This window comes from Alkalibacillus haloalkaliphilus (assembly GCF_007991275.1).
Classification (GTDB): domain Bacteria; phylum Bacillota; class Bacilli; order Bacillales; family Alkalibacillaceae; genus Alkalibacillus; species Alkalibacillus haloalkaliphilus.
Window position 1 is genome coordinate 115,041 of record NZ_BJYA01000003.1, and the last position, 57,671, is coordinate 172,711.

A 57,671-nucleotide genomic window follows, 5' to 3' on the forward strand; every position below is an offset into this window, starting at 1 on the left:
TGTTAATCAATCCTGTCCTATCACTTTTTTATTCTGTTACAAATGCTATATTCAATGATTGTAGCACCAATTAATGCCATAAACCTTTCGACATATTCTTTCATATGATTTTATACCACATGATATACGCTTCAATATCTTAATAGTATTATTAATCCCTTCTGCATTACTATATGGATACATAAAAGAGTGCATAATTTCTTTCGCCAACGTTGAAACATCCTTCCTACAGAATGAAATGGTACCAAACACACTTTTCTAAGCCCTTGTTTGACTGTCATTTGATCACTCGTTTTGAACCATTGGTTCACTTCATTCTTAAAGTCATAAGCTTTTAGTATAACAAGAGAGTGTATTTTTTGTTTTGAATGTAATGTTCAACCTCACCTTTTTATACAGGTGAGAATGTAACGAGCGATAGGCGGCGACGCCAGGTCGGCTAAAAGCGGCCACGTCCTGTGTCCAACGCCGACATTAGACCATCCAGGTCGTCATGGGAACAGCACGAGCTGAAGATCCACTGGGGAAAGCGTATTTCTTTCCCCAGTTAGCTGAAGCCGTGCCCACGGCAAGCGTCCGCCGATAGCGAGTTACAAACCAGAGCCGAAATTACAAATGAAAAATTTATTTTAGGACAAAAAGAAAACCAATCGTGTCAATGAAGATCACGATTGGTTAGAACTTGTTAAGTACAAACAATTAATTTTTTATTTTAGTAAATCCACTGATCAGCATCTTTAGTGTAGTCAACTTGTCCACCTTCGCTAAAGAAAAGACCGATTTCACGTTCAGCTGACTCAGGTGAATCAGAACCGTGAATGACGTTTTTACCAACTGTTAAACCATAGTCACCACGAATTGTGCCGATATCTGATTCTGCAGGGTTAGTAGCACCCATCATTTTACGTGCCGTTGTAATAACATTTTCACCTTCCCAAACCATTGCAAATACAGGTCCAGAAGTAATAAAGCTTGTTAACTCACCGAAGAAAGGCTTGTCTTTATGCTCACCGTAATGCTCTTCCGCTAATTCATTAGGGATTTGCATTAGTTTAGCGCCAACAAGCTTGAAACCTTTTTGTTCGAAGCGAGATACGATTTCACCTACTAAGTTTCTTTGTACACCGTCTGGTTTAACCATAATAAAAGTTCTTTCCATTGTCTTGTCACCTCTTAGATTATTTTGTTTCAAACCGTAAAAAGTTTATCAAATTTTAAGATAAAATACAATTTTAAAATTTACGTTTTCCTAAATAGCCAGCAATTTTTTGCAATGTCCGTTTTGGTTTTGTATTAGGTAGATCATCCAACTGTTGCAGCGCTTTCCTTAAGTAGGTCTGACTATATTGGAACGATTCTTCGATAGCATTCGACTCTCTAATTTGTTTAATAGCGAGCTCTGCTTTTGTTATGTCTTTAGGGTTATTGAAAAATTGCTCAACATGATTGTAAATAGTTTTGTCATTAAACGCTAAAATTGTAGGCAAGGTTAAGTTACCGTTTAATAAGTCACTTCCAACAGGCTTTCCTAGATCTTTTTCATTCGATGTAAAATCTAAAATATCATCAATAATTTGATAAGACATACCTATGTAATATCCATATAAACCTAAACGTTCAACGACTTCTGGTTCACTATTAGCGGCTATAGCACCTAACCTTGTACTAGTAGCAATTAATAAGGCTGTTTTACGCTTTATTCTTCTAAAGTAATTAAATAAACTTTGGTCGATATCATATTTGTCTCTCAATTGCTCAATCTCACCTATACACACTTGGTGGATTGTGTCAGACAAGACATCATGTATTTGTTGTTCATTTTGCCCTTTAACTAACTCTAATGTTCTAGCAAAGAGGAAATCACCTGTATACATAGCCGTTAAATTATCCCATTTATAATTAACAGTCGGATGACCTCTTCTTGTGTCTGCAAAATCAATGACATCATCATGCACTAATGAAGCCATATGAATTAGCTCTAAAGCAACAGCTACATTAATTGCCTGCTTTGTATCCGATTGACCAAATTGCGACGATAACAAGACAAAAATCGGCCTAATCCGTTTACCACCAGCTTGGAGAAGATGATTTGAAGCAGTTGAAATCATCGAATGCTCTTTACCAGTGATTTGTTTCATTTTATTCTCGATTTCAGTTATATCGTCGTTCATGTATTTAATAGTGGTTGCCAACTTCATCAAATTCACCTTTTTAAAAGTTTACTTTTTTCCCAAATGCATAGCCGCTGCTCCTAAAGCGAAGCTCTTAACTTTCACATCGTCAAACCCTGCTTCAAAGAACATGGATTTAAGTTTGTTTTTGCCAGGGAAGTTTTTCGTTGATTCATGTAACCATGCATATTCTTCATAGCTTTTAGCGAACAACTTACCAAACAACGGCATTATATGTTTAAAGTAAAAGAAGTATAATTGCTTGAAAACAGGAAGTGTGGGCTGTGAAGTTTCTAGACAGACTACTTGGCCACCTGGTTTAACGACACGGTACATTTCCTTTAACACTTGCATATAGTCTGGAACATTTCTTAAACCAAACCCGATTGTTACATAGTCAAAACTATTGTCTTCATACGGTAGAGACATTGCATCGCCGTGTACGAACGTGACTTGATTCGCACTTTGTTCTTGTTTCTTTTCTTCCCCTACTGACAACATATTTTGACTAAAGTCTAGTCCTGCAACGTTGCCCTCAGGTCCTACAGCATCAGCTAACGCTAAAGTCCAGTCCCCTGTACCACAACAAACGTCTAAGCAGTGTGAGCCCTTTTCAACGTTCATCTGTTTCATCACACTTTTGCGCCAAGCTTTATGACGTTGAAACGAGATAATGGAGTTCATCCGGTCATACCTTTTATATATTTTCTCGAAGACATTATGTACTTTCTCTGATTTTGTATTTGGGTCCATCTATTTCTCTACTCCTACTAACGCATTTATAATAAATATATTTGGTTGATCAAAATACGTTATTCTATAATTAAAAATTTAACGTTGTTCAATGACTTGTTTAATCTCATTTTGTTGGTTATTAATTAACTGAGTAAACCACGGCAAATAATTATGAAGGCTTAATATTTTACTTTGTATTTCGGGTAGCCACTGATCTTCATAACTTTCGATTTCATAATAATGCGCTATTCCGTTAAACAAGTGTGAATAAACGTTAATTACTTGCTCAACCCACTCTTTAGGTGTGAATTGTTTATGTAATAAGTCTACTTTATATTCATTAATCTTTTTTATGTACGGTAAAAAATGATAGAGAGCATTCGTTAATTCTGCATTAGAAAGTAGTTTATAAAATAAACTACTGTGATAATCCCCTAATAATACTTTAAGTTGGTTATCTTTTAATTCTTCTTGAGAACTACTCTCGTTAAAATGTTGATCAACTATGTCATGAACGTTTAGCGATACTTGCATGTTGACTAGTGCGTCTGCAATAATATGGTCTTTTTGATCAACAAGCTTATATATATACCACATATAATCTTCAACAAATACTTGGTCATACAAGGCTTCATCAATATAAGGGTGCTTATACCGTTTCAGAAACTCACTTTTGACGTCGTTTATATTTTCAAAATGCGATTGCATAATTAATCACCTTTTTAACCTAACTAATTAGGTTTAATATCTCTCCTGTTATGTATTTTAGCACTTTTCCTCTATTTTATCTAATCTACTGAGCTAAAAATTCGTAACGTAGAAGTCACATTAAAAAAAGAGGGGTTGTCCCCCTCTTTTAACTGCCCTATGTATCAATTATTTAACTGCATCTTTAAGGGCTTTACCTGGTTTAAACGCAGGTACTTTGCTTGCAGGAATATCAATCTCTTGACCAGTTTGAGGGTTACGTCCTTTACGTGCAGAACGCTCACGTACCTCAAAGTTACCAAATCCGATAAGTTGTACTTTTTCAGATTTTGTTAAAGAATCAGTGATTGCTTCGAATACTGAATCTACAGCTTTTGAAGCATCCTTCTTTGAAAGGTCAGCGTTTTCAGATACTGCATTGACTAGATCTGTCTTGTTCATGTTTTTCACCTCCTTTAAAAGGATAAATATCATTTAACTTTTACTTTTAGGCTAATTAACTTCAAAGCAAAAGTTAATCACAGAGATGACTAAATTGTTGCAAGTTTCAAACATTCAAACTACTAACATTGTTACCAAGATTTAAACAAAGATACATAGAAAATGCAACAAATACGCATTCTATCAGTGTTTAGTAGCATTTTGATTCATCAGTAGCATATTTTTCTAGTTGATGTAACTGCATATTATCACATGCTTTGAGCTGTTTCAACACGAAATTGCACCAAATCAACGTTTTTTCGTTTTTTTTAGGTATTTTTGACTACTTTTGCAATACATTAAATTACATCTATTACAAATTAAAGTTGACAACAAAAAAACGAGTGACACATTAGGTCACTCGTTTTTTAAGGAAATTTTTATAAAATTATAGCGATTAAACCACCGCTACCTTCATTAATGATACGCTCTAAAGTATCTTTCAACTTGTATCGAGCATGCTCTGGCATTAATGTTAATTTAGCATGGATACCTTCTCTAACAATTGAACTTAATGAGCGGCCAAAAATATCAGACTTCCAAATTGATAAAGGATCTTCTTCAAAGTCTTGCATTAAGTACCTCACAAGTTCTTCACTTTGCTTCTCAGTACCAATAATCGGTGCGAACTCTGATTCTACATCAACTTTGATCATATGAATTGAAGGAGCTACTGCTTTTAACCTTACTCCAAATCGTGAACCTTGCCTAATAATTTCAGGTTCTTCTAAACGCATATCTTCCAGTGAAGGACTAGCAATTCCATAGCCTGTTTGTTTTACCATCGATAGTGCATCAGATACTTGATCATACTCTCTTTTAGCATCAGTATAATCTTGTAAAAGCTCTAACAAGTGGTCTTTGCCTCTAATTTCTTCTCCTACAATTTCATTTAACACTTGATCGTATAACTCATCTGATGCGTGTAAATCAATTTCTGCAACACCTTCGCCCATTTCCATTCCAGCCATTCGCGCTTCAGTAATGAATTCATAATCATGGAATTCGCCTACAACACGATCCACATCTCTTAAACGCTTAATGTTTTGGACTGTGTCTTGAATCGCTTCCTGAAACTGTCTTCGCAGCCAATGATCTTCTTTTAATGACATTACCCAACTTGGTAAATTAACATTGACTTCAAGTACAGGGAACTCATATAAGGCTTCACGTAAAATGTTATTAACGTCATCTTCGTGAAGGTTTTCAACTGACACCGGTAATACTGGAATATCGTGTTCTTCTGCAAGTTCTTCTCTTAGTATGTTTGCTTCAGGTGAATGCGGTTGGCTAGAGTTTAAAACCATGATGAATGGTTTACCAACTTCTTTCAATTCATCTACAACTTGCTTTTCAGCTTCTACGTAATCTTCTCTTGGGATATCACCGAATGAACCATCAGTTGTTACAACGATCCCAATTGTTGAATGTTCTTGAATTACTTTTCTTGTACCCATTTCCGCTGCATCATGGAATGGGATTGCTTCTTCATACCATGGAGTATGAATCATTCTTGGTCCGTTTTCATCTTCGAAACCTTGAGCACCAGTAACAGTATACCCGACACAATCGACTAAACGTACGCGAACATCTAATCCTTCTTCAACTGCTACTTCTACAGCTTGATTCGGAATGAATTTAGGCTCAGTTGTCATAATTGTTCGACCTGCAGCGCTTTGAGGAAGTTCATCCTTTGCTCTTTCTCTTTCCTGTTCATCAACGATGTTTGGTAAAACAACGAGATCCATAAAGCGCTTGATAAACGTTGATTTACCTGTTCTCACTGCTCCAACTACTCCTAAATAAATGTCCCCGTTAGTCCGTCTCGATATGTCATGAAACACGTTAAACTTTTCCATTTTATCCCTCCGACCTGATCCATTTATCGACCACTTGTTATGATTTGGCACTACTAATTTATGTCGTTGTCCTAATCAAATATGACTTAAAAATATAAAAAAATAGAGATTCTAAAAAATAATAATAGAATCTCTATTTAACCTTATGAAACTTTATTCAGTTACTATGCCTTCTTTTAGAACAATTTGCCCATCTTCTAGATACATTTCAGGAGAAAACGCAGGGACAATTGGATAATGTTCGATTAGTAAATACCGTAAGTCCCCATCATATTCATCGATATCTTCACTTTCCATTAATTGATAAACATCAGGTCGATAATCTACGACAGCTTCACCTTGTGTTGTCATGACGACATCAAGATCTTGTCCAGTATATGGGCTAGTGACATTAGGTTCGTCTCTTAAGTTGACGCGGTCTTCATTGATCGTAAATAAACCATTTCCTAGCGACTCACCATATGGAGGGTTACCTGCATTATTACGATAAATATTAATTTCATAATTAATTGAACTTAACGTTTGCGTTACCCGTACATCTGAAACTTGTACTGTTGGCTCTTCTCGCGGATCTACAATAACATATGAGTAATAGCCACCTTGTTCGTAAGCATTTCCTGGTGTTTCACCAAGAATATTTTCTTCTTTTAGAGAATTAAAATTGACCGGGTACTTAATAAACAATGGTGTGTCTTGATCTCGTGTATGGATGGGTAAAATTCCATTATTACGTTCACTAAACTCCTCCACTGCTTGTTGCACAGCCGCTAATTGTTCATCGTTTGTAGCCTGATTTTCTTGCATACGTTCATTTGGGTACAAACAACCAGATAATAATACGGTAAAAGTTAATAAAGTTATCATTTTTAAATTCATGGTGTACTCGCCTCCTTCTACGGCGGGGTAGGCCCGCTAAACACGATGTACAAGATTATAAAACCGCCAACTAACATACAAATATAGGCGATGGCTGCAACAACTCCACTAACAACTCCTGTTAACTTATGTCTTGCTAACAGTATTAGACCAGTTGCCACAAATAATAGAATCATACCGACAAATGATATGTACATTCTTAACATTGGTTCTGACATAGGGATGCCTTCCTTTCGCACAGTTTAAAACCATTAAAATTATAACACGAAATAGCTAGCTTATGCTTGTCCAAACATAGTTAAAAGAGGTGTAGGGGCATACACCTCTTTTTTTATGACTAACTTCCTCAAAAGTAGCTCAAAATTCTATTACATTTCATCATATGAATTTTAGCATAGTTATGCCAAGTCCTCTTGCCCAAATTATAACTATTTTTTGAAAATCTGTTGTAACGTTGAGTAATCTATTGAATCACTCTTTTTAACAATCATCTCTACTAGTTGGTCTTCCTTTTGTTGACTCATCGGTTTATTTGCCATTCTTGCTAATTGTTTAACTAGCCTACGTACAGTTCTTTCATCCGAGAAATCGGCATTTTGAACGGATTGTGCCACTTGGACAATTTCTTCAGGCGATATATTGGCTTTCTTATTCAAGTGCTCAAAAATTGACTGTTGAAAGTCTTGACTCATGTTGATCCTCCTTCAGTATGCATTCGTAATAATATATGCATTCTAAAGGAAGTTGTTCTATTTTAAACGTGATGAATTAGACTATCCATTAGAAATTTGCTCAAGCTCATCCGCTTTGCTACGGTTCATTAAATCATCGACAACGTCTTTAGCTGGTTTATCATTCACAACTAGTTCATAGAGCCCTTCTGTAATTGGCATATTCACTTCTAGCTTTTTAGACATTTGATACGCAGCTTTCGTCGTACGTACACCTTCAACGACCATTCCCATTTGATCTAATACATCATCAAGCTTGTAGCCTTTACCAAGCATATTGCCTGCACGCCAGTTTCGGCTATGTTGGCTTGTACAAGTCACGATTAAATCACCTACACCTGTTAAACCAGCAAATGTAAGTGGATTTGCATCTAAGTGTTTTCCTAAACGAGCAATTTCTGCTAAGCCTCTTGTAATTAATGCAGCTTTAGCATTATCACCATAACCTAAGCCGTCAGATATCCCTGCACCTAATGCAATAATATTCTTTAATGCTCCACCAATCTCAACACCTACAAGATCTTCGTTCGTATACACTCTAAAGTTCTCATTCATAAATAAATCTTGAACAATAATAGCTTGATCAATTTGGAGCGATGATACTGTAACAGTTGTTGGTTGTCTTCTCCCAACTTCTTCAGCATGGCTTGGCCCACTTAACACAACGATTCCTTTACCTATTTCAGGACCTAATTCTTCGGCCATCATTTCAGAAATACGTTTATTAGTTTCAGGTTCAATCCCTTTTGAGGCATGAATAATGGTTTGTTCACTTGTTACAAAAGGTTTGACTTGTTGACACACTTGTCTAATTGCTTTAGTTGGTACTACAAACAGAATAGCATCAGCATCTTTTACAACCTTTTCCAAATTAGTATCAGCATGAATTAATTGATTTAACTGAATGCCTTCTAAGTATTGTTTATTTTCACGATCATTGTTTATTTGTTCAACTTGTTCTTCGCGGTGTGACCATAGAGCAACTTCAAGATCATTATCGGCTAAAACTATTGATAATGCCGTGCCCCAACTTCCAGCACCTAATACAGCTACTTTCCCCATACTTTCACCTCATTTTAAGATCTTTGTCTCGCATAAATTTTTATCGGTGTTCCATCAAATCCAAATGCTTCACGAATACGATTTTCTAAAAACCTTTCGTAAGTAAAATGCATTAAACTAGGGTCATTAACAAATACAACAAATGTTGGCGGTTTTGTTGCTACTTGAGTCGTGTATAATATTTTAAGTTTTTGTCCTTTAATAGAAGGTGTTGGATTAATGGCTAGCGAGTCTTCGATTACTTCATTAAGTAAGTTTGTTTTCACTCGTTTTGAATGGTTTTCACTAGATTGGATTATTCTTGGGATCAATGTATGAATCCTTTTTGTCGTTGCTGCAGATAGGAATACAACTGGAGCATACGATAAAAATTGAAATTGCTTTCTTATGTCGTCTTCAAACTTCTTCATAGCATCTTGTGAACTGTCAACTGTATCCCATTTATTAACGACAATAACTATTGCCTTTCCAGCTTCATGTGCATAGCCAGCAATTCTTTTGTCTTGCTCTATTATACCGGTGTCAGCATCGATTACGACTAAAACTACATCCGAGCGTTCGATTGCTTTTAATGCTCTAAGAACACTATACTTTTCAGTTGATTCATACACTTTTCCGCGCTTTCTCATCCCTGCCGTATCAATAATTGTGAATTCTTCACCTTCTCGTTTAAACTCAGTATCGATTGCGTCTTTCGTCGTACCTTCAACATCACTAACAATGACACGGTCTTCGCCGAGTAAAGCGTTAACTAGTGAAGATTTACCAACGTTAGGGCGCCCAATTAATGAAAAATAAATTCGTTCATCATCTTCATCTTGTTGGACATCTGTAGGGAAATGTTTAACGACTTCATCTAAAACGTCACCTAACCCTAAGCCGTGTGTACCTGAAATCGGCATAGGTTGACCTAAACCTAATGAGTAATACTCATATAATAAGTCTTGCATCTCATAATTATCAATTTTGTTAACAGCTAATACAACTGGTTTACTTGATTTGAAAAGAATTTTAGCAACTTCTTCGTCCGCTGCTGTAATTCCCTCTCGACCGTTTACAAGGAACACAATGACATCAGCCTCATTAATGGCAATTTCAGCTTGCTCCCTTATTTGAACAAGCAACGGTTCATCACTTAAATCAATACCACCTGTATCAATTACATTAAATGTGTTATTTAACCATTCCGCTTCAGCATATATACGATCTCGTGTTACACCTGGTACATCTTCTACTATAGAGATTCTCTCTCCAACTAACCGGTTGAAGATTGTTGACTTCCCTACATTAGGCCTTCCTACAATGGCTACTACTGATTTCCTCATCTTTATCATCCTTTAAGCACTATTCACTTTTATTGTGTCCAACTATATTCAATATACGATTAAAAAGAGTGGCGTTTAAAGCCACCCCTTTTAATTACTTATTAAAATCTTTTAACTGATCACCGATTAAGTCTCCAATTTGGAAAGCACTTTCGTCATCTTCTTTTTGATACTTTTCCATCTCTTTGCTTTCTTCTGCTTCTTCTACTTCTTTTATACTTAGAGATATTCTTTGTTCTTTTTCACTAACATCTAGTACTTTCACTTTAACTGTCTGACCAACCTCTAGTACTTCTTGTGGTGTTCCAATATGGTCTTTAGAAATCTCTGAAATGTGAACTAGACCTTCTACTTGTGGAAGCACTTCTACAAATGCACCAAAGTTGACTAGTCGCTTAACAGTTCCTTCTACAATATCACCTGAGTTAAGCTGTTCTTCTATTCCTGCCCACGGTCCTGGTTGTAGATCTTTTATGGATAAACCAATGCGTTCTGTATCACGGTCAACAGTAATCACTTTCACTTTAACTGTTTGGCCTACTTCAACAACATCTTCTGCTTTCTCAATGTGGTCATGAGATAGTTGTGAAATATGAACTAGCCCATCAACACCACCAAGGTCGACGAAAACACCAAAAGACGCGATTCGTTGTACAACGCCTTCAACGACATTTCCTACTTCAAGCTGGTTAAACAGCTCTTCTTTTTTGCGATCTTGTTCAGATTCAGCTACTGCTTTATGTGATAGAATCACTCGATTTCGATCGTCGTTAATTTCAATGATTTTGACCGATAATTGTTTCCCTCTATACTTTTCTAAATCATCAACATAGAAAGTCTCGATATGTGATGCTGGAATAAATCCTCTTATACCAACGTCTACAATTAAGCCTGCTCCAACGACTTCTGTTACAGTTGCCTCTAGCACTTCTTCATTATCATATGCTTTAAGAAGTTGTTCCCATACAACTTTATGATCTTTTGCTTTTTTAGATAAGATAATGACTTCATCTTCTAGTTTAGTAACGATTGCTTGGAACTCATCACCTTCTGATAACACTTCATTTGTATGCTCAACATGCAAATGAGATAGTTCAGAGATTGGTATAATCCCATCAAATTTAGCACCTATATTAACAACTACTTGTTTTTCCTCTAACTTCACAACTGTCGCTGTTACTTCATCACCAACATTTAAAACTTTTTCACTTAAATTTTCATGTCCAGTCATCTTAATTCTTCCTCCTTCTTCCTCAAAAAGAAAAAATAGCTATGTAACTTATAATAAAATAATCATAACATCATTTTTTATTTTCATCTATTAGGGATTGTATATTTTCCATAATTTCATCGGTAACTTCTTGTGCGGATGGTTTGTCTTCCTTCAATGTTTCGAAGTCTATCGGTGGTCCATAAATAACTTTTAACGGTTTAAACCTTTCATACGTACCAATAATAGCACAAGGAATCACAGTAGCATTCGAACGCATTGCAAAAAATCCAGCACCCGCTAATCCTTTTTTAAGTTGTCCATCTTTACTTCGGGTCCCTTCAGGAAACAATCCTAAAGTACCTCCATCTTCAAGAAGCCCTAAACCATTTCTTAAAGCATTACGGTCACGCATTCCCCGTTTAACCGGAAAAGCTTGTAAATTTCTTAATAAGAAACCAATACCTTTCTTTTCAAACAGTTCTTCCTTTGCCATGAAGTTTATGTCTCTAGGACAAGTTATACCAACAACGGGAGGGTCATAATTTGAAATGTGATTTGAACAAATAATTACTGGCCCTTCTTTCGGTACATTTTCCTTACCAAAAATTTTAATTCTAAATAAAAATTTAAATACCGTATAAACAACTGCTTTAGCAAATTTATAAAACATCACTTAAACTCCTTTAAAACTAGAGTGATCTTGAATGATTGTAAGGATACTCTCTTTTACTTCTTCAATTGACTTCGATGTCGTGTCTATTTCTATGGCATCATCAGCTTTCGTTAACGGCGCCATTTCCCTTTGTGAGTCAATTTGGTCACGCCTTTCGATCTCTTCTTTCAATTGCTCTAAATCAGACGAAATACCACGATCAACATTTTCTTTATGACGTCTAATCGCGCGTTCTTCAACTGAGGCTACTAAAAATATTTTCACTTCTGCATTCGGAAGGACATACGTCCCAATATCTCTACCATCTACAACAACATTGGCTTCATCTGCCAACTTTCTTTGCATCTCAACCATATGTTCTCTAACTAATTTATGTTTAGCCACGATTGATACATTGTTTGTCACATCGCTTTGGCGAATATCATCCGATACATCATCACCATCAATTAGAACATCTTGCCCATCTTCTTTATGTCTAAAGGAAATGTTAATTTGTGATGCTAAGTCTGCTAGAGCTTCTTCATCTTCTAAATTAACTTGATTTCGTAAAGCTATTAAAGTTAATGCCCTATACATTGCACCAGTATCTATATAGAGATAATCTAATTTCTTTGCTATTTGTTTTGCTACAGTACTCTTCCCTGCTGCAGCTGGTCCGTCAATTGCTACTCTCATAACTATTCCTCCAGTAATCGCCATTCTTAGCTGTTTTAATTATATTTTTAGTTTTCTTCGTCGCTCTAATTGTCGATCAAAACAGTATTTAATAATAGTCTCTCTCTTGTGTTCTTCTAATGAATTAAATTGAATAGATAATTTATAGCCTTCTCCTTCTTTAAGAGGAGAATAGCGTATGGTTTGTCCTTTAACACTTAAGTAAACGTAATCATTTGCTTCAAATGGTAGAACTAGCATAAGGTCAACTTCTTCGTTTGGCATAAAGGTTTGTTTCATACTTCTAACCGCTAACCCACCACCACTTAAATCTAAAGTATGTGTAATTAATTCTTCTTTCGATTCATCCAATGGATATACTGCCACGTCCAAATTTGTTTCAATTCTTACGTATTCACGCCTTTGGACTTTTATTAACTCTTCAGTTTTTGGGAATGGTATTTCAATCATACTCCTTCCCTTTTTTTTCTTTCTTTTAACTTCAGAGTAATACATATAAACAACATCATGATCACTAATGAATGAAACCCTCACTTTAGTATTTTCTAAAAAGTAAAAGGTTCTACCTGTACTTTGGTTTGTAGGGTAATCAGCATATATTCTTTTTCGATTCAAATCAACGACTTTTGTATGTAACTTTTCTTCTACTTGGTCACCTTTGACTGTTTCTAGTGTTAGCTTCATTCCTACTGTTATCATTTCACTAACCCCTTTTAGTATGAGCTAACTTTATTATGACAAAAAACTATAAAAAGGAAAAGGCTAAGTTGCCTTTTCCTTCTTAAATTTTCCTATTAAATCTTAATTATAGACTTCCTCACTTTGTTTCAAGCGTTCTACTCGTTCCTCAAAACCATCATCAGCGTTAATAAACACACGATAAGTTGTGGAATCTATTGTGCCGAGGATTTCATATGCTAACACTTCTTCACCTAAATCATTTTCTATAACAGCTAATCTCTGTTCCCTTACCTCTAAACTTTGATTAATGTGTTCAGTTGCTTCTTCCTCAGATAAAGTTGCTTCAAAATCACGGCCTGTTCTGGTTTGCTCATTAAACACATAGTCTTTTGCTGTAAGTCCTATTATGTCTCCTTCATCTAATGCCACTTTCACTTGAATACTATCAGGATAATACAGTATATCATCTTGCTCGTGAACAAACTCATATACCCCTACTTTATCGTATTGTATACTTTCAACCATTTTCACATCATCAAAATCAAGGTCTTCTAATAATTGTTGTGCTTCATTCATTCCATCATGTAAGCTTATATTCGCTTCATCAAGATCTCGACTTAAAAGATAAGATAAAACATGACCGCCTTGTCGAGTTATTTCCGCATAGCCATGCAAGTCTTCTGTATCGAACGAAGCGTTATACATCGGAATAACTGAACCTTCACCAGTTTCAGTTACAACTAGCTCAGCCTCGTTATCTAACTCAAAATAGTCTCTAATAATTTCCCGTATATCTTCTTCAGTTTGTTCTTCACCATCTATTTCAACCTCTTGATCACCACGTTCTGCTGCAGAAAGTCCTACTGAATCGTCAAATGTATCATAGCTTTCAGCATTTCTCTCAACTGTTTGTAAACCATTTATGATTGAGTCTTCTCGCGGTTCATTAGTGGCTAACATAACTTCCACATCCATCCACCTAACACCGTCTGATAAAACTTCATGTTGAATGGTTCTTAAATCACGTCTAATTTCATTGGATTGATCTTGAAGTTGGCTTAATGTATTTAATTCGTCGTCAGATAACGGGTCATCATCCAACCCTCTAATCGAGACACGATAGGCAAACTCTCCAATATTGTTTAAAAACTGTTCAGTCTTATTAAATGGTACTAGTGTTAAAGGCAATTGAGATACATCAGCCTTCGCTTCAGACGTAATTTTCCAAATATCTGTCATCTGTGGTGACACATTATCTGGAGCATTCATCGCTAACACGGTATCGATTTTCTCATTCAAAGTATCCACACGGTACGAAAGATCATGGAAAGCACGTTGGTAATTATTTTCCGCTTTAATTAGTACCGCATTTTTTTCTTGTTGTTCTTGATACCCCCAAACAAGGGCACCGATTAATCCAACTAATAGAACAATGTATATAATCCATCTAACTGCACCCATATTTCTAACCTCCTAGTTCATAAATATGTGCTTACCAATTCGTTTAATTTGCGGCCTTGACCAAATCCAGTCTGACGTTGCAGTATCTGGGTTAAAATAGTATGTTGCACCACCTGATGGGTCCCAACCATTAATTGCATCCATCACCGCTTCACGCGCTTGCTCATCCGGTTCCATATATATTTGACCATCATCAACTGCTTCAAAAGCTAGCGGCTCAAATATAATACCTGAAATCGTGTCAGGAAATTCAGGGTCTTCAATTCGGTTTAAAATAACACCCGCAATAGCAACTTGACCATTATATGGCTCACCACGCCCTTCAGCATAAACAGCTTGTGCCATTAGTTGAATATCATTTTGTGAGAATCCGCCTGGCACGTTAACAGCTTCACCTTGTTCGCCTTCAGGTGCTTCTTCTTGTTCTGGTACTTCAGGAACATCACCATCAAAAGTTCCTTCTTGACCTTCTGGTTGCTCACCTGGGTCTGCTTGTTCCTCTTGTCCTGGTGCTTGTTCAGGTGCACCTTCTTCAGCAGGTGGTTGACTTGGTGCTCCTTCACCTGGCGCCCCTTCTCCACTTGGCGGCTGACTTGGTGCTCCTTCACCTGATGGTGGTTGTGCTCCAGAATCATCAGGTGCTTGTCGACCTTGTTCACCATAATGTGTGAAATCTCTTCCTTGATTTAATTGCTCTCTAATCCATTGTTCATCGTACTCGGATGCTCGAATAAGCATATCTTTTGTCTTCTCACCAACTAAACCATCTACTTCTTCTAAACCGAATTCATCTTGGAAATTTCGAACTGCCCAATAAGTCTCCCATCCATAAACTCCATCTATTCGACCATTATAAAAGCCGATATACTGAAGCCTTGATTGTAGTTCTACTACATCATCACCAGTAGCTCCTTTTTGAATTACCTGTTCACTAAAACCTTCAGATGTTTCTTCAGGTAAAAATGCTACTATTCCAACACAAAGCGTTAAAATCATAATAATTTTGCTAATTTGATGTTTCCTTCTCAATGTTGATCCTCCTCAATTACTGACTCTAATCTTGTTGCTTATTTTTTGTATCTTTTCCGTTAATATTCTTTGAAAATAAAAAAAGGCTAACAGAAGAAACAATTACCATCTGTTAGCCTAGATATTTTCTATATTTTTTTAATTAAACTGAATATTACGTTGACCAGTCGACAGCTGTACTGCTAACTTTACCCTAGCCTTTTTACAATCATAGTCATGACCTAATAGCACACCATGGTTCGTTAAGTCATATGCACTACCTTCATAATCATAAGTCGGATAAACAGCACCCTCTTCAGAAGCTGTCGTAATGACGACAATGACCCCTTGTTGAATCGCATTTTTAATAGCTGGCATCATCTTGGGAGGAACTTGCCCTCTACCAACACCTTCTAAAATAATCCCTTTAGTTCCAGCTTGAACAAGACTATCCATAACAGTTCCGTCACCATCAGTGTAACATTTCACTATATCAACACGAGGCAAAAAGCTTCCTAATGGATAAACTTCTCTACCTATTGGTTTCTGATATACTTGGACGATATCGTTATCAATAATTCCTACATAGCCGAACCCAAATGCATTAAAGCCTTGAATGTTACTAGCATGTTCCTTTTTAACATGTTTAGCCGTAAATATTCTTTCATTAAATACAACGACAGTTCCAATACCTCTTAGATCAGAGCTACAAGCAGAGTATATGGCATGCCTTAAATTAATGTAAACATCACTACCTAAGTCACTAATTGACCTTTGCGAACCTGTTACAACAACAGGTCTTTCATCATTAACGGTTAAATCTAAGAAGTATGCGGTTTCTTCAATTGTGTCTGTACCGTGTGTTACAACAACACCTGATACTTCAGGGTCTTGAAAATGATACTCAATTGTCTGCTTTAACTTGATCCAATCATTTGAATCTAAGTGAATACTTGGCTTTTGGAAGGCAGAATCAATTTGAATATCAATTTCAGCTGGTAATTCACATAAATCAGCAAGTTCTTCACCCGTCATAGCTCCTGATGATAATTTTCCACTTGGATGTTTCGGTTTACTTGCTATAGTACCACCTGTTGTAATTAGTACAACTTTACTCATATTCTTCACCTAGTTTCTTTATTTACTATATCGTTTGCAATTTTTTCTCCGTGATGTCTTCCATTCTCAATAAAAATCTCATTGTTGTTATAACCTGCTGCAATAACACCTGATATATAAATGTGGTCAATGTTTGTCTCCATCGACTGTTCTCTGAACTGTGGTCGTCCTGTTTCATGATCAATTTCAATACCAACTGACTTAAGAAACTGTTGGTTTGGGTGGTAACCAATCATTGCAAAAACAAAATTAGCAGTTACTTCCCTCTGTTCGCCTTTAACACTATACCGAACAGATTCTGTAGTAATTTCATCAACTTCAGCATCAAATTCCATTCGAACTTTTTTATGCCTTACTAAAGACTCAAAGTTCGGCAAGATCCATGGTTTAACGCTTGGTGAATAATCACTTCCTCGATATAGTACAGTTACATGAGCACCTGCTTTTTCAAGCTCTAACGCTGCATCAACCGCTGAGTTTTTGCCACCTATAACTACGACATTTTCATTAAAGTAAGGGTGGGCCTCTTTAAAGTAATGATAAACATGAGGCAATGACTCCCCTTTTACATTTAATCGATTTGGATTATCGTAATAACCTGTTGCAATGACTACATAATTGGCGTAATACGTTTTCTCTTCACCTTTTTTTGTTTTCGTTTGCAAAGTATATGCATTATTTTGTTGCTTCTCTAATTTCATGACTTGTTCATAAGTATTTATTCTTAATTCAGTACGCTGTGCGACTGTACGGTAATACGTTAATGCTTCATTTCTTACAGGTTTTTGTCTTTCTGAAATAAACGGTATTTGACCAATCTCTAGTTTTTCACTCGAACTAAAAAAAGTTTGGTGTGTCGGATAATGATATAAAGAATTCGCGACATTTTCTTTTTCAATTAAGAGTGGATCAAAACCTTTTCGTTTTAACTCAATTCCGGTTGACATACCACATGGGCCTGCACCAATTATAATTACTTTCTCGCTTTGCATGTTGTTGACACTCCTATTAGAACTTAAGTACATTCATAATCATCTTCTATTATGTTAAACCGTTTTATGTGAGTAAATTTACAGAACTTAAAATAAATAAATCTCCTACCAATTAATAATGATAGGAGATTTTACTACAATATTCAACTTAAAGATGTTTAAATCCATCCTCTAAAACGAGCTGCTTCAGTCATCTTACGTACGCCAACCATGTATGCAGCTAAACGCATATCAATTTGTCGGTTTTGAGCAGTTGTGTATACATTGTTAAATGCTTTTACTAACACCTCGCGTAATTTCTCCTGAACCTCTTCTTCTTTCCAGTAAAAACCTTGATTGTTTTGGACCCATTCAAAGTAAGATACAGTTACACCACCAGATGATGCAAGTACGTCTGGTACGATTAAAATATCTCTTTCAGTTAGAATTTTCGTTGCTTCTAAAGTTGTTGGACCGTTTGCCGCTTCAACAACAATTTTAGCCTTAATGTCGTTAGCATTATCTTTTGTAATTTGATTTTCGATTGCAGCTGGAACTAAAATGTCTGTATCAAGCTCCAACATTTCTTCATTTGAGATCGTGTCATCAAATAAGTTAGTAACAGTACCAAAACTGTCACGACGGTCTAATAAGTAATCAATATCTAAACCTTCAGGGTCATGTAGTGCCCCTTCAGCATCTGAAATAGCAATAACTTTCGCGCCCATATCGTGCATAAATTTAGCTAAAAAGCTTCCGGCATTACCGAATCCTTGCACTATTACACGTGCATCTTTGATGTCAATTCCACGTTTTTTACATGCTTCCTCAATACAAATTGTAACACCTTTTGCAGTTGCAGATTCTCTACCGTGCGAACCACCTAACACAATTGGTTTACCTGTAATAAAGCCAGGACTATTAAATTCATCAATTCGGCTGTATTCATCCATCATCCAAGCCATAATTTGAGAGTTTGTAAACACGTCAGGAGCAGGGATATCTTTTGTCGGTCCTACCACTTGAGATAGTGCTCTAACATAACCTCTACTTAGTGCTTCCAATTCTCTAAATGACATTTCACGTGGATCACAGATTATACCGCCTTTACCACCACCGTATGGTAAATCCACGATACCAGACTTAAGTGTCATCCAAATTGACAGTGCTCTTACTTCCTTCTCAGTAACATCTGGGTGGAAGCGCACACCACCTTTTGTTGGTCCTACAGCGTCATTGTGTTGAGCTCGATAACCAGTAAATACTTTAATATTACCGTCATCCATCCTTACTGGAATTCTAACAGTAATCATTCTTACAGGTTCCTTCATTAATTCATAAGCTTCTTCAGGATATCCCAATCGATTTAATGCATCTCTAACTACAGATTGTGTAGATACTAGAATGTCATTTGGTTGTTCGTTTTGAGAATCTGCTGACTTTTCGGCTACCATTCGTTTACCTCCTATATCTATGCAAACAATGTTAAGTATGTCTTTCAATGATTAGTATACATCTTAAACAGGAATATGCAATATTATTGCAAGGCAAAATTACTAAAAACTTCGTAAAAATTAGTTATATTTCTCTACTGTTAAATCGATAAATAGTTGAATCATTTCTGCATAACTTAAACCAACTGCTTTTGCAGCGTCAGGATATAAACTAGTCTGCGTCATACCAGGTAACGTGTTAACCTCTAAAATGACTGGTCCTAACTTTTCATTTAAAATGAAATCTACACGTGAATATGTTTCGCAACCTAGCGATTGATGAGCAACTTTTGAGTAATTTAAAATTTTCTCAGTTAAAGCATCGCTAATTTCAGCTGGGACGATATGCTCACTTCCACCTTCAGCATACTTTGACTCATAATCGTAGTATTTACTTTTTGGAACAATTTCGATTACCGGCAACGCTTGTTCATCACCATTATTTCCTAATACAGCTACAGTCAGTTCTCTTCCCTGCACATATGTTTCCACGATTATGTCAGAATCATGCGTAAAAGCTACTTGGATTGCTTCGCTTAATTGATCCCACGTCTCAATTACTGTTAGACCTAAAGTTGAACCTTCTTGGTTAGGTTTAACAACAAATGGTAAATCAAAACTGCTCTTAATATCTTCAAATACTTGTGTTCTCGTTTCTTTAAAGTGATATGTTTTACTTTTAGCAACCGGGATATTATGCATAGCAAACACTTGTTTTGCTTTTGATTTATCCATTGCGAGTGACGAAGCTAAAACACCAGAACCTACATAAGGAATTTCTAATAAATCTAACAGTCCTTGAACTGCCCCATCTTCACCTTGCTTGCCGTGTAAACCAATAAATACTAAGTCCACATCTTTAATTTGATCAATTAATGAGTTTAACTGGCTTGGGTCAAAGTCGATCGCTAAAACATCATGATCTAAATCTTTTAGTGCATTTATAATACCCTTTCCTGTCGATAGAGAAACTTCGCGTTCTTTAGATGTCCCACCATATAATACTGCAATCTTCATGTATTCACCTCAAAAGTCATTTAAAATATTTATTCATTACTTGTATTGCGTTATTTTTTACAATTTCAACACCATATTCTTCTAACACATAAGATGTCATCGTGCTTGGTGCCCCAAACTCTGACATTATGGATATTAAATCTTCACGTTTTTTTGAAAGTAACGTTTGATCTAACACTTTCATGTAATACCTTTGATCATACTGATATACAGAAGCTTCTACATCTTGATTTTGTAACGTTCTCGCTAATTGTATAATGGGTTCAATTGAATCAAAGGAGAACATAATTTCTTTGCTCTCATCCATTGTCACTTTTAACTCGATATACTCATCATCCGTTTCCCCTTCATTTTGTGTTACAACAATGATCATCCCTTGAGCTTGAAGCATATGAACTCGAACAACTAACATTCCATCTAAGTCCATTTCAAGCTCCTCTGATGCCTCATATAACATATCTTGAAAAAGCTGGTTTGCTTTCGGTAAATTGTTCCACAAATCCTCTTTGGAGTAACCACGGTCATTTAAGTCATCATAAGTTAGAAAAATTTTAAACTGGTTAACGCTAATTCGCTCTAGCCTCACGCAACCACCTCCAACTAATATCTTCTTATAGTATATGTCTTTACCACTTAAAAAATTGCCTGTATAGGTATGTATAAATATTAATACCTACACACTATTTTAAATCATATTAAATTAATAAAAAACTGTTAAAACTTATTCAATGAAAAAAATAATCTTTATGGCATTACATATTGATAATATAATGGAATGCTAATAATTAATAATATAAAAAGGATCAACACAAAATGAATACTGAACTTATGTAACGATAAATTAGGCGGGCGTTCACCTTGTTCAGTTTTATCTGAATCACTTTGTTCATCCTGGCTGTTGTTCCGCTTTTTACGATGCACTTTACTTCGCGGAGGTAAATTTAAGACGTCATATTCTTCATGTTTTTCACTACTATTTTTAATTTGTTCTTGTTCAACACTCAATGTTGTCACCTCATAAATAGTCGATAATAAATACCTAATAAGAAATCAATTAAAAAATGTGCTACGAAAGGAACCATTAAATTATTCGTCACTTCGTACATGTAACCGATCAAAAAAGATAATAGCAAAACGGATACTAACAAAACGACCTTATTTAAATACCTGAAATGAATTAAAGCGAATAATAGACTGGCTAAAATAAAACCAGCAAAAGTATGAATAACTCCTCTAAATAGCACCTCTTCTGCAAATGCAATTAAAAGCGTGATTGCAAAAATATGAGGGATCGATAAAGCTTTAAACAATCGTTCATTGACTCCACCGTCATCATAAGATTTCTTCGGTAAAACTTTAACCAAAATTACATTAATAGTGACTATTAGTAAAGCTGGTAAAACGGCAAATACAATTATTTCATTCACATCAAAATACCATAGACCAAAAAATTCGCTTAAAGAATCAAATAAGAAAAAGCCTAAAATCGCTGCAATTAATAAGAACAATAATTGCGAGGCATATACATTGATAATCAATTCACGATCAGACAACTGTTTTACAATTTCGGCCTGGCTTGGTCTCTTGTTCTTTTTCATATAGTCACCTTCTATTAAAAATGGCGTCTAACCGTTTCTCCCAATAAAATGTTATTTTATGATCAACCATCTGATTAGGAAAAGTCCAGTTATCTAAATTAAAGTCACAGTAATCACAACAATATGTAGTTGCATTTTTTACCCCATCTTGAAATGATTGATATAAAGCTTCTCTTCGACAACGAGAATAATGTAACCAACTTAACATTTTAAGTATACTTTCTCTTTTAACTTGCAATCGTTCATCACGGACTTTTTTTAGAGCACTATTTAGATCATGATGATCTCGTATGTTGGAATTAAGTTCTAATTGAAACTTTAAAAACCTTTCCTTAGTTTCACTTAACCCTTCAACTTCATTTCCATTTAATCGTTCGCTTATAAACCACTCTAATTCATCATCATTGGGCAATTCTTGACTGATTAGCTGAAAGGGAATTGTTTCATCTCCTGGCTGATATAACATCGTTGCGACACTATGTTCATCATCTCGCCCTGCCCTTCCAACTTCTTGTATATAAGATTCCAAATTAGATGGCATATGATAGTGGATAATTAGTCTAATATTTGCTTTATCAACACCCATTCCAAAAGCGCTCGTGCAACAAATAACGTCTAACTGATCATACATAAATTGTTGTTGAATTAACAACCTTTCATCTTGATCCATTCCACCATGGTAGTAAGCCACTTTTCGATTAGGGAACTGTTGTTGTAACTTTCTCGCTACTTCTTCACTGACCTGTCTACTCGAAAAATAAACCATAGTTGGCACATGATTATTGTGTAATAACTCTTTTAAAGATTCCTCTTTATGTTTTTGGTCTTCTACTTTCTTTACCGACAAAGTAATATTTGGTCGATCAATTGGATAAAGGATTTTATCCATTTTAATTTGTAAATGTTTAATAATATCATCTTGTACTTGTGGTGTAGCCGTTGCACTTAGTGCTAATACTGTAGGCTCTTTTAGTTGCTTAAAAATTGTATGTAATTTCATATAATCTGTTCTGAACTCATGTCCCCATTGTGAGATACAGTGCGCTTCATCAATGACTAAATATGAAACATTTACTTGCTTTAATCTTGCAATAACTCTTTCTTGTTGTAACATTTCAGGTGAACAATAAATTAACTTGTACTCGTTTATATTATTTAATATCTTTTGTTTCGCTTTCTCATCAACTAAGCTATTGATTGCTGCCACTTTTTTGATGCCTTTTGATTTTAGTATTTTTACTTGATCGACCATTAAAGAAATAAGCGGAGACACTACTACAGTAATTCCTTCTGTAATCAAAGCAGGTAGTTGATATGTAATCGACTTTCCGCTTCCTGTAGGTAAAGTAGCTAACGTATGTCTGCCGTTTAAAATGGATTGGATAATGTCTTTTTGACCGTCTCGAAATTGACTATGGTTAAAGTAGGTCCGTAAGTGCTCTTCTAATTTAGAATGATTGGCCATCTTGAACCTCCTGCTTATGTCGTTCAGCCCCTAGACGAGCCAAAGTTAGTCTAATTTGAAAATAGGTAACATCCTCTGGTAGCTGCTCTTTAATTAGTTTTAACCGCTTAGTAGTTAAACGATTAATAGCATCTTCAATCAAACTGTAGACACGTTGCGACACATATTCGTCTATTTTAAAAGCTTGGTCTTTCGTAGCAATTTCGACGATGTGGTCTTCTATCGTACTTCTTTTCAAATGACGTACGTACGCAATTTGTTCAACCGTGTAACCTTGGTCAATCTTTTCATAAGTCATTTGTGCCGAATGCGTTAATGATGTTTCGTTGCGATTCATTAAAAATTTATAACAAACTGGGAAATGATTATGGTCTTTCAAAATATATTCAATCCATAAATGAACGGTTGAAATAATATGTAGCTGAACCACTCGTTCTGGTTGATTAAATTCGGATGCTATTTGGTTAAGGCTTAGCCCAACTTGGTCAGCACCTGTAAAGCTCATCATCATTAAATTAGCTCGCTTTTCATCGACGAGTTGAAATAATTGGTGAAGTTCTTGATATAACCCTTCTCCATTACTAGAAATGAGCTGAGATTCTTTTAACACGTTTTTTACATCTCTTTGTACTTCATCATTGTCTGAGACAGGTAAAAAATTATTTTGACCTTTTATTAGATGTGATGTCGATTGAACAAGAAGCTGTAACTTCCGGTAAAATGGTAGAGCTATTTGACTATATTTCTCACCGTTAAAATAAAGGTTTGAAAACCATTGCTCCTCCTTATTAAGCTTGTGTGCTTCTTCAGTTAAGTAGGTCAACTCTCCGCTGTTGAATAGAAGTCCTTTTGAAATAAGACGATCAATATAGTAGTCAAATTCATCTTTGCTTAACTTTGGTAAAATTCCTAGGTAAGGACTAAGTCTAAACAATTGGCTATCTTGAATGGTCTGGGCAGATTTCTTACCTTTTAATATGTGATAAATTGAACTAGTTGTCCGTTGATTTTCTATGTAACTTAGTAAATACAATATTAGTCTTTCAAATAACATTTGCATCGCTCTCCAGTATTTACACCATTATATCATTCGTAAAATGTTGCATTCTATTGTCTATCTATTTAAAATTATAATATAATGACTAGGATTGGGGATGATTTTATTGCCTAAGTACACGTTAGTTGACCAAGATACTTGTATCGCATGTGGTGCTTGTGGCGCAGCAGCCCCTGATTTATTTGACTACGATGAAGAAGGAATTGCTTATAATATGATTGACCATAACACTGGTACCGTTTCTATACCTGAAGAACTAGAAGAGGACTTAGAAGATGCATATGAAGGTTGTCCTACTTCTTCAATTAAAGTAAATCAACAAGCATTTGAAATAAGAAGTTCATAATTAATAAACTGTAGGTGGTCAAATATGGCCACCTAATTTTATGAAATTCTTTCTAAAAACTGATAAGTCTCCTTATAATCAGTACTTCTCATATACACATTTAATGAGCGGTCAACAACTCGATAATGGTTATGTATATAATGTTTCTGTAAACTGTACCCTTCATGTTCGATAATTGGTTTCCAATATTCGTCTAGGCTGTCATAATAGTTTTCTTTTTGAAATACTGTTTTTCGACTGTATGTTTGTAGACACTCAATAGGGTTACGATCACCTAAAGTATATTGAACGGTTGGACTGTCTTTAAATAACGATACAAAAGCCACAATGGTTGGCCAATTGGCTGGCTTTCTCCCCTTTTCAATCTCCACCAATGTTTTCTTAGAAATGCCTAGTATGTGACACATTTCGTTTTGGGTGATTCCTTGTTCGGCACGTACGACTCTAATTCTAGTTGAGACTAATGATTGAATCGTTTCAAAATCCATTTTACTACACCCTTCAACAAAAATTGTTTCATTATCTTATATTTTAACATGGTTGTTTCTTTTCTTACTATATAAAGATTGATATAATGAGTAGGCAAAATAAAGTTTAAGGAGGAAACATTGTGGCTACAAACAAAATTACAGATGTATTCGTAGAAATTCCTACAGGAAGTCAAAACAAATATGAATTTGATAAAGAAAAAGGTGTCTTTAAATTAGACCGTGTTCTTTTCTCAGCACAATTCTACCCTGCAGAATATGGTTATATTGATGAAACATTAGCTTTAGATAACGATCCATTAGATGCTCTAGTATTAACAACTAACCCAACATTCCCTGGATGTGTAATCGAATCTAAAGTGCTAGGTTTCTTAAACATGATCGATGACGGTGAGGAAGACCAAAAACTTATTGCCGTTCCAGTTGAAGATCCACGTTTTAAAGACGTTAATTCTTTAGATGACTTACCACAACATAAGCTAGATGAAATTTCTCATTTCTTCCAAACATATAAAGACTTACAAGGTAAGAAAACAGAGATTGGTGAATATGAAGGCGTTGAAGCTGCTAATAAGCTAATTGATGAGTGCATCGCACGTTACCAAGAAAAATAAGTTCTTTTAAAAAAGGCTGTCTCATTTAATTGAGACAGCCTTTTTTTGTTAACTTTTCGGCAATGTAAATGTAAATGATGTGCCTTCATTATATTTACTCTTAGCATATATGTTCCCATTATGAGCTTCGACAATATGCTTGGCAATCGATAATCCCAACCCAGTACCTTTCTTAGATTGGTTTCTCGTTCTAGCTTTATCACTCTTGTAAAATCTCTCAAAAACGAAAGGTAAATCTTCTTCAGAAATACCAGAACCGTTATCTTGAACCTCAACAACGACACTATCATTTTGTTCAGTTACATTAACTTTCACAAGGCCACCAACATCAGTATGTCTAAAGGCATTATCAATTAGGTTCGTTAAAACTTGTTCGATTCGATCAGGGTCGATGTTTACGAATTGGTCCTTAATTGATATATGTGTATCAAATTCAATATTCTGTTCAGTTGAAACGTTAATGAATTTTCTAGCTACTCGTTCAATAAAATGTTGGAAGTTGACTTCCTCAATATTCAATTGAATATGCCCAGCTTCCATTCTAGCCAAGTCTAATAATTCATTAACTAAACGCCCCATACGTAAGGACTCATCGTAAATAATTTGGGCCAACTCCTGCTTTTCTTCTTTCGTTTCAGCAACGTCATCAACAATCGCTTCTGAATAACCTTGCATCATAGAAATTGGTGTTCTTAATTCGTGCGATACGTTAGCTAAGAAGTCTTTCCTTAACTTATCAAGTTGTCGTTCGTCTGTCATATCACGAATAATAGCAACAACACCTACAACGACCGAGTCATCATATAAAGGGGTCATGACGAGTACATACGAACGCCCTTGGACGACTATTTCTGTTGAGTGTTCTTCTTCATTTGCTAAAACTTGAGTGAAGTATCCTTTTAACTCATATGGAAGTTCATCTTTTTGCAAACTATTCTCATACACTAACTGTTCTAAAAACTGTTCAGCAGGCGGGTTAATAATTAATACATCAAGTTTACGATTAACTGTAATAACCCCATCTGCCATTGATTTAAGGATACTAGATAGCTGTGATTTCTCTTGGTTTAGTGCAGTAATATGATAATTTAACTGCCTTCTCATCAAGTTAAAGGAATTAGCTAATTCTCCGATTTCATCATAAGTTAAGACTGGCACTTTCGTATGAAATTCTCCTCGAGCTAATTCTGAAGCAGCTTTTCTCATTTTTATTAACGGAGCTGTAATTCTAGTTGATAAGAAAAATGCAAAGATTGTCGTTAAAACAATAGCTATAGATGCTGCTAATAATATAATGTTTGTCGTTTGTTCCGTTGTTTCTTCAACAACATTTAAAGATTGATAAACATAAATTGCGCCTCGCTCATCATGTGTAGGAACACCAACAATTATTATGTCTTCTTTTGCTTCTGGTAATGTAGAGATCTCTTTTATGTGTTCACCGTGTGAAAACACTCGACTAATATCTGTCTGAGTAATGAACCACGTCGGCTCAATTTCTAAATACTCTTCATACGTATCGTTTTGCCAATACTGATGTTCATCAAAAAAGATTGTCACACGTGTGGAAGGATCCATTAATTGGTTAACGGTGTCAATACTAACATCTTCATTCTCGTGGCTTTCGACTAATGATTGAACACTTTCCGCCTGGTTTAGAAGATTCATTTCAGCATCTTCAACATAGAAATTCTCAAAAAACTCAAGTAAAAGCACTGTCAATATTAAAAGTACGAAAGCCACTAACATAATAATCGTTAACCAAAGCTTGAAAACAACACTTTTCCAAAACATTACGCGTCTTTAACCTCAAACTTGTAGCCTACACCCCATACTGTTACGATCATTTTTGCTGCGTCCTCTGATACTTTATTTAGTTTTTCACGTAAACGTTTAACGTGAGTGTCTACGGTTCTTAAATCACCAAAAAACTCATATTCCCACACTTCTTTTAGTAACTCTTCACGATCAAATACTTTGTCTGGTGATTTCGCTAAATAATAAAGTAGTTCATATTCTTTTGGTGTTAGGCTTACTTCGGTATCATCTGCCAAAACACGATGAGCGTCTTTATCTATTGTCAGATGAGGGAAGACTAACACATTTTGAGAATCAGGCTTAGTCTCTAAATATTTCGTTGCTGAAGAACGTCTTAACAAAGCCTTTACCCTTAGGACGACTTCTCGTGGGCTAAATGGTTTTACGATATAATCATCAGCCCCTGCTTCAAAACCGTGCACTCGATTTGATTCTTCACCTTTTGCCGTAAGCATGATGACAGGTGTAGCTTTTTGCTCCCTTAATTGTTCACAAACTTCCATACCATCGATACCAGGCAACATTAGGTCTAATAGTATTAAGTCATAATCTTGGTTCAAAGCTTTAGCTAATGCACCATCACCATCTTCAGCTTCATCTATCTCAAATCCTTCGCGTTCTAAATAAAGCCTTAACAAGCGACGAATGCGTTCCTCATCATCAACAACTAAAATCTTTGCCTCTTCTGACATACTAGACAACTCCTTCTATAAAATATTTACGAAGCATACGAATGTAAACCTGCAATAACAAGGTTAATGACAATTAAGTTAAACATAATAATTACAAAGCCAATTACTGCTAACCATGCAGATTTCTTACCATGCCAACCTCTTGTTAATCTCAAGTGTAGGAACACGGCATAGAATAACCATGTGATTAAGGCCCACACTTCTTTCGGGTCCCAACCCCAGAAACGACCCCATGCTTCTTGAGCCCAAATCGCTGCAAAGATCAAGCCCCCTAATGTAAATAGTGGGAAACCAATCGCGATCGAACGATACATGACATCATCTACAACATCAGGGTTAATTTTACCAAACTTATTTTGTAAAGAAGCTCCGATTCTTTTACCTTTAAGCATTAGTCTAACTAAACCATATAACAGCAAGCCTGCTAATAATGATAATGTTAGTGTATTCAGTTTCTTACCTGCATCAATACCTTGCATCCATGCCGGTGTTTCTAAACCTGAATTAAAGCGGTCTTCTGTCATAAGCTCAGAATTATTTGGCTGAAATAACGCAGGCTTATCGTATTCAATCTCATATTGATAACCGTCAGCTTCTTGAATGAATGTTGCTTCATAATCCATTGCTCCAAAACCAGTTGAAAGAATTATGAAACCAACCGTTGAAAGTACTGCATATATAATAATTTCTAGAAAAGTTGTTTCTTTATTTCTTACCGTTTGGTCAACTTTCACTATTAAGAATAGCAAACCTGCTATGAAACTAATAGCTAATATAGCTTGAGCTAACCCAACTAAAGTTACGTGAATGTATAACCAATGTGACTGTAAAGATGGTACTAATGGCGATACTTCTTGCGGGAACATACTGCCATAACCAATAATTACAATCGCAATAGGCAAGGCTACTAAACCTAAAGCAGGTATACCATATACGAAATGAATGACAATAAAACATAGAACTAACATTAAGCCAAAGAACGTAATATACTCGAACATATTACTTACTGGAATGTGTCCGGCTTCGACCCACCTAAAAATATAAGCCGTTAAATGTGAAGCAAAACCAATAATAGTAAATGTCATTGCAAGTTTTGTAGCTTTAGACTTTTTATTTTCATCTCTATTGTTTCCTAAAGTCATTCCGAAAAATGCTGTTGCAATTAAATAAACGAAAAAAGTTATATAGAGAAATGTACTACTTAAAACATAAAAATCCATCTTATCCCTCCTCGGGTCGGTACATTAATTACTTCAATTCTTGTTGATCTTCAAATTCTTGGACGTTTGTATCTTCAGTGATTTTCTCTAACTCTTGCTTCATGCCGTACCAGTTTTTATTCGTATGAACCCCAATGTGGTAAACACCTTCACCTTTTGGATGAATCCATACACGTCGATGGTACCAGTATAGACCTTGGACAACACCGATCATAAAAATGCCGGCACCTAAGCCGAATAGCGGTAATGTATTATCCTTTTTCACTGTTAAACCAGATGCAGAACGACGATCAACTCCTGTTACGTTCATAACTAACTCATTATCTTCTGATAACGGGATAATATCTTCTTGTAAATAGAAGAATCGCTCTGAATCACCTGTATCAGGATTTTCCACTGAGAAAATTAAACCAGGATTTCTAGGAAACTTTGAAAATGATGATGGACCATTTTCCGTAAACTCTAGTTCTGGATACCAATCATCTACTGACACCATTATATCACTTTCTTCTAAATGGAACTCTGGTGGAGCTTCATCACTGTAGAAAGTAAATTCACCTAAAACTTCGTCATTTAATTGGACATCGAAAGACATAGAATCATACTCTGCCTCTAGTTGTGTCCCTGCCTGATAGAGCGCATAACCGTCAAATGTAACCGGCTGATTTAATCGAATCTCACCTCTCGTTACTTCCTCTAGTTCTGGCTCTTGGCCAGGCAAAGTTTCTTCGGTCGTTCTATAAATTACGGCATTTGTTTGGAAGTTTTTCGGCACTGGCTCATCAACATCTTCTAACGCTCGACTAAACTGTTGTTGTGTTTCAGGGTCATATTCTTCATATACAAACCCTGTATTTTCCACATAATACTCTTGGTTCGTACTTGGAATAACACGCGTCTCACCTTCACGAACCCAAACATAATCATCGACATGCATCACTTCAAACATTCTGAAAATCGAAGCAAGTAAGATGATAATTAAACCGATATGGTTAACATAAGGTCCCCATCTAGAGAAACGATTTTTCTCAGCCATAACATGGCCATCATCTTCGTAGACTTTATAACGTCTACTTTTAAGATTTTCTTTTAACTTATTAACACCGTCTTCATTTAACTCATTATCTTTACTTACTAAACGTTGTCTTTTAACAAATACTTCATGTCGCTTAGTCTTTTGGTTGTTCAAAGCCCTTCTTAACGGCACATATCGGTCAATACTTGCTATAATAATCGATACACCAATTAGTGCAACTAAAGTTATGTACCACCAAGAGCTATACATGTTATGAAAGCCTAACTGGTAAAATATTTGTCCCGTTAAGCCATACTCTTCAACGTAAAATTGTGAAGATGGTAGTGGTGAGTTTTTAAACTGTTCTTGCGGATAAACTGTTCCTAATGCGGATAGAACGACTGTAATAACAATTAACCAGACGCCTACTTTTACGGATGAAAAGAATGCCCACGTTTTATCAACGAACGTTCGTTTATACGTTTGAGAACGTCTAGCTGATCCTTCATAGCGCATTTCTAATACATGCTTCTCATCGTTACCATCAATGTGTTGGTTACCTTCGATTGGTTTACCACAAGCTTCACATAGTATGGTTCCCTCTTTATTCAGGTGTCCGCATTCACATCTAATTGATTGATCACTCATATAAACCCCTCACGATTCTATTTATTTCCTATTGAGGTCTTATTTCATTAAAATAACCTTCTAAACTCTCTAATGTAACTGGTCCACGTACAATTCGCTCGATCGTGCCATCTGGTCGTATAAAGAATGAGGCAGGCAAATTAACAACTTCATACAACTCCATTACTGTGTTGTTACGGTCATGTGTACTTGGGAATGTTAAATCCAATCGATTATAAAAGTTGTTTATGACCGATTCATTTCGATCTACACTAACTGCTACGATTTCAATTCCTTGATCTTGATACTCTTCATATAACTGGTCCATGTATGGCATTTCTTCTTTACACGGCTCACAATAAGTAGCCCAGAAATTGACCATAACACCTTGACCACGTAAATCATGAAGTTCTATCGATTCACCTTCTTGATCTAAACGGTCTAATTTAAAGTTTGGTGCTTCTACTCCTTCTTGTAGTGAAGGGCGTTCAGATCCAGCGTTAACGATTAATACAAACACTAGTGTACCTGCTAATATAGCTAAAACTATACTTCTGAATATAAGACGCTTTTTCTTCTTGTCCAACAGGATCCCTCCTCATTGCCATTATACCATTCGTCTAATTGTTCTCATTTAGCATGTTTGAACATTATTTAACATTTTTTTGCGTAATATCTGCTAGTTGTTTAACTTCGTGTGGGGTTAATTCACGATATTGCCCCGGTTGCAAATTACCTAAAGCTAACGTACCGAATCGTTCACGTTTTAACTTATCCACTCTATAACCTAATGCTTCAAACATACGACGAACTTGTCGATTTTTACCTTGGTGCAATACCATTTCAATCATTGTTTTCTTTTTCTTCTTATCAACCTCAATAATTCTTGTCTTCACCGCTTTAAGACGTTCCCCATCATGGATAACACCTTTTTTCAGTTGCAAAGCTTCCTCTCTTGAAAGTTCACCATTTACTTTAGCTACATATACTTTGTCCACCTCAAATTTCGGGTGGATTAATTTATTAGTTAAATTACCGTCATTTGTTAAGATTAAAATCCCTGTCGTATCATAATCGAGACGGCCAACTGGATAAACACGTTGTTCTATTTCATCAGGCAACAAATCTGTTACTACTTTTCTTCCCTTATCATCTTCAACAGTTGACAATACTTGTCTCGGTTTATTAACCATGAAATAAACGGGTTGCTCCTTTTCAACAATAATATCATCTACTGCCACTTCATCACCTTGTCCAACTTTTGTTCCTAATTCAGTAACGACCTTGCCATTTACTTTCACTCGTCCCGATTCGATTAATCCCTCAGCTTTTCTTCTTGATGTTATACCACTTTTGGCAATCACTTTTTGTAAACGTTCTTTTTGTTTGCTCATCAATTTCCACTTCCTTAGTCTGTCTATATTATGTACATACTTATATTATGGCATAAGAAAAGCGTTAACATCACGGTTAACGCTTGAATTTCTTTAGTAACATTATGAACCAAAAATAAGGTAACATACAACTAACGAAGCAATTATACCAACGAAGTCAGCTAAAAGTCCAACTTTTAATGCATCTCCCATCTTTCTAATTCCAACAGCTCCAAAGTAAACTGTTAATACGTATAACGTAGTATCTGTACTTCCTTGCATGGTTGATGCTAATTGACCGATAAATGAATCTGGCCCTTCAGTTTTAATTAAGTCAGTGGCAATACTTAGTGAAGCTGTTCCTGATATAGGTCTAGTAATAGCTAGTGGAACAATCTCAGAAGGAATATTGAAGATTGAGAGTACTGGGTCGATTAAGTTAACAAATGCATCTAATGCTCCCGAAGCCCGAAATATACTAATAGATACAATCATTCCTAATAAAAAAGGAAGCAAGGAAACAGCCATCTTGACGCCTTCCTTACCTCCTTCAACGAACGTCTCATACGTTGGAACCCTTTTATAAGTTCCATACAGTAATACCGTTAAAATAATAAGCGGAATAATCCAGTTACTTATATGCACAAGCATTATATAAGTCTCCTTTGTCTCCTGTAATAAAAATACCGATCAATCATAATAGCTCCAATCGTTGAAATTAAAGTCGCTATAATTGTAGAACTTACAATCTCGGTTGGAGCCATCGAATCATATTGCATTCGAATAGCAATAATCGTCGTCGGAACGAGTGTCACACTTGAAGTATTTAAAGCTAAAAATGTAATCATTGAACGAGAAGCAACATCACTATCATTATTTAATTTTTTCATTTCATGCATTGCTTTAATGCCTAACGGTGTTGCTGCATTGCCTAAACCAAATAAATTAGCTGAAAAATTTGATAAAATATAGCCCATCGCTGGATGGTTAGCGGGAATTTCTGGGAAGAGTCTTGTAAAGACAGGCTTGAATAAATGCGCTAACTTTTCTAATAAACCTGCCTTCTCTGCAATTCTCATTAAACCTAACCAAAACACTAAAACGCTCACAAGACTGATCGTTAGCGCAACAGCATCTTGAGCACTACTAAAAATCACTTCATTTACTTCTTCAATTGTGCCGTTAAAAAATGCATAAATTATTCCAATTGCTGCTAAAGCTACCCAAATGATATTAACCATCTAAATTGCCCCTTGTAAATAACGAAACGACTTCATAAACCTTTCCCATAAGGATGGTTCACTCGGTTCTTCTCCAAAAAATATTGGGATTTCAGGTCTATCTTCTAAATGTGAAAAAGCATAATTGTATAGCAGTCGATGATCATTCCAGTCATCTGATGCGTCGATTGTAACGACCACGACCTCACTGCCATCTTGTTCAGCTGTTGTAACTAATGTCCTCCCAGCAATGCTCGTGTAACCTGTTTTACCACCTGTACATACTTGGTCATAAGTCATAAGTAATTTATTTTTATTCATCCAATGGTAACCAACATTTTCAGATAAGTATCTTTTCGTACCAAAGATCTCTCTAAAGTCGTCACTCGTATTCATTGCATAGCTCGTTAAAACCGCCATATCATAGGCAGTAGAATAATGGTCGTCCTCATCTAATCCGTGTGGGTTTTGGAAGCTGCTGTTTTGCATACCAATCCACTCCGCTTTCTCATTCATTAAAAATGCAAAACCTTTCTCACTACCAGCAACATGTTCAGCAATTGCATAAGCTGCATCATTCCCTGAGCGCAACATTAGACCATATAACAAATCTTCGATCGAATATACATCACCTGGTTGCGTGTATATAGAGGATCCAATCATTCTAGATGCTTCGTTTGATATAGTCACTTTTGAATCTAACTCTTTGTGTTCTAATGCAACAATAGCTGTCATTATTTTAGTAATACTTGCAATCGGTAATTGCTCATGAATATTTTTAGAGTAAATGATCTCTTGAGTGTCCATATCAATTGCTATAGCACTTTTAGCAGATACACCTGGTTGCGCATGCGTCATGAAAGTAGGTTGCAACATAATTAATAAGCATCCAATAAGAGCAAGGGAAATAATTTTTCTCATCTGACATCTCCTATTCTGTAACCGTCTTGTCCTATTCTCATGAAACATTATATGGTGTTATAAAGGCTTGTATGATAAAAGCTTCTATAAATTATCTAATCAAACTAAAAAAAGGCGACCCCCTTAATTACATTCGGGGTCACCTTTTTGCTGAGTAGCTATTAACTTTATAGGTTTATATAAGCTATACAGCTTCTAAATAATCTAACTCTTCACGTAAATCTTGAAATGTCGGCTCGATTAGTTTTGCTATTTCTAGTATGTGGTTACCAGGCTCACGCTGGAATTCAATCGACATTTTATTTTGGTAAGAAGCACGACTATCCTCATACCAAAGGTCATCTTTAGGAGAGAAAAACTGATTAACACATTTAAAATAAACGCCTCTTAATACTTTTTCAAGTACTTCTTCTTGAATGTCTTTAGTTGCTATTAATCGTTCTAAAGCGAATTTCCCCTCCATACAGTAAACTTCAAGATAACGAAAATGCTTCACGATCGAACGCACATATTCTTGATCCAATTGTACTTCATCAGTCAAAATAAAAGTTACGCTTTTATCATTCAAAAAATAATTTAAATCACGCTCTATTATATCTAATTGATTATAGACTTTCTCAGCCTGTGAAAATAAGTGTGTGCTCATCGGCCACAAAGTTACCTCCTTGACGAACAATGATCAACATTTTTAAGCAGATGGCTCCTCCATATCATTGAAAAACAGATCAGCATCTTGTACAGCCTCTTGAAAGTTTTCATCTGGTAGTGGTGGCAGCTCATCCAATGATGTTAAACCGAAAAAAGTTAAAAACTCTTTAGTAGTTTGGAAAAGAATAGGACGACCACTTGTCTCTTTCCGCCCACATTCTTCGATTAGAAATCGTGAAACTAACGTTTGGATCGGCCCATCACTTTTCACACCCCGAATATCTTCTATTTCAACTCTTGTTATTGGCTGTTGATACGCAATAATCGCTAAAGTTTCTAAAGCAGCTTGTGAAAGCTTCGAACTTGAGTTCGTTTCTTGCATTTTCTCAAAGTACAAAGCGTGTTCAGACTTAGTTGTTAAGTAATAAACACCCTTTTGTTCTAAGATAGATAATCCCCTTTGTCCATGTTCATAATCATACTTCAACTCTTCTAGTAATATTTCGGCTGTTTCCCCATTGACAGAGAGTACTTTCTTAATTTGTGCCATTGATATCCCTTCATCGCCAGAGGCAAATAACAACCCTTCTAATACGCCTTTAAGTTGAGCTAGTTCCATAATAATCCTCCGTTAAGGCCACTGTTATATCTTCAAAATTTTCTTTCTGATAGCAAATAATCGTATAAGTTTTCATTAATTCAAGCAATGCTAGAAAAGTAGTAACGACTTCAAACTTCTGTTCATATTCAAACAATCCAAAAAATGAAGATTCACCTTTGAATTTATGTAGTGTGTTCACAACATCACCCATTCGGTCTTCAATCGATATTTCTTGCCGTTGGATCGTTGTTTCCATTGGTTCAAGTAACTTTTTCCGTCTTAATACTTTTTGAAAAGCTTCAGTCAGATCTACTACAGATAGTACTTCGCTACGTTTAACAACTTCTTCTGATTGAAACGGTGTTAAATCAACTGGTACCCGAGTGTAAACTTGATTTGATTCTTGTTCTTTTTCTTTTAGAACTTTTGAAGCTTCTTTATACTTTTTATATTCAACTAACCTTTGAATTAATTCTTCTTGTGGGTCTTCTTCGTATTCATCTTCAAAATCTAACTCTTGTTTCGGCAATAACATATTACTTTTGATTTCTAACAAAGTTGCTGCCATCACTAAATATTCACTAGCAATATCTAAATGTAAATCTTGCATTGTATGAATATAATTCATATATTGATCTGCGATTTCTTTTAAAGGAACTTCATAAATATCAATCTCATACTGGTTAATTAAATGTAATAACAAGTCTAATGGTCCCTCAAACGCGTCAATTTTCACTTTATAGATTGACTCACTCATCAACTCACTCATTTCAAATCGGTTACCTTACTAACTTCATGTTACCAAATATCAAAGGAAAAAGGAATATCGCAATCGTTTCTTCACACTTCATTAGCAAAAATAAAGTGGCTTCAACTCTCATTGAGTCGAAACCACCCTTTTAATTACTCACATTGATCAAAGAAATCTTTAGTTTGGCCGTCACCACATATCTCATACTGCTCTTGATATTGGTCTTTTAAAGCCTTAACCATTTCTTTACCTATACCTTGATTTCGGTGTGAAGGTGTTACGCTTATATGCTGAACAATCATTTGTTCATTATTAAACCTAGCACCAATCGCACCTAATATATCCTCATCTTTCCATAAGAACAATTGCCAGTCATCATTGTTTTCATATTCTTTGATTGTTGATTGCAGCTTTTTAACTTCTTTTTCATCTGGCATGAAAGATAGTAAGCCCATGGCAATCTTCTCAAAGCTCTTTTTATATTTTATAAGCATAGAAACCCCTCTTTAAACTTTCAATTACTTACATATTTTTACCAAATAACGTCTATATAATACAATATATACTTTACTTGTTTTTGTTCATTTGTCAATAATACATTTTTTAGGAAGAGGGACACAATAATTTATAGAACATTATGCTTCAGTGATTACTACTTTTTGCATAACATCACCTGGCTGAACTCGGTCCACAATTTCAACTCCATCTGTTACTTTACCAAAAACAGTATGGCGTCCGTCAAGGTGTGGCTGAGCATCATGACAAATGAAGAATTGGCTTCCGCCTGTGTCTTTACCTGCATGTGCCATTGATAATGAACCACGTTCATGTTTGTTCGGATTTCCTTCAGTTTCACACTTAATAGTATAGCCTGGCCCACCAGTTCCGTTACCAGTTGGGCACCCTCCTTGGATGACAAAACCAGGAATTACACGGTGGAATGTTAAGCCGTCGTAAAATCCATCATTAGCAAGTTTTACAAAGTTATCTACTGTGTTTGGTGCTCCATCTTCAAATAAATCAATTTTAATTTGTTCTCCATTTTCGAATTGAATTGTTGCTTTTTTCATTTCAAAATCCCTTCTTTCTTATCTATTTTACTCATATGAAAGGTCAAAACGTGTCAAATCTTGATAGCGTTCACGTTTTATTACTAATCGATCTTCACCGTTTTCAACAAAAACAACTGCTGCTTTAGGAAAACGGTTATAATTACTTGCCATGGAATAGCCATATGCGCCTGTTGAGAAAACAGCTAAATAGTCGCCACTTTCTATTGTAGGCACTTCTATATCCCAAATCAACATATCGCCAGTTTCGCAACACTTACCAGCAATTGAAACAGTTTCTTCTTTCGGTTCATCAATTTTGTTAAGTAGCTCCGCTTCATACTCTGCTTGGTATAGTGCAGGTCTTATATTATCAGTCATACCACCATCTACTGAAACATACTTTCGCACTCCAGGAATATCTTTAATTGAGCCGACTTCATAAATGGTTACACCTGCATCACCAACGATCGAGCGTCCTGGCTCAATCCAAATCTCTGGCATAGACAACCCATGCTCATTAGCCGCTTGCTTGACGGAGTCAACTAAAGCTGTAACATAATTTTGTAATGGTAACGGTTCATCTTCTTGAGTGTATTTAATTCCGAAGCCTCCACCGAGGTTAATCACTTCAGCTTCGAATTCAAATTTCTCTTTCCACTGTGCTAAAGCTTTATATAAAGCTTGTACTGTCATTTCAAATCCTGTCGTTTCAAATATCTGTGATCCGATGTGGCTATGCACACCTTGTAAATGGATTCTTTCGTTGTTCAATACTTCGGATACAGCTTGATCAGCTTGACCGCTTAATAAATCAAAGCCGAACTTCGAATCTTCTTGACCAGTCAAAATATACTCATGCGTGTGTGCTTCGATCCCTGGTGTAATTCGAATGAGTGCATTAACAGTTTCATTCTTCTCTTTTAGAATCGCATTTAAAAGTTCGATTTCATAAAAATTATCAATGACAATGCATCCTACATTATAGTCAATTGCCATTTCTAACTCAGAAATACTTTTATTATTACCGTGAAGGTGGATTTTGTCAGCAGGATAACCTGCTTCAATCGCTGTGTACAACTCACCTTCTGAGACGACATCTAAACTCAATTCTTCTTGCTTTGCAACTTGTAGCATTGCAATTGAAGAGAATGCTTTACTTGCATAAGCCACTTGAAAATTAACATCTTGCTCTTTAAATGTTTGAACAAAAGCCCTTGCGTTGTTTCGGATTTTTTCTACGTCATATACGAAAAGTGGTGTTCCATACTTTTCTGCTAAGCTAATTAGACTTTTCCCACCTATGTGTAATGTATCTTTAACCATGAAACTCACCTATCCATTTCTCTATAGACAATTCTCTCTATACAATACAGTAAACTTACCATATGGAAAAGCAACGTTCAATTATTTTTCGTTCGAAAATTTCATTCATTTCAACTTCGAATCTAAATAAAGCAGGTTATGAATATAAACATAACCTGCTTTTAATAACATTATTCAGAATCAGGTCCAGATCCAGTTCGTTTATCATCTTGCGGGTGAACGATACTTGGTCGACGTTCTTGAATCGGAACTGAAACTCTAAACAAGATGTTATACATTGCTTTTGCATTGAACGGTATTAACGGCCATAAATATGGCGTGTTTAATGAGTAAGTGCGAGTTAAAATTAAAGCATACAATGTCATTCCAAGCACTAAACCTAAAACGCCAAATGAAGCAGTTAAAATGACAAGCGCCATTCTTGCTATTTTATTTGCTACTGATAATTCATAACTCGGTGTTGCATAACTTCCAACTGCAGCAATTGCGACATAAAGTATTATTTCTGGTGTAAAGAGCCCTACTTCAATGGCGATCTCACCGATTAACACTGCCGCTATTAAACCGAGTGCGGTCGATACAGCAGTCGGAGTATGAATGGCTGCTATTCGAAGGAATTCTAACCCTAAGTCTGCTAGTAATGCTTGTACGACAATCGGTACATTACCTTCATCTGAAGGACCAATGTAAGCTAAGTTTTCAGGTAGTCTGTCAGGTTCTAAAACAAATAGTAACCACAATGGAAGTAAGAATAGTGAAGCTAATATGCCTAAAAACCTCACCCACCTTACAAATGTACCAATAAAGGGGACTTGTCTAAATTCCTCGGCGTGTTGAACGTGGTGAAAATATGTCGTCGGTGTAATCATCACACTTGGAGATGTATCCACCATGACTAAAACGTGTCCTTCAAACAAGTGAGCTGAAGCTACGTCTGGCCTTTCTGTATACCTCACTAATGGAAAAGGTGTTTTAGCCTGATTTAATATAAACTCCTCTAATGTCTTGTCTGACATGGACAATCCATCAACATCAATTTTCTCAATTTCACTTCTCACCGTTTCGATTAATCCCGGGTCTGCTATATCATCAATGTACATAATTGAGACGTCCATTTTGGAACGCCTACCTACTTGCATAATTTCTAGACGTAAATTTTCATCTCTTACACGCCTTCTTGTTAGACCGGCATTTTCGATAATATTTTCTGTAAAACCGTCTCGTGACCCTCGCACTACCCTTTCCGTATCTGGTTCTTCTGGTCCTCTTCCAGGGTAATTACGAACGTCTACTACAAAGGCTTTATCTTTTCCGTCTACGAGTACAACTAATAACCCCGACATAATTTCTGTCGCAGCATCATCAACTGATTGGATTTCTTCAAATTGATGATTGGCTAACCTATTTTTAACGATTTCTGGAACTTTATTTTCATTCTCTTCAAAGTCATTTATTTCAATAACTTTCTTTAAAATTTCAGTTACAAATTCGGTGTCAACCAATCCATTTACATAGTAAAAGTCGACTTCTTTACCTAATACAATAATTGTTCGATATCCAATATCAAATGAAACATCAAGGCCCAGCTTATCTTCAAAGATCTTTCTATTTTCTGTAATCGAGCTTTTAATTTTTAGTTCATCATTAGACATAAACAAACGCACCCTTTACCCTCTTGGTTTAAAGATCAATGCTACGATGAATCCGAATAATATTGCTGATGCGATACCTGCAGAAGTTAATTGAAAAATCCCAACTGCAATTCCTAAAAATCCATGTTCCTCCGCTTGTACCATCGCACCGTGTAACAAAGAATGCCCGAAACTTGTAATTGGAACTGTAGCTCCAGCACCGGCAAATTCAATTAATTTATCATACAGCCCGAAGCCGTCCAAGACAGCACCAGCAACAACAAATGAAGACATAACATGTGCTGGCGTTAGTTTGAAAATATCTAAAAGTAATTGTCCAATAACACAAATTGCCCCACCTACAACGAAAGCCCAGAAAAAGTCCATGATCATGATGTACTCACCCGCTTTAAGACAACACCGTGTGCAATACACGGAATTGTTTCTTTTTGTTGTACGATTGTAGGGCTTAGTAAAGCACCTGTAGCGATTACTAACACTTTATTTAACTCCCCTGCTTTTAACTGTTGAATGACTTGACCATAAGTTACAATTGCTGAAGCTGCACACCCACTACCACCTGCAAATATGTTTTGATTTGAGTGATAAACCATTAATCCACAATCACGATGAACGTTTTCTATGTCATAACCCGATTGATAAGCTAACTTTTTAACAATTGGAGTACCGACACTCGATAAGTCGCCAGTTAAAATTAAGTCGTAATCCTCTGGAGTTCGGTTGAAATCTTTTAAATGCTGCACAATGGTATCAGCGGCTGCTGGTGCCATTGCTGACCCCATATCTAATGGATCATCTGCGCCAAAATCAATTACTTTACCTATTGTTGCACCCTCTACTTGAATTGAACTATGCTCTTTAGAGATTAATGCCGAACCTGCGCCAGTAACGGTCGATGTTGCTGTATCAGGCTTTTGACCACCATATTCAGTAGGGTAACGGAATTGTCTCTCCGCGGTTGAGTAGTGACTACTTGTACTTGCCAACACATAATTACAGTTTCCACTATCAACTAGTGACGCCCCCATAGCTAACGTCTGCATTGAAGTAGAGCAAGCGCCGAAAACACCTAGAAAAGAACTTTCATAGTTTCTTGCAGTATAATTTGAAGAGACCGTTTGATTTAAAAGGTCTCCACTAATAATTAAATCAATCGCGTCTTCACGAACCTTAGACTTATCAATACACATCTTAATTGATTTATTAAGTATATTCTGCTCCGCTTGCTCCCAAGTTTTGCCGTCGCAGTATAAATCCTCATATGAATAGTCAAAGGTTTGACCTAAAGGACCTGCTTTCTCTTTCGGACCAGAGACAGTTGCAGTTCCTTTTATATAAACTTCGTTGTTATTAAAAATCCATGAATGCTTCCCTTGTTTCATAAAAAAACCCCCCTTACACTTTAAAATAAAGTTTGAATTGTGTAGCGAATCACACCGACAACGTAAGCGGCTACCGTTCCAAATACAATAACGGAACCAGCTAACTTGAACATATTAGTAGAAATCCCTAATACGATCCCTTCACTTTTATGCTCTAACGCTGCACTCGTAATAGAGTTTGCAAAACCTGTTACTGGCACAGCTGATCCGGCTCCAGCAAACTGTCCTATCTTGTCATACAATCCAAAGCCAGTTAATAAAGCCGCAATTAGTATCAAAGTCGTAACAGTTGGATTACCTGCCTCTTTTGAAGTAAACCCGAACATTTCCATGTAAAAAAACGTCAATCCTTGGCCAATCAAACAAATAAACCCTCCGACCATAAAAGCTTTTAAACAATTCCGAAAATACTTTGGTTTTGGTTGATAATCTTTTAATGATTGCTTGTAGTTTTCTTTTGTTATCAATCGTCTTGCTCCTTTCTAGTTCACAAAAAATATCCATTGAAACAACGACCCTAATATTTTCCCAAAAACTATAGCTAACACTAATAAAGGAATAAAATTGTCTACTTGTAATCTTTTAGCTAATATCGGAAATACATTAAGCACTTCGGTTAATGCAGCTGCCAACATCCCAACAAAAATCCCGTGTAACAACCCCCAATACATTTCAACGACAATTGGTGTTTGAAACGTGTAGTCGCTAAATGTAATCCAAATGCCAAACATCGCACCTAATATAACCGACCATTCATAAACACGAATCAGTTTGCCTGATTTAGACAGTTGAACTAATCGGGGAATTATACCTAATACAGTAAGAAAGGCTACAAAACCAGAACCTACCGCTAGACCAGCCGATAAGCCGACAATAATTTCTACAGCGTAACTAATCATTATTTTTGTTCAACTCATTTTCATTAAATGTGACGTATTCATATAAATTCTGATCGTAGTTAAACATTTCAACTTCAAGCGGACTTGGTTCTTCATTAAACTTCTTCTTTAAGAAATGGTTAAAGAATAAAATCATCCCTAAACCTAACCCAATTGAATACGGGATTTGTAACCATAGGACACTTCGATCTATATCACCAGACATCATGCTGTGCAACTTCTCCTGTACTTCTGGCATGCTTACATCAAAATGAAAATTCATAACAGCCATAGCTGCTCCTATAAATAAAAGGGTCCAAATGAAAAACACATAAATGGGATACATTTTCGTACGAGGCTGTTCAAGTATTAAAATCGTTTGTGATGGTCCAACAGATTCAATATCGTTTTCTGGATACAGGTTTTGTATTTTTTTAATAATGTTATATAGATCAATTACTTTATACGTTTGATCATTCTCTGTTACTTCATAAACAAATAAGTTTAAAAGCTTACTTTGCAATTCCTCTGCACAACTAATCCAGGCGATATCTCCTAGTCTTATTTGGTCGTTGACATTAACTTTCCGCTTGTATTTCAGACGCAAATAGATGACATTAGACATTTGTTAGACCCATCCCTTGAATTGCTATATTGTTATTATGTACATCGAATAGTAATCCATGTATTTTTTACAACTTATAATGAGCCGATTTGTTAAGCTCTTTAGAACAAAAAAATAAAAGGAACATTAACCTGGATTTACAAGTTAATGTTCCTTTTATTTATTATTTTATGTCTCCAACAAATCTTCTAATTCAGACAAGATGTTCTTCTCCAAACGTGAAACTTGTACTTGAGATATATTTAGTCGTTTAGCCACTTCTGACTGGGTTTGGTCTTTATAGTACCTTAAGTAAATAATTAACCTTTCCCGATTGTCTAGTTTTTGTATCGCTTCTTTTAAAGCAATATGATCGAACCACCTTGTTTCTTTATCAGCAATTTGATCCATCAATGTAATTGGGTCACCTTCATTTTCATACACCGTTTCGTGGATCGAATGAGTGCCTTGATTTGCTTCAATCGCCATAACAAGTTCTTCTTTCGGGATTTCCAGCGCCTCACTTAATTCTGCAATGGATGGAGAGCGTCCATATGCCTTTGTTAATTCATCTTTTTTTGCTCTAATTTTATGGTTCATTTCTTTTAATGATCGGCTCACTTTAATTGAACCATCATCTCGAATAAACCGCTGAATTTCACCAATAATCATTGGCACAGCGTAAGTCGAAAAGCGCACATCATAACTTAAGTCAAATTTATCAATTGACTTAATTAATCCTATACACCCTATTTGAAATAAGTCGTCAGCTTCATAACCTCGGTTTAAAAAACGTTGAACAACCGACCAAACAAGTCGAGTGTTCTTCTCAACAATTAAATCTCGCGCGTCTTGATCACCTTGCTGACTTCGTTCGATGAGTTCTTTCACTTCTTCATTTGATAAAGCGCGCTCATCCTTAACTTGCTTATTTTCTTTCATTGACATCACCGGACAGCATGACGTTCATTGTGATTGAATTTTTTCCTTAATGTTACCGTTGTACCTTGACCTTCAGCTGACACCACTTCAAACTCATCCATAAAATTCTCCATAATCGTAAAGCCCATCCCAGAGCGTTCTAACTCTGGCTTAGAAGTATACATCGGTTCAACCGCTTCGTCGATGTCAGGAATTCCTTTTCCGTGATCTATAATCTTTAATGACACTTCTTGTTCATCAATATGGCATTCTAACTCTACAATACCTTGGTCTACGTCTTCATAACCGTGAATAATTGCATTCGTTACCGCTTCAGAAACAACTGTTTTCACTTCTGTTAGTTCATCCATCGTCGGGTCTAGTTGTGATATAAAAGAAGCAACAACTACTCTCGCAAAAGATTCATTCTCACTTTTAGCAGCCATCTCAACTTTCATATGATTGTTCATGAAGCCACCCCCAAACGGGATAGTGCAGCTGTTTCATCCTCTTCAGTATTAACTAGTTTAAACATCCCAGAAAGTTCAAATAACCTTTTAACAGATTTATTAATGGAGCAAATGACCATCTCACCATCATTAGCTTTAACTTCCTTATAGCGACCAAGGAAAACACCTAAACCTGATGAGTCCATAAATGATAACCTTTCTAGATTAACAACGACATTTTTAACGCCGTCATCTTGCAAATACTGTTGCCATTTTTCTTTTAATGTTTCTGCTTCATGATGGTCCAATTCACCAACTAAACGAACAAGCAACACATCTTCTTTTCTCTCGAAATGTGAAATAAGGCTCAATGCATTTTTCCTCCTTTGAATAGATGCTATTGAGCCTTTTCGCCATAGTTATTTTGTTTTCCTGCACAAAGACAAAACTAGTTCAAATTCGACATAACATCTCGATGATGGAGTTGATTCATCATTCGCTTCCATAACGTCCAAACAGATGCATCTTTTATTTCTTCTTTAATAGTTAAAGGATAATCTTTAACGAGTTGTTCTTCTTTATAGATCTCAATCTTACCAACTTCGTCACCTTTTGCTAATGGCCACTCATCAGAAGAATCAACTGAAACTTCTGTACGATAATCACTAATGTTTTCACCTTTTTCTAATAACATCGAAATGTTTTGTTTAGGTGCAGCTACTAAATAGTCATTGTCTGCTTTAATATGTTGCCAGTGATATAACTCATCGTCTTTAGCGTGAAGTTGATGCAATTCATAGTGTCCATAAGCATAATCAAGCATCGACGTAATATCAGCGTTACGTTTCTGTGGCGTTTCTGCTCCCATTACGACGGATACAACTCTCATATCACCGCGTTTAGCTGTTGCTGTTAGGCAATATTTAGCTTCACTAGTATATCCCGTTTTTAAGCCATCAACACCTTGATAAAACTTAACTAACCTATTCGTGTTAACAAGCCAAAACTCATCATCTGTATCTTGTCTTAGATAGTCTTCATAAATTTTAGTATAGTCGGTGATCTCTTCATGATGAAGAAGCTCTTGAGCAATTCGAGCCATATCATGAGCAGAACTATACTGATTTTCAGCAGGTAAACCTGTCGAGTTAACGAAGTTTGTATTCTCCAATCCTAGCTCACTCGCTCGTTCATTCATTCGATCAATAAATGCTTGTTCAGTAACTGAAATCCGTTCAGCTAGTGCTACAGTTGCATCATTTGCTGAAGCTACTGCAACGGCTTTTAGTAAATCCTCAACAGTCATTTCTTCAAATGGTTCAAGGTAAATTTGTGAACCACCCATTGATGCAGCATATTCACTCACTTGAATCGTCTCTTCTAATGTGATTGACCCTTTATCCAGCTCTTCCATAATTAAAAGCATAGACATAAGCTTTGTCATACTTGCTGGTGGTAAACGTTTATGAGGATCTTTATCATACAGAATTGTACCTGTATCAACCTCTAACAGCATAGCTGACTTTGCTGATTCAACTAGTTCACTACTTCCTTCTTCATTAGCCCATATATTCGTTTGTGGAAATAATAAGAATAAGATCATCGTCAAAATTGTAATTTTGCGTAGCATACTAATTCCCTCCATTCATTCATGCTTCATATTTTTTCCATAGAAATTTTTTTTATTACATAAAAACAAAAAAATCCTGAGTTTTCTTTTTTAGAAAACCCAGGATCCTATATATTACTCAGAAATAATTGTTTTAATTAATTGTGGTGGTTGTACACTTTCTGTAGTTAGCGTGATGTTTTCGTATAGCTTCTCTTTAATTGAATCAACATCTTCTTGATTCGAATGTATCGTTAATAAAGATTCACCTTCTTCTACGTAGTCGCCAACTTTTTTGTTTAAAACGACACCGACAGCAAGGTCAATTTGTGAATCTTTCGTTTGACGTCCTGCACCTAATAACATAGCTGCATTACCGATCTCATCAGCAACAATTTCACTCACATAGCCCGATTGTTTAGCAGGTAGTTCAATATTGTGCTCAGCTTGCGGTAATTTGCTCGGTTCATCTACGACCGATGCATCTCCATTTTGAGAGGATAAGAAAGTCTTCAATGTTTGTAAGGCTTGGCCATTTTCAATTACTTTTTCTAACAAGTTTCTAGCTTCGTCTAGTGAACTTGCCTTGCCACCTAGCACAACCATTTGACTTGCAAGTGTTAATGATAGTTCTGTTAAGTCTTCTGGACCTTCACCACGTAACGTATCAATCGCTTCTTGCACTTCTAACGAGTTACCAATCGCACGGCCTAAAGGTTGACCCATATCGCTAATAACTGCCATCGTGTTACGACCAACATTGTTACCGATCGATACCATTGCTTTAGCAAGTTCAACAGATTCTTCTTCGCTCTTCATAAATGCACCTGCACCTGTTTTTACATCAAGTACAATCGCATCAGCACCAGCGGCAATTTTCTTACTCATAATGGAACTAGCGATTAATGGAATTGAATTAACAGTCGCTGTTACATCTCGTAAGCCGTAGAGCTTTTTATCAGCTGGTGTTAAATTACCGGACTGCCCGATCACTGAAAGCTTATTTTCATTAACTAAGCGGATAAATTCTTCATTATCGATTTCAACGTGGAATCCTGGTACAGCCTCTAACTTATCAATTGTACCACCTGTATGGCCTAACCCACGTCCACTCATTTTAGCAACTGGCACACCTACAGCGGCAACTAATGGTGCTAAAACTAGTGTTGTAGTGTCTCCTACTCCACCAGTAGAGTGCTTATCAACCTTCACTCCTTCAATAGGCGAAAGGTCAATTGTGTCTCCAGACTCAACCATAGCCATTGTTAATGTGGCACGCTCTTGTTCTGTCATTCCATTAAAATAAATAGCCATAGCTAAAGCACTTGCTTGATATTCTGGAATTGAGCCATCTGTATATCCTTCTATGAAGAAATTTAGCTCTTCATCCGTTAATGCTTCACCGTCTCTTTTCTTTGCTATAATATCATACATTCGCATGGCAATTTGCCTCCTTACAACGATTGCAACGTTTGTTTAACTAGTTGTATAAATTGTTGTTTCACTTGTTCAGTCGTTTCAATAACTTCATCGTGAGATAATGGCTGGTCAAGTATACCTGCAGCCATATTAGAAATACAAGAAATACCTAAAACTCTCATTCCAGCATGGTTAGCTACAATAACTTCTGGTACTGTAGACATTCCTACTGCATCTCCACCTAACGTTCTTAGCATTTTCACTTCACTGCTCGTCTCATAAGTTGGACCTGAATTTCCAACGTAAACCCCACGTTGTACTTCTAGACCCAATTCGTCAGCTGTCTTTTGAGCTACTTCAATTAAATCACGGTCATAAGCTTGCGACATGTCTGGGAAACGTGGGCCTAATTCGTCAACGTTTTTACCCATTAACGGATTATCACCCATATTATTAATATGATCTTCAATTAGCATTAAATCGCCTGCATTGAAAGATTCATTAATTCCACCTGCTGCATTTGTAACAACAAGCTTTTCTACACCTAATTGTTTCATAACACGTACAGGGAATGTAACGTGTTGCAGTGAATAGCCTTCATAATAGTGGAAACGACCTTGCATTGCCACGACTGTTTGCCCTTGTAACTCACCAATCACAAGTTGACCTTTATGACCTTCAACAGTTGATTGAGGGAAGTGTGGAATTTCATGATATTGAATTGTTACAGGGTTATCAATTTCATCAGCTAATACGCCTAAACCAGAACCTAAAATTAAACCGATACTCGGTGTTTGACCTGATAATTGGTCACTAATAAATTTCTCAGACTCCCTAATTTGTTCGATTAACGACATGTGTATTCTCCTTTATCTACGATTATTTAATTTCTTTAAGAAAGCTTTTGCCGAATTCAGGCATCTTTGTGTTAAAGTTTTCTGCTACAGTTGCTCCTATATCAGCAAATGTTTTACGCATCGGTAAGTTTTGACCTTGTGAAATACCTTTATGGAAAACAAGTAAAGGTACATACTCTCTTGTATGATCTGTTCCATGATGGATCGGATCATTACCGTGGTCAGCCGTTATAATGAGTAAATCGTCTTCGCCAAGTTTGTCTAATACTTCTGGTAAACGACGATCAAACTCTTCTAACGCTTCACCATAACCTTGTGGGTCGCGACGGTGTCCAAACTTCGCATCGAAATCAACTAAGTTTAAGAAGTTTAACCCGTTAAAATCTTTGTCCATTGAAGCAACTAGCTTGTCCATACCGTCATTGTTATCTTCCGTGCGAATCGCCTCAGTTACACCTTCATCATCATAAATATCTGAGATTTTACCTAACGCAACAACGTCATAACCGTCATCTTCTAAATAGTTCATCACTGTATCGCCGAATGGCTTAAGTGCATAATCGTGTCTATTCGGTGTTCTTTCAAATGAACCTGGTTCACCAACGAATGGTCTTGCAATAATACGACCAATCATATATGGTTCATCTTTTGTAATTTCTCGAGCGAATTCACAAATTCCATGTAGTTCTTCTACAGGAACAATGTCCTCATGTGCTGCAATCTGTAATACAGAATCAGCTGATGTATACACAATAAGTGCGCCTGTTTCCATATGTTCTGGACCTAATTCTTTTAAAATTTCTGTTCCTGAAGCTGGCTTATTACCAATAACTTTACGCCCTGTTTTTTCTTCTAAACGATTAATTAAATCATCAGGGAAACCATCGGGGAAAACACGAAATGGCTGATCAATGCGTAAGCCCATAATCTCCCAGTGGCCTGTCATTGTATCTTTACCCGCAGAAGCCTCTTCCATCTTTGTGAAATGTGCCTCTGGATGAGTAGATTGACCTATACCTTCTACTTCATGAATATTCCCTAATCCTAAACGTTCCATGTTCGGCATTTTTAAACCGCCCATATGTTGTGCAGTGTGACCTAACGTATCAGCACCTTCATCTCCGAACTGTTTAGCATCTGGTGCTTCTCCAACACCTACTGAATCCATTACTACTAAAAATACTCTTTTAAATGACATCTTGTTACAACCTCCATTTTACTTACATCATAAAGGAAACGCTTTACAATATAACATAAATTACTTCTATTATGCACGTGGATGGTAATCTTGATAAATATCTTTTAATCTAGATTTAGAAACATGTGTATAGATCTGTGTAGTTGAAATGTCAGCATGTCCTAACATTTCTTGTACAGCTCTTAAATCAGCACCGTTTTCTAACAAATGTGTGGCAAATGAATGCCTTAACATGTGGGGGGTAATTTCTTTAAAGATTCCTTGATTACGTGCGTGCGCTTTCAACACTTTCCAAAAACCTTGCCTAGTCATGGTATTCCCTCTATGGTTCAAAAATAAAGCATCATTTTTCTGTTTTTTTAATAATGCATCACGACCATAGTCGACATAGGCTTGGATTGCATCTTGTGCAGGTTTACCGAGAGGAACAATTCTTTCTTTTCCACCTTTACCGACTATTCTTACAAAGCCCATTAATAAGTGAAGATCATCAATTTTTAATGATAATAACTCTGAAATACGTAAACCGGTTGCATACAATGTTTCAAACATTGCTTTATTTCTGAGCTCAATTGGTTTTTCCCCACCTACTTCTAACAAATGCTCTACTTCTTCATTAGATAAAACTTTTGGTAACTGTCTTTCTTTTTTAGGTCGTTCAATATGTAAAGTGGGATCATTTGATATTTGGTGTTCTCGGACAATAAATTGATGGAACGAACGAAGTGTAGATATCATACGCGAAATACTTGCAGAAGACTTGCCTTGCTCTTTCATTTGATTGAGCAGTCCTCTAACGTGTTGACGTTCAACATCATTGATTGATTCAATTTTTTCTTCTTCTTGAAGGTATGTTATATACTGTCTTAGATCCCTTTCATATGAGCTAATCGAATTATCAGCCAAACCTTTCTCAATTCTTAAAAAGTGAAGAAAATCCTGCATTATATCTCTCATTAACAGACCCCTTTTTGTTAAAAAAATAAAAACAGCGCTTAAAGTATAAAAGACCTTTTGTCCATTTGGATAAAAGGCCTAGTTCTATTATTATTCACTTTGTTAATTTTGACAACTTTTACAAACACCGTGAAAAGTCAATCGGTGGTCTTTAACATCAAATTCAAACTGTTTCTCTACGACTTTCTCAACATCACCTAATAAATCTTCTTCGATCTCAGTGACAGAGCCACACTCTACACATACTAAATGGTGATGGAAGTGTTCTGCGCCTTCTTTTCTCAAGTCGTACCTTGATACACCATCACCAAAGTTAATTTTATCAACCACTTTGAGTTCGGTCAGTAATTCTAACGTACGATAAACAGTTGCCAGCCCTATTTCTGGAGCTTTCTCTTTTACGAGGAGATAGACATCTTCCGCACTTAAGTGATCTTGCTCATGCTCCAATAAGACTCTAACAGTAGCTTCGCGTTGTGGAGTTAGTTTATAACTTTGAGAGTGTAATTGTTTCTTAATGTTCTCAATGCGGTTTTCCAACACAATCTCTCCCCTCATTTCATACACTCATAATTATAAAAAAAGGGGGTACATGTGTCAAATTATAATAATTTTAAACAAGTCATTATAATTAATGTTATATAAAAATAATTATAAACTATTTACAATCCACTCTAACATATTAGATGATACAAAAGTTTCTAAAACTGAACCTACTCCCACTAACATTAACGCAACAATGTATGATCTAATATAAAATACACTTACATCACTGATCGTATTTGAACTTTGATGCTTAACAAACAAAATACGTAGTACATGAATCGTAAACACCATACTACTCGCTGCAATAATGAGATACGCTGGAACAATCAAAAGGTTTTGCGGGGCAATTGACATGACAGATAATAAAAACCCTTGCCATGATAACTGATTCACTAGGAATCCAACCGTAAAACCAATAACAACACCTTTTACGAACAATAAAAACCATACAACAGGTAAGCCAACAAATGATAACCCAAACAAAAACAAGAAAGTAATGTATTTTCCGTGTGTCCAAAGTGCATCCCAAAACACAGCTAAGTAACTACCTGTTGGTTGTTCAGACATAGAATGAAAATACTGTTCGACAAAGAAAAACAAATCTTGTCGTTGTAAAAAATTTAAACTACTTACCATCATTGATCCAAAAATGACGCCGATTAGAAACAAAACAAACAAAAAGACGTACAAGCTATAATAAGGTTGAATGTGAATTGTAAGTGCTCTCGGCCACTGTTTCATCTTAGTTCCTCCATTCATTTCTACTCTAGTAAAAAACTATGTTAGTAGAATTGAATATAGAACTAATTAAGAGATTAATTATTTTTCAACTTTTCCGTACTGACCAGCGCCCCCTGGGACAACTTGAAGCTCGCCTTTTCTAAGTTGAATAATTTGTCTAGCAACCTGTGTAGAAACAAGTTGGATTAAATCTTCCTCAGCCGCTTCATGAATGATATACATATCATGATGTAACTGTTTCCTTAGTTTACTTAACATCTTCGGTCCTAAACCTGGAACATACTTTAGAGGGACTTGATGGATATAAGGTGGGCGTTCAACAATTGATGGTGATTGCTCTTGGGACAACTCAATTTCCTTAATCCTTCTTGAAACACCTTTAATAACCTTATTTGACCCACACTGGTGACATTGATTAAGACTTTGATTAATCTGCCCACACTGTCGACACTTCGTCTCATAATATTTCCCTAGTTTCGGGTTCAACCCATAATTACAAACTACTTTGCCTTGTTTAGATGCTAAAGCTTGTACAACCCCTGTAAATGACCGTTCACTTAAAAGTAACTTTTGATATTCTCTACCAATATTCTCTAAAGAATGGGCATCCGAATTAGTCAAAAACGGGTAATGTTGTAGTTCACTAATGACTTGAGCCATTCCAGTATCAGAACTCAACCCTAGTTCAATTGCATCAATTAAATCTGGATCAAACACCTCTTTAAGAGAACTTTTAACACCTTTACCATACAAGCTTTTAAAAGGTGTAAAGACGTGTGCTGGTATGAACAACCCATCAAACTGCTTCACTTTGTGTTGCAAGCTAATACCGTCCATATAGATTCTTTGAGAACTAAGATGTGGATTTTTGACATGCCTTTGATACCACTGGGCAAACTGTTTCACCTTTTCAATCGTTGGAAAATAACATAGTACGTGAATTGGCCCAGAACAAAATGAATCATAAATTTCAATTTCACTACCTAAAAGAACTGTCACTTCACCATTGGAAAGTCCCCCACCATCTAGTTCGATAATCTCTTTATTTTTAACCATTTGATCGAATTCAGTTAAGACTTCTGGAGAGTGGGCATCAATGATACCAATTAAGTCGATTCCTTTTACATTTTTCGCAAAATCAAAAATGTTACGAACGGTTAGATTGTTTGAAGCTGATATTTTAACAGCATTTCCTTGCTTAGTTTGTCCGATGTGGACGTGTAAGTCAGCGTAGTATGTTTTAGTCACTTTATTCACCCTTCAATGACTGATACATTAAATAATAAATAGCATGAATAGTTTTAGCGTCATGTATACGTTCTTCTTCTATTAATCGAAGTGCTTCTTTAATAGATACCTCTTTAAGTTCGACAAATTCATCCTCATCCATTTGAAGCTGATCTTCACTCACAACTTCTAGACCCTCTGCTTTATAAATATAAATAATTTCATCAGCAAACCCAGGTGATGTGTAGTATGAGACAACATAATCTAATGACTGCGCACGATAGCCTGTTTCTTCTTCCAATTCTCTTGCGGCCGTTATTTTAGGAGATTCACCTTCTTCTAATTTACCGGCAGGAATTTCAATAATGCTTTTGCCGAGAGCTTTTCGATATTGTTCTACCATGACAATTTTATCTTCATTAGTTAGTGCAATTAAAGCGACTGCTCCAGGATGTCTAACGAGTTCCCGCTTTGATGTTTCACCGTTTGGAAGTGTAACGTTATCAACTTCTACATCAATAATTCTACCTTGATATATTTTCTCTGTATGTATAGTCTTTTCTTCAAAGTTATTCATTAATCTCACCTCTTCGTGTATTTTATCACATTACGGCTTAACGTTTGTCATTAAGCTTTAGTGTCGATAAAATAAATTCAAGGAGGTATACAATGAAAAAACGTCGTTTAGGGAATACAGATTTACATATTTCAGAAGTTGGTCTTGGTTGCATGAACTTAGGGACGAATGAACAAAACGCTAAAGATATTATTCATGAGGCCATTAACGCTGGAATCAACTATATTGATACAGCTGACCTATATGATTACGGTGAGAACGAGAAGCTGGTCGGTAAAGCGTTAAAAGGAAAAAGACAAGATACAATAGTAGCCACTAAAGGTGGCAACCACTTTGACCCGAATCAAGAAGGATGGTATTGGGATCCATCAAAAAAATATTTAAAAGAAGCAATTAAAAATAGTTTAATACGTTTAGGGTTAGATGATGTTGACCTATACCAATTACACGGAGGTACAATTGAGGACCCTATTGACGAAGTAATCGAAACATTTGAAGAGTTACAACAAGAAGGATTAATTCGTTACTTTGGCTTGTCTTCAATCCGCCCAAATGTAATCAAATCTTATGTTGATAAAACTACGATTACGAGTAATATGATGCAATATAGTTTGTTAGACCGTCGTCCTGAAGAAGAGCTTTTAGACTATTTGAACGACAATCAAGTAAGTGTTTTAGTTAGAGGCACTTTAGGTAAAGGGATGTTAACGAGTAATGGGATTGAGCAATGGGAGAAAAAGGGCTCAAATGGCTTTTTAGATTATAATGCAGAAGAACTTAAAGAAGTGATTGAGAAATTGCAAGTACTAGCAAATGAATCGAGTACAACACTTGAGTCAATTGCTATTCATTATTGTTTAAGTCATCCAGGGGTGTCGAGCTTAATTTTAGGTGCTAGCCGTCCTGAACAAGTTCAAAATAATATTGAAGCCTATTACAATGCACCAAAAGACCAATCAATTATTGAAGAAGTTACAAACATGACTAAGAAGCAAATTTACGAACAACATCGGACGTAAATAAATCCCCCAGCGACTTTTTGCTGGGGGATTATTTAATAGGATAAGGTTTTACAGGGAGAGTACTTTAGTACACCCTCTTCTGTGTAAGATTTAATTTTGCCTTCCGCTTCTAGGTAATCAAGTTGACCAATCGTTTCAGACATCGTTAATCCAAATTGTTTCTCATAATGTTTTGGGAATAAGTATTGGCAAACTTCATATGGCGTAGCGCGATGTTCCTTAATATATTCAAAAACATGTTCCGCCCGTTCTTCTTGTCGTTTTAACCGGTGGTCGATGAGCTTTTCGTTAAAATGGAACGTCTCACCATGACCTGGCAACACTTCTTGTATATTATAATCTTTCATCTTCTTCATTGCTTTCCGATAATTAATAAGCGACTTTGGTCGTTCTTCTTCACCGACAAGCGGTGCCTCTAATATAGGATTTGATGAGATATGTTTTAGTAAATGGTCACCGGCAATCAAGCTCCCACTTTCTCGATCATAAAAAGATAAATGACTTTGAGCATGACCAGGAGTTTCTATTACTGTCATAGATGGCAAGCCTGGAATGACATCACCTTCTAAAATAGTATCAGTTAAGCGGCCATTCCCTTGATACTTAAAGGCGTTCTCAACTGTCTTATCAATCTTTCTAAATTGATGAGGTACATCAAAACGATCATACAATTGATCAAAAAAGGCCAAATAATGCTGAAAGTACTCACAATCTTCTTTCAACCATAAGTCGGTAAGCGGATGGCCATATATTGCTTCTAATTGATCAAAGTGCTCGATAAGCCCAGTATGGTCTGGATGATGATGCGTTAACACAATTTGTTTTATATCAGAAGGCTCTAGACCAATAGCATTTATTTGTTGTTGAAAAGCTTCCCACGCTTCCTCGGTGTTCACACCTGCATCAAATAGCGTCACTTTCTCACCCATATATAGATAACAATGTACATCTCCAACGGCATACGGTGTCGGAACGGTAATTTGATGGATTAATTGATGTGTCATAATGTCTGTTCCACCTTTTGTGTCATTTTGGTATTATTATACTACAAAAATTAAAAATTGCATCTATTTTCAAACAATTCACTTAAATGTTTCGCGAATTGTATGGTCAATGATCGTTGGTAACTTTCCAAAGGAGTAAGTCAGCTCTAACCTTTCTGACCACTGGTGTGCATCTTTACCTAGAGGACCTACGTTTAATGTTGGAATTGCCCACTTTTGTTTTGGAATATAATTTCCCTGGAATTGTTGCATTGGTAAATTCATTGCTAGTTGATCAAAGTCCGCTTCACTACTCGTCGTTTCTCCAACAAAGCTTAAATCAGAAATACCGTTGAAATACGACAACGTAATCGGATTGGCACCTTCACCTTTCATCTTCTCTTCTATACTTTTTACAAGTCTTTTTACCGTTGTATTTTGTTCACTCGTTACAGCAGGATAAAAAGGTGGACTATAAAATAACACGATCATCGGTGCTAAATGACTACACATATAAGCTAAATCTTGTACTAGTATCGTTGAAAAGTCTCGATCGCCAGTCTGTCTTTCGTTTAATAAGTTTGCCCTTCTTCTTTCTACTTCTTCCTGACCAAATTTATTAACCGCTTCATTGTATAGCTCTTCATAACTTAAAATCGAAATATTTAAAGAAGGTCCTTGCTCGATTTGCCCTGCTTTTTCTTTAAACTTTTCATATTGACTCTTTAAATGAGTTTCCACTTCGTACTTCGTCTTTTCCATTACTTTATTTAGTTTTTTAGTTATATCAGTGACAGTTTGTTTCATAAACAATATGTTATACATCGATACTGCTGTAACAGGGGTTTGGACAGAATAATGCTCTTTTAAATCTCGGCTCATTAAACTTACAGGTGGAGGTGTTACTTCCCTACCAACCTTTTCTATTAACTCATCGTTTAACTCTAAATTTTTATTCAAATAGCTTGTCATTAAATTGGCATTCAAACCATGAAACGGTTCACCAACGTGAGTTTCTTTACCATAGCATAGGAAGCCAGGAAGTACTTTTCCTAAAGATCCGGTATATAAGTACATATTTTCATCTTCAGGGTATTGCCTGAACATTGGCTCACTATTTAAACAAAGTTTATATTGTAAATCTTCATCTTCTTGAATATCTTTTAAAACTTCTGTTGCTTTAAGCATGCCCAATGAATTCACTTCTTCATCAGGTACGACGAGTAATAAAATATTACCATCCCATTCACCATGGATCGCTTTCTCTACCATCGATAAATGTAAAGCTGTTCCTGCTTTCATATCCATCGTTCCACGACCGAATATCCAATCTCCGTTCTCAAGATCACGCTGCGCTTCTTCAGGCAATATTTGTGATTGTTCTTTAAATAAACGAGTTAAATACGTTGGATCAAATGCATAGTCTTTAAAAGCTCCATAATCTTCAACGTCTACTACATCTATATGACTTAATAGAATGATCGTATCTTGAGCGTCACCATTTTTAACTAATCCTGTTAATACACCTCGTCCATCTTCTAAATTATGAACATTCAAATGGT

The 57,671-nt window shown here is 36.0% G+C and carries 66 protein-coding genes (1 of these 66 only partly in view); 3 read left to right on the forward strand and 63 right to left on the reverse strand.

Annotated elements, in window-relative coordinates; genetic code table 11:
- Positions 1–51: 51 nt before the first annotated feature.
- From AHA02nite_RS15435 to AHA02nite_RS04755, 27 genes are all read right to left on the reverse strand, one after another.
- Positions 52–252 (reverse strand): transposase, encoded by a 201-nt coding sequence (locus AHA02nite_RS15435; RefSeq protein WP_407642716.1) that lies wholly within the window; start codon positions 250–252, stop codon positions 52–54.
- Positions 253–712: 460 nt separating this feature from the next.
- Positions 713–1,159, reverse strand: coding sequence for a nucleoside-diphosphate kinase (ndk, locus tag AHA02nite_RS04630; protein WP_017185985.1), 447 nt, complete (start codon positions 1,157–1,159; stop codon positions 713–715).
- 73 nt (positions 1,160–1,232) lie between these two features.
- Positions 1,233–2,198 (reverse strand): polyprenyl synthetase family protein, encoded by a 966-nt coding sequence (locus AHA02nite_RS04635; RefSeq protein WP_146814853.1) that lies wholly within the window; start codon positions 2,196–2,198, stop codon positions 1,233–1,235.
- A gap of 21 nt (positions 2,199–2,219) precedes the next feature.
- The gene (locus tag AHA02nite_RS04640) at positions 2,220–2,924 is read right to left on the reverse strand and encodes a demethylmenaquinone methyltransferase (protein WP_146814855.1); all 705 of its coding nucleotides are present in this window, start codon (positions 2,922–2,924) and stop codon (positions 2,220–2,222) included.
- Between the two features lie 78 nt (positions 2,925–3,002).
- Positions 3,003–3,614: a heptaprenyl diphosphate synthase component 1 gene (locus AHA02nite_RS04645; RefSeq protein ID WP_146814857.1), complete on the reverse strand. Its 612-nt coding sequence runs from the start codon at positions 3,612–3,614 to the stop codon at positions 3,003–3,005.
- Positions 3,615–3,782: 168 nt separating this feature from the next.
- A complete protein-coding gene (locus tag AHA02nite_RS04650; RefSeq protein WP_146814859.1) occupies positions 3,783–4,055 on the reverse strand; it encodes an HU family DNA-binding protein in 273 nt (90 codons plus the stop codon).
- Between the two features lie 419 nt (positions 4,056–4,474).
- Positions 4,475–5,953 carry a stage IV sporulation protein A gene (gene spoIVA / locus AHA02nite_RS04655; RefSeq protein WP_146814861.1) on the reverse strand — a complete coding sequence of 493 codons (1,479 nt, stop codon included), beginning with the start codon at positions 5,951–5,953 and terminating at the stop codon, positions 4,475–4,477.
- A 153-nt stretch (positions 5,954–6,106) separates the two neighbouring features.
- Positions 6,107–6,829: a hypothetical protein gene (locus tag AHA02nite_RS04660; RefSeq protein ID WP_146814863.1), complete on the reverse strand. Its 723-nt coding sequence runs from the start codon at positions 6,827–6,829 to the stop codon at positions 6,107–6,109.
- Positions 6,830–6,846: 17 nt separating this feature from the next.
- Positions 6,847–7,047: a DUF2768 domain-containing protein gene (locus tag AHA02nite_RS04665; protein WP_146814865.1), complete on the reverse strand. Its 201-nt coding sequence runs from the start codon at positions 7,045–7,047 to the stop codon at positions 6,847–6,849.
- 210 nt (positions 7,048–7,257) lie between these two features.
- Entirely contained in the window at positions 7,258–7,521 is a 264-nt protein-coding gene (locus tag AHA02nite_RS04670; RefSeq protein WP_146814867.1) for a stage VI sporulation protein F, read from the reverse strand.
- Between the two features lie 81 nt (positions 7,522–7,602).
- Positions 7,603–8,622: an NAD(P)H-dependent glycerol-3-phosphate dehydrogenase gene (locus AHA02nite_RS04675; protein ID WP_146814869.1), complete on the reverse strand. Its 1,020-nt coding sequence runs from the start codon at positions 8,620–8,622 to the stop codon at positions 7,603–7,605.
- 14 nt (positions 8,623–8,636) lie between these two features.
- Positions 8,637–9,947: a ribosome biogenesis GTPase Der gene (gene der, locus AHA02nite_RS04680; RefSeq protein WP_146814871.1), complete on the reverse strand. Its 1,311-nt coding sequence runs from the start codon at positions 9,945–9,947 to the stop codon at positions 8,637–8,639.
- Positions 9,948–10,041: 94 nt separating this feature from the next.
- Positions 10,042–11,178: a 30S ribosomal protein S1 gene (gene rpsA / locus AHA02nite_RS04685; protein ID WP_146814873.1), complete on the reverse strand. Its 1,137-nt coding sequence runs from the start codon at positions 11,176–11,178 to the stop codon at positions 10,042–10,044.
- A gap of 70 nt (positions 11,179–11,248) precedes the next feature.
- The gene (locus AHA02nite_RS04690; RefSeq protein WP_146814875.1) at positions 11,249–11,830 is read right to left on the reverse strand and encodes a lysophospholipid acyltransferase family protein; all 582 of its coding nucleotides are present in this window, start codon (positions 11,828–11,830) and stop codon (positions 11,249–11,251) included.
- A gap of 3 nt (positions 11,831–11,833) precedes the next feature.
- A complete protein-coding gene (gene cmk / locus AHA02nite_RS04695) occupies positions 11,834–12,508 on the reverse strand; it encodes a (d)CMP kinase (protein WP_146814877.1) in 675 nt (224 codons plus the stop codon).
- 39 nt (positions 12,509–12,547) lie between these two features.
- On the reverse strand, positions 12,548–13,207 hold the full coding sequence (locus tag AHA02nite_RS04700) for a flagellar brake protein (protein WP_146814879.1): 660 nt from the start codon (positions 13,205–13,207) through the stop codon (positions 12,548–12,550).
- A gap of 102 nt (positions 13,208–13,309) precedes the next feature.
- The gene (gene ypeB, locus AHA02nite_RS04705; protein ID WP_146814881.1) at positions 13,310–14,650 is read right to left on the reverse strand and encodes a germination protein YpeB; all 1,341 of its coding nucleotides are present in this window, start codon (positions 14,648–14,650) and stop codon (positions 13,310–13,312) included.
- A gap of 12 nt (positions 14,651–14,662) precedes the next feature.
- Positions 14,663–15,646 (reverse strand): spore cortex-lytic enzyme, encoded by a 984-nt coding sequence (gene sleB, locus AHA02nite_RS04710; protein WP_246118817.1) that lies wholly within the window; start codon positions 15,644–15,646, stop codon positions 14,663–14,665.
- A 171-nt stretch (positions 15,647–15,817) separates the two neighbouring features.
- Complete coding sequence (locus AHA02nite_RS04715; RefSeq protein ID WP_146814884.1) at positions 15,818–16,777, reverse strand: asparaginase; 960 nt, start codon at positions 16,775–16,777, stop codon at positions 15,818–15,820.
- Positions 16,778–16,782: 5 nt separating this feature from the next.
- Complete coding sequence (locus AHA02nite_RS04720) at positions 16,783–17,769, reverse strand: YpdA family putative bacillithiol disulfide reductase (RefSeq protein WP_146814886.1); 987 nt, start codon at positions 17,767–17,769, stop codon at positions 16,783–16,785.
- A 158-nt stretch (positions 17,770–17,927) separates the two neighbouring features.
- The gene (locus AHA02nite_RS04725; protein ID WP_146814887.1) at positions 17,928–19,202 is read right to left on the reverse strand and encodes a Glu/Leu/Phe/Val family dehydrogenase; all 1,275 of its coding nucleotides are present in this window, start codon (positions 19,200–19,202) and stop codon (positions 17,928–17,930) included.
- 120 nt (positions 19,203–19,322) lie between these two features.
- Entirely contained in the window at positions 19,323–20,258 is a 936-nt protein-coding gene (locus tag AHA02nite_RS04730; protein WP_146814889.1) for a D-alanine--D-alanine ligase family protein, read from the reverse strand.
- A 16-nt stretch (positions 20,259–20,274) separates the two neighbouring features.
- Entirely contained in the window at positions 20,275–20,844 is a 570-nt protein-coding gene (locus AHA02nite_RS04735) for a genetic competence negative regulator (RefSeq protein ID WP_146814891.1), read from the reverse strand.
- Between the two features lie 158 nt (positions 20,845–21,002).
- The gene (locus tag AHA02nite_RS04740; protein ID WP_146814893.1) at positions 21,003–21,263 is read right to left on the reverse strand and encodes a hypothetical protein; all 261 of its coding nucleotides are present in this window, start codon (positions 21,261–21,263) and stop codon (positions 21,003–21,005) included.
- 5 nt (positions 21,264–21,268) lie between these two features.
- On the reverse strand, positions 21,269–21,856 hold the full coding sequence (locus AHA02nite_RS04745; protein WP_146814895.1) for a CPBP family intramembrane glutamic endopeptidase: 588 nt from the start codon (positions 21,854–21,856) through the stop codon (positions 21,269–21,271).
- Between the two features lie 4 nt (positions 21,857–21,860).
- Positions 21,861–23,321 (reverse strand): RecQ family ATP-dependent DNA helicase, encoded by a 1,461-nt coding sequence (locus AHA02nite_RS04750; protein ID WP_146814897.1) that lies wholly within the window; start codon positions 23,319–23,321, stop codon positions 21,861–21,863.
- On the reverse strand, positions 23,305–24,375 hold the full coding sequence (locus AHA02nite_RS04755; protein ID WP_218025400.1) for a helix-turn-helix domain-containing protein: 1,071 nt from the start codon (positions 24,373–24,375) through the stop codon (positions 23,305–23,307). The genes AHA02nite_RS04750 and AHA02nite_RS04755 overlap by 17 nt, the downstream gene beginning before the upstream one ends.
- Before the next feature lie 109 nt (positions 24,376–24,484).
- Here AHA02nite_RS04755 and AHA02nite_RS04760 point away from each other — a divergent pair, with 109 nt between their 5' ends.
- Positions 24,485–24,724, forward strand: a complete 240-nt coding sequence (locus AHA02nite_RS04760) for a ferredoxin (RefSeq protein ID WP_146814901.1) — start codon at positions 24,485–24,487, stop codon at positions 24,722–24,724.
- A 38-nt stretch (positions 24,725–24,762) separates the two neighbouring features.
- Here AHA02nite_RS04760 and AHA02nite_RS04765 read toward each other — a convergent pair whose 3' ends face one another.
- Positions 24,763–25,212 (reverse strand): helix-turn-helix transcriptional regulator, encoded by a 450-nt coding sequence (locus AHA02nite_RS04765; RefSeq protein ID WP_146814903.1) that lies wholly within the window; start codon positions 25,210–25,212, stop codon positions 24,763–24,765.
- Between the two features lie 119 nt (positions 25,213–25,331).
- Between AHA02nite_RS04765 and AHA02nite_RS04770 the strand changes: the two genes are divergently transcribed.
- Positions 25,332–25,826, forward strand: coding sequence for an inorganic diphosphatase (locus tag AHA02nite_RS04770; protein ID WP_146814905.1), 495 nt, complete (start codon positions 25,332–25,334; stop codon positions 25,824–25,826).
- A gap of 48 nt (positions 25,827–25,874) precedes the next feature.
- Here the strand turns inward: AHA02nite_RS04770 and AHA02nite_RS04775 are convergent, their stop codons facing one another.
- From AHA02nite_RS04775 to AHA02nite_RS04935, 33 genes are all read right to left on the reverse strand, one after another.
- Entirely contained in the window at positions 25,875–27,620 is a 1,746-nt protein-coding gene (locus tag AHA02nite_RS04775; RefSeq protein WP_146814907.1) for an ATP-binding protein, read from the reverse strand.
- A complete protein-coding gene (locus tag AHA02nite_RS04780) occupies positions 27,620–28,336 on the reverse strand; it encodes a response regulator transcription factor (protein WP_146814909.1) in 717 nt (238 codons plus the stop codon). Before AHA02nite_RS04780 ends, AHA02nite_RS04775 begins: the two co-directional genes overlap by 1 nt.
- Positions 28,337–28,362: 26 nt before the next feature.
- On the reverse strand, positions 28,363–29,556 hold the full coding sequence (gene ccsB / locus AHA02nite_RS04785) for a c-type cytochrome biogenesis protein CcsB (protein ID WP_146814911.1): 1,194 nt from the start codon (positions 29,554–29,556) through the stop codon (positions 28,363–28,365).
- A gap of 28 nt (positions 29,557–29,584) precedes the next feature.
- A complete protein-coding gene (gene resB / locus AHA02nite_RS04790) occupies positions 29,585–31,219 on the reverse strand; it encodes a cytochrome c biogenesis protein ResB (protein ID WP_146814913.1) in 1,635 nt (544 codons plus the stop codon).
- 28 nt (positions 31,220–31,247) lie between these two features.
- On the reverse strand, positions 31,248–31,784 hold the full coding sequence (gene resA / locus AHA02nite_RS04795) for a thiol-disulfide oxidoreductase ResA (protein WP_146814915.1): 537 nt from the start codon (positions 31,782–31,784) through the stop codon (positions 31,248–31,250).
- 64 nt (positions 31,785–31,848) lie between these two features.
- Positions 31,849–32,592, reverse strand: coding sequence for a pseudouridine synthase (locus AHA02nite_RS04800; RefSeq protein ID WP_146814917.1), 744 nt, complete (start codon positions 32,590–32,592; stop codon positions 31,849–31,851).
- A gap of 102 nt (positions 32,593–32,694) precedes the next feature.
- Complete coding sequence (locus tag AHA02nite_RS04805; protein ID WP_370871924.1) at positions 32,695–33,222, reverse strand: spore maturation protein; 528 nt, start codon at positions 33,220–33,222, stop codon at positions 32,695–32,697.
- Complete coding sequence (locus AHA02nite_RS04810; RefSeq protein ID WP_146814921.1) at positions 33,222–33,812, reverse strand: nucleoside recognition domain-containing protein; 591 nt, start codon at positions 33,810–33,812, stop codon at positions 33,222–33,224. Before AHA02nite_RS04810 ends, AHA02nite_RS04805 begins: the two co-directional genes overlap by 1 nt.
- Positions 33,813–34,712 carry a D-alanyl-D-alanine carboxypeptidase family protein gene (locus AHA02nite_RS04815; protein ID WP_170235969.1) on the reverse strand — a complete coding sequence of 300 codons (900 nt, stop codon included), beginning with the start codon at positions 34,710–34,712 and terminating at the stop codon, positions 33,813–33,815.
- A gap of 184 nt (positions 34,713–34,896) precedes the next feature.
- Positions 34,897–35,358 (reverse strand): DUF3907 family protein, encoded by a 462-nt coding sequence (locus AHA02nite_RS04820; protein ID WP_146814925.1) that lies wholly within the window; start codon positions 35,356–35,358, stop codon positions 34,897–34,899.
- A 42-nt stretch (positions 35,359–35,400) separates the two neighbouring features.
- A complete protein-coding gene (gene scpB, locus AHA02nite_RS04825; RefSeq protein WP_146814927.1) occupies positions 35,401–35,979 on the reverse strand; it encodes an SMC-Scp complex subunit ScpB in 579 nt (192 codons plus the stop codon).
- Positions 35,960–36,718: a segregation/condensation protein A gene (locus AHA02nite_RS04830; protein ID WP_146814929.1), complete on the reverse strand. Its 759-nt coding sequence runs from the start codon at positions 36,716–36,718 to the stop codon at positions 35,960–35,962. Before AHA02nite_RS04830 ends, scpB begins: the two co-directional genes overlap by 20 nt.
- 146 nt (positions 36,719–36,864) lie before the next feature.
- Positions 36,865–37,206 (reverse strand): GNAT family N-acetyltransferase, encoded by a 342-nt coding sequence (locus tag AHA02nite_RS04835; RefSeq protein ID WP_017184961.1) that lies wholly within the window; start codon positions 37,204–37,206, stop codon positions 36,865–36,867.
- 141 nt (positions 37,207–37,347) lie between these two features.
- Entirely contained in the window at positions 37,348–37,782 is a 435-nt protein-coding gene (locus AHA02nite_RS04840; protein WP_146814931.1) for a peptidylprolyl isomerase, read from the reverse strand.
- A 27-nt stretch (positions 37,783–37,809) separates the two neighbouring features.
- Positions 37,810–39,087 carry a diaminopimelate decarboxylase gene (lysA, locus tag AHA02nite_RS04845; RefSeq protein WP_146814933.1) on the reverse strand — a complete coding sequence of 426 codons (1,278 nt, stop codon included), beginning with the start codon at positions 39,085–39,087 and terminating at the stop codon, positions 37,810–37,812.
- 170 nt (positions 39,088–39,257) lie between these two features.
- Positions 39,258–40,739, reverse strand: coding sequence for a spore germination protein (locus AHA02nite_RS04850; RefSeq protein WP_146814935.1), 1,482 nt, complete (start codon positions 40,737–40,739; stop codon positions 39,258–39,260).
- 15 nt (positions 40,740–40,754) lie between these two features.
- Positions 40,755–41,105: a stage V sporulation protein AE gene (spoVAE, locus tag AHA02nite_RS04855; RefSeq protein WP_146815114.1), complete on the reverse strand. Its 351-nt coding sequence runs from the start codon at positions 41,103–41,105 to the stop codon at positions 40,755–40,757.
- Positions 41,106–41,107: 2 nt separating this feature from the next.
- Positions 41,108–42,121 (reverse strand): stage V sporulation protein AD, encoded by a 1,014-nt coding sequence (gene spoVAD, locus AHA02nite_RS04860; RefSeq protein ID WP_146814937.1) that lies wholly within the window; start codon positions 42,119–42,121, stop codon positions 41,108–41,110.
- A gap of 20 nt (positions 42,122–42,141) precedes the next feature.
- On the reverse strand, positions 42,142–42,588 hold the full coding sequence (gene spoVAC, locus AHA02nite_RS04865; RefSeq protein ID WP_146814939.1) for a stage V sporulation protein AC: 447 nt from the start codon (positions 42,586–42,588) through the stop codon (positions 42,142–42,144).
- Positions 42,589–42,603: 15 nt separating this feature from the next.
- Entirely contained in the window at positions 42,604–43,020 is a 417-nt protein-coding gene (locus tag AHA02nite_RS04870; protein WP_146814941.1) for a stage V sporulation protein AB, read from the reverse strand.
- On the reverse strand, positions 43,013–43,624 hold the full coding sequence (locus AHA02nite_RS04875; protein ID WP_146814943.1) for a stage V sporulation protein AA: 612 nt from the start codon (positions 43,622–43,624) through the stop codon (positions 43,013–43,015). The genes AHA02nite_RS04870 and AHA02nite_RS04875 overlap by 8 nt, the downstream gene beginning before the upstream one ends.
- A 168-nt stretch (positions 43,625–43,792) precedes the next feature.
- Complete coding sequence (gene sigF, locus AHA02nite_RS04880) at positions 43,793–44,545, reverse strand: RNA polymerase sporulation sigma factor SigF (protein WP_407642717.1); 753 nt, start codon at positions 44,543–44,545, stop codon at positions 43,793–43,795.
- Positions 44,546–44,550: 5 nt separating this feature from the next.
- Positions 44,551–44,994, reverse strand: a complete 444-nt coding sequence (gene spoIIAB, locus AHA02nite_RS04885; RefSeq protein WP_146814945.1) for an anti-sigma F factor — start codon at positions 44,992–44,994, stop codon at positions 44,551–44,553.
- Positions 44,991–45,344 (reverse strand): anti-sigma F factor antagonist, encoded by a 354-nt coding sequence (gene spoIIAA, locus AHA02nite_RS04890; protein WP_146814947.1) that lies wholly within the window; start codon positions 45,342–45,344, stop codon positions 44,991–44,993. Before spoIIAA ends, spoIIAB begins: the two co-directional genes overlap by 4 nt.
- A gap of 77 nt (positions 45,345–45,421) precedes the next feature.
- A complete protein-coding gene (locus AHA02nite_RS04895) occupies positions 45,422–46,603 on the reverse strand; it encodes a D-alanyl-D-alanine carboxypeptidase family protein (protein WP_146814949.1) in 1,182 nt (393 codons plus the stop codon).
- A 114-nt stretch (positions 46,604–46,717) separates the two neighbouring features.
- Entirely contained in the window at positions 46,718–48,022 is a 1,305-nt protein-coding gene (locus tag AHA02nite_RS04900) for a pyrimidine-nucleoside phosphorylase (protein ID WP_146814951.1), read from the reverse strand.
- Positions 48,023–48,036: 14 nt separating this feature from the next.
- The gene (locus AHA02nite_RS04905; RefSeq protein WP_146814953.1) at positions 48,037–48,858 is read right to left on the reverse strand and encodes a purine-nucleoside phosphorylase; all 822 of its coding nucleotides are present in this window, start codon (positions 48,856–48,858) and stop codon (positions 48,037–48,039) included.
- A 22-nt stretch (positions 48,859–48,880) separates the two neighbouring features.
- Positions 48,881–50,056, reverse strand: a complete 1,176-nt coding sequence (deoB, locus tag AHA02nite_RS04910) for a phosphopentomutase (protein WP_146814955.1) — start codon at positions 50,054–50,056, stop codon at positions 48,881–48,883.
- Positions 50,057–50,125: 69 nt separating this feature from the next.
- Positions 50,126–51,013: a site-specific tyrosine recombinase XerD gene (gene xerD, locus AHA02nite_RS04915; protein ID WP_146814957.1), complete on the reverse strand. Its 888-nt coding sequence runs from the start codon at positions 51,011–51,013 to the stop codon at positions 50,126–50,128.
- A 102-nt stretch (positions 51,014–51,115) separates the two neighbouring features.
- Complete coding sequence (gene fur / locus AHA02nite_RS04920) at positions 51,116–51,553, reverse strand: ferric iron uptake transcriptional regulator (RefSeq protein ID WP_146814959.1); 438 nt, start codon at positions 51,551–51,553, stop codon at positions 51,116–51,118.
- 111 nt (positions 51,554–51,664) lie between these two features.
- Entirely contained in the window at positions 51,665–52,300 is a 636-nt protein-coding gene (spoIIM, locus tag AHA02nite_RS04925) for a stage II sporulation protein M (RefSeq protein WP_170235970.1), read from the reverse strand.
- 78 nt (positions 52,301–52,378) lie between these two features.
- Entirely contained in the window at positions 52,379–53,548 is a 1,170-nt protein-coding gene (locus AHA02nite_RS04930) for an endonuclease Q family protein (RefSeq protein WP_146814963.1), read from the reverse strand.
- A 1-nt stretch (position 53,549) separates the two neighbouring features.
- Positions 53,550–54,104 carry an NUDIX hydrolase gene (locus tag AHA02nite_RS04935; RefSeq protein WP_146814964.1) on the reverse strand — a complete coding sequence of 185 codons (555 nt, stop codon included), beginning with the start codon at positions 54,102–54,104 and terminating at the stop codon, positions 53,550–53,552.
- 92 nt (positions 54,105–54,196) lie between these two features.
- On the opposite strand from AHA02nite_RS04935, the gene AHA02nite_RS04940 reads away from it, so the two are divergent.
- On the forward strand, positions 54,197–55,123 hold the full coding sequence (locus AHA02nite_RS04940) for an aldo/keto reductase (RefSeq protein ID WP_146814966.1): 927 nt from the start codon (positions 54,197–54,199) through the stop codon (positions 55,121–55,123).
- A gap of 35 nt (positions 55,124–55,158) precedes the next feature.
- Here AHA02nite_RS04940 and AHA02nite_RS04945 read toward each other — a convergent pair whose 3' ends face one another.
- Complete coding sequence (locus AHA02nite_RS04945) at positions 55,159–56,130, reverse strand: MBL fold metallo-hydrolase (protein WP_146814968.1); 972 nt, start codon at positions 56,128–56,130, stop codon at positions 55,159–55,161.
- 78 nt (positions 56,131–56,208) lie between these two features.
- A protein-coding gene (locus tag AHA02nite_RS04950; protein WP_246118813.1) for a M20/M25/M40 family metallo-hydrolase crosses the window boundary here: on the reverse strand, positions 56,209–57,671 show its 3' portion. It continues 148 nt past the right edge of the window; 1,463 of the gene's 1,611 nt are visible here — the last part of the coding sequence; the start codon falls outside the window, past its right edge; it ends in the stop codon at positions 56,209–56,211.

Bases quoted from the DNA above. Each gene is read 5' to 3' on its own strand.
- ndk (WP_017185985.1), bottom strand. From the start codon at position 1,159: ATGGAAAGAACTTTTATTATGGTTAAACCAGACGGTGTACAAAGAAAC.
- AHA02nite_RS04635 (WP_146814853.1), bottom strand. From the start codon at position 2,198: ATGAAGTTGGCAACCACTATTAAATACATGAACGACGATATAACTGAA.
- AHA02nite_RS04640 (WP_146814855.1), bottom strand. From the start codon at position 2,924: ATGGACCCAAATACAAAATCAGAGAAAGTACATAATGTCTTCGAGAAA.
- AHA02nite_RS04645 (WP_146814857.1), bottom strand. From the start codon at position 3,614: ATGCAATCGCATTTTGAAAATATAAACGACGTCAAAAGTGAGTTTCTG.
- AHA02nite_RS04650 (WP_146814859.1), bottom strand. From the start codon at position 4,055: ATGAACAAGACAGATCTAGTCAATGCAGTATCTGAAAACGCTGACCTT.
- spoIVA (WP_146814861.1), bottom strand. From the start codon at position 5,953: ATGGAAAAGTTTAACGTGTTTCATGACATATCGAGACGGACTAACGGG.
- AHA02nite_RS04660 (WP_146814863.1), bottom strand. From the start codon at position 6,829: ATGAATTTAAAAATGATAACTTTATTAACTTTTACCGTATTATTATCT.
- AHA02nite_RS04665 (WP_146814865.1), bottom strand. From the start codon at position 7,047: ATGTCAGAACCAATGTTAAGAATGTACATATCATTTGTCGGTATGATT.
- AHA02nite_RS04670 (WP_146814867.1), bottom strand. From the start codon at position 7,521: ATGAGTCAAGACTTTCAACAGTCAATTTTTGAGCACTTGAATAAGAAA.
- AHA02nite_RS04675 (WP_146814869.1), bottom strand. From the start codon at position 8,622: ATGGGGAAAGTAGCTGTATTAGGTGCTGGAAGTTGGGGCACGGCATTA.
- der (WP_146814871.1), bottom strand. From the start codon at position 9,947: ATGAGGAAATCAGTAGTAGCCATTGTAGGAAGGCCTAATGTAGGGAAG.
- rpsA (WP_146814873.1), bottom strand. From the start codon at position 11,178: ATGACTGGACATGAAAATTTAAGTGAAAAAGTTTTAAATGTTGGTGAT.
- AHA02nite_RS04690 (WP_146814875.1), bottom strand. From the start codon at position 11,830: ATGTTTTATAAATTTGCTAAAGCAGTTGTTTATACGGTATTTAAATTT.
- cmk (WP_146814877.1), bottom strand. From the start codon at position 12,508: ATGAGAGTAGCAATTGACGGACCAGCTGCAGCAGGGAAGAGTACTGTA.
- AHA02nite_RS04700 (WP_146814879.1), bottom strand. From the start codon at position 13,207: ATGATAACAGTAGGAATGAAGCTAACACTAGAAACAGTCAAAGGTGAC.
- ypeB (WP_146814881.1), bottom strand. From the start codon at position 14,650: ATGGGTGCAGTTAGATGGATTATATACATTGTTCTATTAGTTGGATTA.
- sleB (WP_246118817.1), bottom strand. From the start codon at position 15,646: ATGATTTTAACGCTTTGTGTTGGAATAGTAGCATTTTTACCTGAAGAA.
- AHA02nite_RS04715 (WP_146814884.1), bottom strand. From the start codon at position 16,777: ATGAGTAAAGTTGTACTAATTACAACAGGTGGTACTATAGCAAGTAAA.
- AHA02nite_RS04720 (WP_146814886.1), bottom strand. From the start codon at position 17,769: ATGCAAAGCGAGAAAGTAATTATAATTGGTGCAGGCCCATGTGGTATG.
- AHA02nite_RS04725 (WP_146814887.1), bottom strand. From the start codon at position 19,202: ATGGTAGCCGAAAAGTCAGCAGATTCTCAAAACGAACAACCAAATGAC.
- AHA02nite_RS04730 (WP_146814889.1), bottom strand. From the start codon at position 20,258: ATGAAGATTGCAGTATTATATGGTGGGACATCTAAAGAACGCGAAGTT.
- AHA02nite_RS04745 (WP_146814895.1), bottom strand. From the start codon at position 21,856: ATGAAAAAGAACAAGAGACCAAGCCAGGCCGAAATTGTAAAACAGTTG.
- AHA02nite_RS04750 (WP_146814897.1), bottom strand. From the start codon at position 23,321: ATGGCCAATCATTCTAAATTAGAAGAGCACTTACGGACCTACTTTAAC.
- AHA02nite_RS04755 (WP_218025400.1), bottom strand. From the start codon at position 24,375: ATGTTATTTGAAAGACTAATATTGTATTTACTAAGTTACATAGAAAAT.
- AHA02nite_RS04765 (WP_146814903.1), bottom strand. From the start codon at position 25,212: ATGGATTTTGAAACGATTCAATCATTAGTCTCAACTAGAATTAGAGTC.
- AHA02nite_RS04775 (WP_146814907.1), bottom strand. From the start codon at position 27,620: ATGTTTTGGAAAAGTGTTGTTTTCAAGCTTTGGTTAACGATTATTATG.
- AHA02nite_RS04780 (WP_146814909.1), bottom strand. From the start codon at position 28,336: ATGTCAGAAGAGGCAAAGATTTTAGTTGTTGATGATGAGGAACGCATT.
- ccsB (WP_146814911.1), bottom strand. From the start codon at position 29,556: ATGGATTTTTATGTTTTAAGTAGTACATTTCTCTATATAACTTTTTTC.
- resB (WP_146814913.1), bottom strand. From the start codon at position 31,219: ATGAGTGATCAATCAATTAGATGTGAATGCGGACACCTGAATAAAGAG.
- AHA02nite_RS04800 (WP_146814917.1), bottom strand. From the start codon at position 32,592: ATGAGCAAACAAAAAGAACGTTTACAAAAAGTGATTGCCAAAAGTGGT.
- AHA02nite_RS04805 (WP_370871924.1), bottom strand. From the start codon at position 33,222: ATGCTTGTGCATATAAGTAACTGGATTATTCCGCTTATTATTTTAACG.
- AHA02nite_RS04810 (WP_146814921.1), bottom strand. From the start codon at position 33,812: ATGGTTAATATCATTTGGGTAGCTTTAGCAGCAATTGGAATAATTTAT.
- AHA02nite_RS04815 (WP_170235969.1), bottom strand. From the start codon at position 34,712: ATGAGAAAAATTATTTCCCTTGCTCTTATTGGATGCTTATTAATTATG.
- AHA02nite_RS04820 (WP_146814925.1), bottom strand. From the start codon at position 35,358: ATGAGCACACACTTATTTTCACAGGCTGAGAAAGTCTATAATCAATTA.
- scpB (WP_146814927.1), bottom strand. From the start codon at position 35,979: ATGGAACTAGCTCAACTTAAAGGCGTATTAGAAGGGTTGTTATTTGCC.
- AHA02nite_RS04830 (WP_146814929.1), bottom strand. From the start codon at position 36,718: ATGAGTGAGTCAATCTATAAAGTGAAAATTGACGCGTTTGAGGGACCA.
- AHA02nite_RS04835 (WP_017184961.1), bottom strand. From the start codon at position 37,206: ATGCTTATAAAATATAAAAAGAGCTTTGAGAAGATTGCCATGGGCTTA.
- AHA02nite_RS04840 (WP_146814931.1), bottom strand. From the start codon at position 37,782: ATGAAAAAAGCAACAATTCAATTCGAAAATGGAGAACAAATTAAAATT.
- lysA (WP_146814933.1), bottom strand. From the start codon at position 39,087: ATGGTTAAAGATACATTACACATAGGTGGGAAAAGTCTAATTAGCTTA.
- AHA02nite_RS04850 (WP_146814935.1), bottom strand. From the start codon at position 40,739: ATGTCTAATGATGAACTAAAAATTAAAAGCTCGATTACAGAAAATAGA.
- spoVAE (WP_146815114.1), bottom strand. From the start codon at position 41,105: ATGGACTTTTTCTGGGCTTTCGTTGTAGGTGGGGCAATTTGTGTTATT.
- spoVAD (WP_146814937.1), bottom strand. From the start codon at position 42,121: ATGAAACAAGGGAAGCATTCATGGATTTTTAATAACAACGAAGTTTAT.
- AHA02nite_RS04870 (WP_146814941.1), bottom strand. From the start codon at position 43,020: ATGATTAGTTACGCTGTAGAAATTATTGTCGGCTTATCGGCTGGTCTA.
- AHA02nite_RS04875 (WP_146814943.1), bottom strand. From the start codon at position 43,624: ATGTCTAATGTCATCTATTTGCGTCTGAAATACAAGCGGAAAGTTAAT.
- sigF (WP_407642717.1), bottom strand. From the start codon at position 44,545: ATGAAAGAAAATAAGCAAGTTAAGGATGAGCGCGCTTTATCAAATGAA.
- spoIIAB (WP_146814945.1), bottom strand. From the start codon at position 44,994: ATGAACAATCATATGAAAGTTGAGATGGCTGCTAAAAGTGAGAATGAA.
- AHA02nite_RS04895 (WP_146814949.1), bottom strand. From the start codon at position 46,603: ATGCTACGCAAAATTACAATTTTGACGATGATCTTATTCTTATTATTT.
- AHA02nite_RS04900 (WP_146814951.1), bottom strand. From the start codon at position 48,022: ATGCGAATGTATGATATTATAGCAAAGAAAAGAGACGGTGAAGCATTA.
- AHA02nite_RS04905 (WP_146814953.1), bottom strand. From the start codon at position 48,858: ATGTCGTTAATCGAACAAATTAGGGAGTCTGAGAAATTTATTAGTGAC.
- deoB (WP_146814955.1), bottom strand. From the start codon at position 50,056: ATGTCATTTAAAAGAGTATTTTTAGTAGTAATGGATTCAGTAGGTGTT.
- xerD (WP_146814957.1), bottom strand. From the start codon at position 51,013: ATGAGAGATATAATGCAGGATTTTCTTCACTTTTTAAGAATTGAGAAA.
- spoIIM (WP_170235970.1), bottom strand. From the start codon at position 52,300: ATGAAACAGTGGCCGAGAGCACTTACAATTCACATTCAACCTTATTAT.
- AHA02nite_RS04935 (WP_146814964.1), bottom strand. From the start codon at position 54,104: ATGAATAACTTTGAAGAAAAGACTATACATACAGAGAAAATATATCAA.
- AHA02nite_RS04940 (WP_146814966.1), top strand. From the start codon at position 54,197: ATGAAAAAACGTCGTTTAGGGAATACAGATTTACATATTTCAGAAGTT.
- AHA02nite_RS04945 (WP_146814968.1), bottom strand. From the start codon at position 56,130: ATGACACATCAATTAATCCATCAAATTACCGTTCCGACACCGTATGCC.